We start from the raw sequence: 57,671 nt of genomic DNA, 5'->3' as shown, positions 1-57,671 counted from the left end.
GCCGAGCGCGCCATTCGTTGGCATCGGTGCATTTATCTTGGGCGGGTTGTTGGCGTTTCCAGTGACTCTGTTGGTTGTCGTTACGGTGCTGGCCTTTGGGCCGGTGCAAGGCATCGTCTATTCCTTCATCGGTTCGCTACTCAGTGCTTGGGTGGTCTATGGCATCGGTCACATGCTTGGCCGGCATACGATTCGTCGCTTCGCCGGTTCGCGTCTTAACCGTTTGAGTTGCCGCCTAGCTGAACGTGGTGTGCTCGCTGTGACGTTGGTGCGATTGCTACCGGTAGCGCCATTTACCGTCGTGAATCTTGTCGCCGGCGCATCGCACATTGGTTTGCGCGACTTTCTGTTGGGCACGGTTCTTGGGATGATTCCGGGCATTCTTGCGATTGTGTTGTTCATCGATCGGGTTGATGCGACGTTGCAACAGCCTGGTGTGGGTACTGGGCTGGGGTTGGGAGTGATTATCGTGTTGTTGTTTGGAATGATTTATGGGTTGCGGCGGTGGTTGTTACGGCGGCAGTCGGTGGGGTCGAGTAGTTGAATCGCCTCCTGCGGAGGCGATGATGGTCGAGTGTAATAAATATAATCAGCGGGATGCTCCGCCCCGCAACCCAGGGTTCCTTTTCTTTGCTTGTGCAAAGAAAAGGAACCAAAAGAAAGCACCCCCCGGGGTGGCGCAAAGCATCCTCCGCTTCTCACTTTTGGCTATTAACTATGTCTGGCACAGTACATCCCTGTACTGAGCCAGACGCGCGCCTCCTGCGCGCTCGAGGCCAAAAGCTCCGATGCTCGGAAAGCGCCACACGGGGATTAACAGCAACGACAACCGCAAAAACCCATTCAACTCACCCCCCACCCTAGCCCTCCCCCGCTGTGGCGGGGGAGGGAATGGATTGGTGGCGGTGGGTGTTGTGCAACTGACTGTCTAGGCGCTTTTGCTTTTCATCCCCTCCCCAGCGCAGCGGGGGGTGAGGCGGGGTTTTCGTGAGTGTCCCGTGGACACTCACGCCGCCGAACGGGCGCGCGCACTGGGCGGGAATGGTTAGGGTGGGGGCGGTTGTGGTTGTCGTTATTCCCGCTGTGGCGCATGCCCGAACCTCGCAGGGTTTTGGCATAAGCCCGAGGGGGAACCGGCCTAAACCCAAGAAGCGCAGTGGCATGTTGGCGCCACCGGGGGGTGCTTCTCTTTGGATACTTTCTCTTGCATCAGCAAGAGAAAGTATCCCTGGGCTGCGGGGCGGAGCATCCGCTGATTACAATTTATTATCTCGACCGTCATCGCCCTCGTAAGAGGGCGATTCCTACTTACTTATCCGAAGGCCCAAACAACCACCAAAGCAACAGCCCCAATATCGGCAACAAGATAATCAGAACGATCCACAGCACCTTCTTACCCGTAGACGCACGTGACTGAACGATCTTAACGATGGCCCAGATGTCGGCGATTAAGACGAGCAGGCCGAAAAATCCACGAACTTCAATATCCAGCATATCCGCCTCTGAGCTATCGATGCGCGTCGCGTCCGATTGCGATCATGTGCGACAATGGACCGTTCATTCAACGAGGGATTACATGAGTAAGCCTAATACGCAGAACATGGCGTTGTTCTGTGATTTTGAAAACGTCGCTTTAGGTGTACGCGAATCCAACTACGCCGATTTCGATATTCGTCGCGTGTTGGAACGCCTGCTGTTAAAAGGTGCCATCGTCGTTAAGAAGGCTTACTGCGATTGGGGACGGTACAAAGACTTCAAAGTACCGATGCACGAAGCGGCGTTCGAGCTGATCGATATTCCGCACGTGCGGCAATCGGGTAAGAACTCGGCCGACATTCGTATGGTCGTTGACGCGCTCGATCTTTGTTACACCAAGGCGCATGTCGATGCTTTCGTTATCATCAGCGGCGACTCCGATTTTTCGCCGTTGGTATCGAAACTGCGCGAGAATAATAAGCTCGTGATCGGCGTCGGCGTGAAGAACTCGACCTCGGATTTGCTCATCGCCAACTGCGATGAATTTATTTTCTACGACGACTTAGTGCGCGAGGCCAAGAAAAAACGGCGGCCGCGTAAAACCGAAAATAACAAAACGACCGAAGGCAAAACGATCGAAGGCAAGAAGATGCCGACGCCCGTGGATAGCCGCAACGATGACGAGAAAAAGCAGGAGGCGCTCGATTTGATCATGGAAACCGTCGAAGCGCTGTTCAAAGAACGCGGCGAGGAAGACAAGGTTTGGGGCTCGATGGTTAAGCAGGCGTTGAAGCGCCGTAATCCCGGGTTCGATGAGACGTATCACGGATTTCGTACCTTCGGCAAATTGCTGGAAGAGGCGCAAACGCGCAAGCTACTGCAGCTGGAGCTGGACGAGAAATCCGGGGGCTATATCGTTAAGGGCTTCGCGCACGAGGAGTAGGGTGGCGTTGTCTTTAAGCGGTGCGCGGATCTCCGCTAAACTGCGAAAAACGAAAGCGGTCTCTCATGACGACACCGGCGTATGAAGAACGTAAGCAGCGGTTGAGCGAGTTTCTTCAGCAAAATCGCGACGGTCGTGTACGGCTGAAGAAAGCCACTTCGAATTTGTTTCGCGACCGAAAAAATGTTTCGTCGCAACAACTCGACGTCGGCGATTTCAAGAGCGTGCTGAAGGTCGATCGTGTTGCCGGCTTGATCGATGTCGAGGGTATGACGCCGTATGCCGCATTGACGGCGGAGTCGTTGAAGCACGGGTTGATGCCGTGCGTCGTGCCGCAGCTCAAATCCATCACGATCGGTGGCGCCGTGACGGGTAGCGGTATTGAATCGTTGTCGTTTCGTTACGGATTGGTGCACGAAACGATCGACGAGATCGAGGTGTTGTTACCCGATGGTCGCACGGTCATCGGCACGCCGACCAACGAGCAGTGCGACCTTTTTTACGGCTTCCCCAATTCCTACGGTACGCTCGGTTACGCCTTGCGGGTCAAGGTGAAAGCCATACCGGTCAAGGCATTCGTCGAGCTAACGCATATTCGTCATACCGACGCGGAGCTGTATTTCGAAGACCTACAGCGTTGGTGCCGGAGTGATGTCGATTTCGTCGATGGTGTCATCTTCAGTCGTGACGAGATGTATCTGACGCTCGGTCGCTTTACCGATACCGCGCCTTATACCAGCGATTACACTTATCGACACATCTACTATCAATCGATCCGTCAGCGCCAAACCGATTATTTGACGGTGTCGGACTATATCTGGCGTTGGGATACCGACTGGTTTTGGTGTTCTAAGAACGTGTATGCGCAGCATCCATTGATTCGCCGGCTGTACGGTCGCGATCGTCTGAACTCGATCACCTATACCAAGATCATGCGTTGGAACAGCCGCTGGAAATTAACGGCTGCCATCAACCGAGTGCGTGGCGTTCATAGTGAGTCGGTTATTCAAGATGTCGAGTTGCCGGTCGAGCATTGCGTCGATTTCTTCAATTTTTATCACGACACCATCCGCTTCTTGCCGGTATGGGTCTGTCCGACGCGGGCGTACCGCCCGGACGTGCAGTTCGATTTATATCGGCTCGATCCGCAAAAGCTGTATGTGAATTTCGGTTTCTGGGATGTTATAAGTTCGCGTCAGCCTGCACCCGCTGGTTTCCACAATCGCCAAATCGAGTGCAAGGTACGTGAGCTCGGCGGTATGAAGTCGCTTTATTCGGATTCGTACTGCACTGTCGATGAGTTTTGGCAGGTTTACAATAGGGCAGCGTATGAGCGGCTAAAGCATAAGTACGACCCCGCTGGACGTTTGCCGGATCTCTACGAAAAGTGCGTGCTCAAAGAATAAATAGCAAAGGAGAAAGTAGTAATGTTGAATCGACGTACAAGTAGTGTCTTGCTGGTAACCGCGTTGCTCGTTGGCTGCGTATTCGTGCAGCCGACGGCGTCTAGTAAAAAGATTCGTGTGCTGACGGCTGCCGAGGTCGACCGTTGTCAGTCGCTCGGCAATCTCGTATCGCGTGTCGCCGACCGGGTCGGCGCGATTCCGCGCAGTAAGGAAGCGATAGCCGACGATGTCGAGATCAATGCCAAGAACTCGGCGGCCGACATGGGCGGCGACACGATTGTGCCGTTGTCGAAGATAGAAGGCGGTCGGCAAACGTTCGGCGTGTATCGCTGTTTGTCGTAGGCATTGCATTCCCCCTCTCACCCGAGAGGGGGAATGGTATTTCCTTGCGGATTTTTACTTTCTCGATTTACCGCGTAGCGCCAGTAGTTCTTCTTCGCTGAGAAACTGTGCCGGCAAATGTGTCGCATCGCGTTGGAACTCGTAGCCACAGGAACAGCTGGTACTGCCGCGGACGCGGCGGTTACAGCGTGGGCATTGGCGGTCGTCCGGCTGTGTGCCGCGTGTCGATGCGACGGTTGGGGAAATCGGCAGTGGCATAACGGTTACCAGTACGGGTACTACAGCCGGCGTCACTGATGGTGAGCTCGTTTCGATGGGCGGCAGCGCGGGTGGAGCGACTCGGGCGCGCGCTTGTGCGGTCTTGCGGCTCTGGGCGACCAGTTGCGATTGCAACTGCTCAACTTCCATCTCGGCGCGCCGCAGTGCTTCACGTTTACCGCGATCATGTGAATCCCGTAACAACGCTACCTTAGCGCTGGTCAGCTCACGACGGGCGCGGACCAAGCGTGCCGCGAGATACGATTCAAACACGGATTCCGCCTGGGCGATCAGCGTTGGTGAGGAGGAGGAAGGGACCATTGGTGGCTCGGCTCCGGTCCCTTTAGTTTTGTTATCGATCATGGGGACGCTACTTTTTATAAGGGCGTTTCGTTAAGTATAGGAGCGCCGCATCGCTTAGCCCCTAAAGTCAGCGGTTAGTACGATGGTTGGGGCGCCCGGCCCGACAGGCGGATTTTAAAGCCAGCCCTTGAATCCTTGCCCACTCGGCCCCATCTTTTTCGGCGCTTTCCCACAGCACGATTCAGCGAGGAACTATGACAGTAGAAACCCACCGGGAAACCCTCGGCTTCCAAACGGAGGTCCGGCAATTGCTGGATCTGATGATCCATTCGCTTTACAGCAATAAAGAGATTTTTCTGCGCGAGCTCGTATCCAATGCCTCGGATGCCGCTGACAAACTGCGGTTTGAAGCGTTGACCGACGATGCGTTGTTCGAGGGCGAAGGCGATCTCAAGATTCGGGTCGCTTATGACAAAAGCACACGCACGGTGACGATCAGCGACAACGGCATCGGTATGAGCCGTGCCGAAGTCATCGACAATATCGGCACAATCGCCAAGTCCGGTACCCGTGAATTTCTGGCCGCACTGTCGGGTGATAAAGCCAAGGATGCGCGTCTGATCGGCCAATTCGGCGTCGGTTTCTACTCGGCGTTTATTATTGCCGACCGGGTAACGTTGACCACGCGCCGCGCCGGCCTGGCGTCTGAACATGGCGTGCGTTGGGAGTCGGCCGGCGAAGGTGACTACACCATCGAAACGGTCGAGCGCGCCCAGCGCGGCACCGAAATCGTGCTGCACTTGAAAGAGGGAGAAGACGAGTTCGTCGACGGCCATCGCCTGCGATCGATCATCCACAAGTATTCCGATCACATTCCGATTCCGATTGCGATGAAATCGGAAGACCAGAAGGGCGAGGACGAGATCGTCAATCGGGCGTCGGCGCTATGGGCGCGACCGAAGAACGAGATCAAGCCGGAAGAGTACGAAGAATTCTACAAACACGTCGGCCACGATTTCGAGCCGCCGTTGGCGCATGTGCATTCGCGTGTCGAAGGCAAGCAGGAATACATTTCGTTGCTGTACGTGCCAAAGCGCGCGCCGTTCGATTTGTGGGACCGTGATCGCCGGCATGGCATCAAGTTGTACGTGCGTCGTGTTTTCATCATGGACGACGCCGAGCGGTTATTGCCGAACTATCTGCGGTTCGTGCGCGGTATCATCGATTCTAATGATCTGCCACTCAATATTTCGCGCGAGATTCTGCAGCACAACAAAGATATCGACGCCATTCGCGCTGGCTCGATCAAGAAGGTGCTGGACTTATTGGGCGACTTGGTCGAGAAGGACGCGGAAAAATACGCAACCTTCTGGCGTGAATTTGGGCGCGTACTCAAGGAAGGTGTGGTCGAGGATAACGGCAATCGCCAAGCGATCGCGCGCCTATTGCGCTTCGCCTCCACCAAGGCCGATACCGACGCGCAGGAAGTAACGCTCGCCGACTATGTCGCGCGCATGCAGCCCGGCCAAGAGAAGATTTATTACATCACCGCCGATACTTTCGCGGCCGCCAAGAGCAGCCCGCATTTGGAAATTTTCCGCGCGAAAGGGATCGAAGTGTTGTTGATGTACGACCGCATCGATGAATGGCTGGTGACACATCTGACAGAGTTCGACGGCAAGTCATTAGTATCGGTCGCCAAGGGCGATCTCGACCTGGGCAAGCTCGAGGATCAAGAGGAACGCAAGCAACACGAGCAAGTCGAAAGCAAGCACAAAGACTTAGTAGCTCGTATCCAGCAGGTATTGGCGGAGCGCGTGCAGGCCGTACGGGTCACGCATCGCCTAACCGGTTCACCGGCGTGTCTGGTTGCCGGTGAGCACGACATCAGTAGTCATTTGGGGCGGATATTGAAGGCGGCTGGGCAATCGGTACCGGCAGGTAAGCCGGTGTTGGAGATTAATCCGACGCATGCGCTGGTGCAGCGTCTCAGCGATGAGAAAGACGAGAAGCGTTTTGGCGATTGGAGTCACCTGTTGTTTGAGCAATCGTTGTTAAGCGAAGGCGGTCAGCTCGATGATCCGGCGACATTCGTGCGGCGATTGAACGAACTGTTGTTGGCAGCGGCGCCGTCTAAATAGAAATTAAAAATAAGCCCTCTCTCCCATAAGGAGAGAGGGCTCGGTGAAAACTGTTTTAACGCCGGCGTGTAATCTGGCCGCTGTTGTCGAGAGCGAGAATAGCGAGCGCCGTCGCGTCGAGTGTAATTGCCGGGACTTCTTCGGAACTGGTCGCGAACGCGTAGCCGCAACGGCAGTGGTTCGCGCCGATCGGCACGGTTGCCGTGCAGTTGGGACACTCTTGCTTGGCTTGTGGCGCCGTTTCTATCGCCGGCGTTTTGGCGGCAAGGTCGAGCGAGACCGACGGCATTTCCGAGGTTTCACTCGGTGCGGTGTAACCACAGGTACAACGCTTGGTGTCGATTGGCAGCATCGCCGTGCAGTTTGGACATTCCTGCCTTGCCACCGCCGCCGGTTTTGATTCAGGCGGCGCAGCTACTTTGACTTCAGACGTTGTTGGTTTGGCCAGAGCGACCGTTGGCAGCTTGGGCGTGGTGACTGGCTTCGCCGTTGACTTCGCGGGTTTCGTAGCGGGCGAGGGTGCGGCTTTGTTGCGCACGACGGCTTCCGCTTTCGCTGCCTGGGCACGGTTAAAGCTGGCGTCCGGTTTCGGCGAGGCGATAGTCGGTGGTGTCGGGATGGACTTCGGTAGCGGTGCCGGCGGTATGACTTTCGCGACTTGTTTGGCGCGTTTGGCTTGAACCGCCTTCAACGTTTTTTGTGCTTCCGCCAAGGTATGTTTGCTCGAGCGTTCAGCCGGCGCGGTAGTGGCTCCTTTAGACGTGTGCACAACTATGGGCAGGGGTGTCGCGCGGGCTGTCGGCGGCTCGATCGGTTTTGGTTTTTCGACCGGCACAACGGGCGCGGCGTCGATGATGGCGATTTCGACAATCGTTGGTGGCGGTGATAGTGTCGAGGTCGTTTCAAATTCGGGTGCCGCGATCAATTTCGCTGTCTCGACGAATTCTGCTTTTTTGATCGGTGATGGTGCAATCGGCGCGGCTTCGAGGGTTAGCGCTTCAACCATTATTGTTTCGACTACTGTCTCGACCGGCGCCTCGATGACGACGGTTTCGACCACCGGTTGCGCCGGCGTCGCGCCGACTTTAGGTTGCAATTGCGCTTCACGTACTAAGTGCGCATCGAGCTGGGCCCGCGCCGTATGCAGCGCCTGTTCGGCGGCTAATGCTTGCGCGGCTTTGTAAGTGTTCGCGCGATCGAACACGGCATCCTGGCGGGCGACGAGCATCGTCGCTTCGGCCTGAACGACGCGGGCGGCGAGGTAATCGCGCAGCAGTCGCAATTGTTGCAATTCATATTCGACGGCGGCATCGCCTTGCAGGGCGTCGGGATCGAAACAATAACCGCACTCGCACATGACCGACTGAGAGTCGTTCGTGGCAGAACATTCCGGACAGTGCTTCTGAAAAATGCTTGGCACGCGGGTAATAAACCGATTGGGGTTCTCAAAAAAATATGGCACAGCACTGCGGCCGGAACGACCAAGGCAGACAAACCGCCTGGACGAACGGATAAATGGCAGGGCCGCGTCGGAATCCCGACGCGGTGTTTAGGACGACTTCAGCAGACGCTGAGAATCCCTTAAACGGCGCTGATAGGCGCGTTGCTCGACTTTCCAGGCCGCGTTCCAGCCCAGGCCTGGACGTAATAAACCGCGGCACAGCGTCAACATACCCTCAACATCATCCAGGTTGACGAATTCCGGCGCCGGGCCGTCCGCTCCGCGCGAATCCGGGCCGCCCTGAAAACTTTGATTGTGATAATTGCCAAGCGGCACGGACAAACCAATCGCGGTTAAGCCGTACACGGTGGCGGCGGTCGCTTCGCAAGTGCCGCCATCCATAATGCGGCGTTGGTGGCGCCCCGGCAGCAGCCGTTGCGCGAGTTGCGTTAGCACGTTAAGCGCGTTCGGTTCGAACACCGTGCGTCGATCGCCTAAGCGTACGACCGGTCCTTTGCCGATTACTGCGCCCGGCAGCGTGCGCGATGTTTCAAGACTGATGCAGATTACCGGACGTTTCGCCGGCCGCAACCAGCCGAGCTCGAAGTGACCGATAGCACCGATGAAGCCGACTTCCTCGGCGCGCGTGAGCAGTCCGATAAAAGGCGCGCGTTTGCGTTTGCGATAGAGGTCGAGCGCGGTCGCAACGATGGCGTATACGCCGACTAGGTCGTCGGCCGCTTTGGTATATAGCGTGCGACCGCGTTGCCATACCGGCGCGCGAAAACCGAAACCACCGTAAAGCGTTTCGGCGCGCGCTCGCGGTTTGGCGAGCGTGAGTTTTATTTCCGCCGTTTGAATTGTACGACCGCTGGCCGTCAGCCGTGCCGATTGCATCTTTCCGGAATGTACGCCGCCACCGTTGTCGGCAACCCACACCGGCGCTCCGGCCAGATGTCGCAGTGGTGCACCACCGTGCCAGTCGACGTGCAATCGATCGGGTCCGCGCCAGCGCACCCCATGAAATCCCGGATGGTCCATATGCGCCACGTACAACCGCAGCGGTTCGCGGGTGTGCATGCGCACCCGCTGCGCGTATTCCTTGCGCGAGCTGCAACCGACGACGATGTTGCCGATCGGATCGATGAAGAACGGTACGCTACCGGCGCGCAGCGCAGCGCTGACGAAGTCGATGACGCGTTGTTCGCGGAATGGTGCGGTCGGTTGGCGGAGAAGATCGAGGAGCAACGAAAGCTCGCGCTTATTCATGCGCGCGAGTATACGTCATTCCGCTTTGAGGAGAATCGTCCGGCGTTCGCTCGTTTGCGTAGTCGCACTTTCCAAAATGGCGCGGCGTACGTCGGCGCCGTTACCGCTGAGACCGCCGATATCGATCCATTCGCCGGGCTTCACCAGCACGGTCGTTGCGTACTCTTGAAAATCGACTAGACCAGTCGACGGATTGGCTAGCCGCGCCAAGCGCGGCGTAATCTCGAGTTGAATGCGTTCGCCTTGAACGCGCGGCACGACGTCGAAACCGGTGATGACATCCTGCAACACCACGCCTTGCTGGAGCACGGTTTGGTGGCCGGTGAGCGTTAAGATGCGGCTCACGTGCGGCACCGATTGGCCGACGCGGACGAATGCATGGGCGCCGTCGAGGGTAGTGACGAATTGCGTGACATCGTCACGCTGGGTCGTTTGCGTCGTGCCGCTGTCGATGCGCACACCGTTACGTTTGATGATGACGCCGTTGCGCTCGGGAGTTGTGCGCGGTATGTGCACGCGCGCACGGTCGTTACCGGCATCGCCGGAAACACCGAGGTCGGTCGTATCGGTATCGCGCGCGACGGTTTGGCGCACGGTGATGCGTAATTGCCGACGGGCGACGTCGAGTGCATTGATGAGTCGTTGGATCTCGCTGCGGCGCGATTCGTCAGCGCGGATAAATAGTTGATAGCCGCTGCCGCTCATGCCTTCATTCGGCTGCAACAACGGTTGAATCAGTGGCGCCAATTCTTCGGCCGGTCGATTCCGTAGTTGGAAAATTTGCAGCGTTTCGGCGGCAAGCGCCGTGCTGCTGAAGTACAACAGGAAGATCGCGCAAAGGTGACGGAGGCGCACGACCTATTCAACCAGCGGCCGTCGCGCCCCGGCATAATGTTCGCGCCAATAGGGGTCGTCAACGTTGCCGACGGAAACGCGCTTGCCGCGCGATGGCGCATGCACAAAGCGATCGTCGCCGATATACATGCCGACGTGGGAGTTGGTTTTGCCGTCTTGATCGAAGAACAGCAAATCTCCCGGACGCAGATCGTCGTCGTCGACTGGGCGGGAATGCGCCCATTGTTCGTCCGTGCTTCGCGGCAGATGCAGGCCGACGCGGCTATAGCTGTATTGCACCAGGCCGCTGCAATCGAAACCGCGGCGCGGGCTGTTGCCGCCGTAGCGATACGGTGTGCCCTGCAGTTTTAGCGCATATTCGACGGCACGCGCGCCAGCGCCGGCATCGGTTCGTTGCGGAACGGTCGAGCAGCCGCTAAAGGCCAACAGCATCAGACCGATCGTACTGAATGCCAGTTGTTGCCAATGCCGTGTCATAGGCCGAGCGGGCGCAGGGCAACGCGTACTCCGCGTTCCCATTGGTTGTTGAAGCGCTCGATGAGCGCTACTGTTTCGCGCGGAGTATTCAGCACGACGATGGCTTCGGTGCGCGTTATGTCGTCTTGCAGTATGTGGCCGGCGCGATCGCTGACGAGAAAGAGATCACCGGCGCCGCGATCGTTCTCGTCGAACTCACGCACGTCGATGTTGCCGGCTAACCGCTGGATGGCGGCACTCAGCCGGTCGTTATCGCGCAGGGTGTCAGCCGCATTGTCGACCAGTAGGCAGACGCGATTGCGTGGGTGGTGAGTGGCAAAGGCGGTGAGGGCGCTACTGACGATGCTCACATTGAACACCGTCCGATCGAGTCGCGGTGCGTATAAACGCAGCTCGCGTTGCGTTTGCTGGATCAACGCCGCCAGCGCCGCTGACAGCGCTTCGCGGCCGCGAAGCGGGCCTTCGCTTAACGGCGTGGTCGGTGGGGGGGTATCGGCCGCCATCTTTCGTTCAATCGGCTTAATGTCGCTGGATTCTACAAAGTATAGAGCCGTACCCCAAGCTTCCCCGGTGTCGGGGAAGTGGGGTGGGAAAGATGATTGCTAAGGCTAGTTGCGGTCTTTGGCGATGGCCGCCGCCTGGGCGGCGGCATTGCCGGTGTAGCCGGCGGGTGTCAGCGCTATCAGCCGTTGCTTCGCGTCGTCCGGAATCGCCAGGCCGCGGATGAAGCTATGCAACGTCGTACGGTTGAGGCCGTTCTTGCCGCGGGTCAATTCTTTGAGTTTCTCGTAGGCGTCGGCGACGGCGTAACGGCGCATCACCGTTTGTACCGCCTCGGCCAATACTTCCCAATTGTCATCGAGGTCGCGATTGAGCCGCTCGGCATCGACTTCCAGCCGGCTGATGCCTTTCTGACATGCCTCGAAGGCAAGCAGGGCGTAGCCCAGGGCCACGCCCATGTTGCGCAACACCGTCGAATCGGTGAGGTCACGCTGCCAGCGGCTGATCGGCAGCTTGGCTGCCAAGTGTTGCAGCATCGCGTTCGCCAGGCCCAAGTTGCCTTCCGAATTTTCGAAATCGATCGGGTTGACCTTGTGCGGCATGGTCGACGAGCCGACCTCGCTGCCGACGACCTTTTGCTTGAAGTAGCCAAGCGAAATGTAAGCCCACATGTCGCGATCGAAGTCGATCAGGATGGTGTTGAAGCGCGCGAGCGCGTCGCATAGCTCGGCGATGTAGTCGTGCGGTTCGATCTGGGTGGTATACGGATTCCACGTCAGGCCCAAGTTTTCGACTAAGCCTTTGGCGACCGAAGTCCAGTTGATTTCCGGATAGGCGATTAAATGCGCGTTGTAGTTGCCGACGGCGCCGTTGATCTTGCCGAAGATCGGCACGGCGGCGAAGCGATCGCGTGCCCGCCGCAGCCGGTAGGTGAAGTTCGCCATTTCTTTGCCGAGCGTGGTCGGCGATGCCGGTTGGCCGTGCGTGCGCGCCAACATCGGTTGGTCGGCATAGCGACTGGCGAGCGCTTCGACGGCGGCGATCAGCCGGTCCATGCGCGGCAGCAAAATGTGCTCGCGGCCTTCGCGCAGCATAAGCGCGTAGGCCAGATTATTGATGTCTTCGGAGGTGCAAGCGAAGTGGAAGAACTCGGCGCACTTGGCGATTTCTTTAATGTCGCGTGTACGTTCCTTCAGAAAATATTCAACGGCTTTGACGTCGTGATTGGTCGTGCCTTCGATCTGTTTGATGCGCTCGGCATCGGCCAAAGAAAAGTCGCTGTAGATCGCTTGCAACAAATCGAGCGTCGGCGGCGAGAACGCCGGCACTTCCGGGATTTGTGGATTGGCGCTGAGCGCCAGCAACCAGTCGATCTCTACCTGCACGCGCAGCCGTATCAAGCCGTATTCGCTGAAGAGCGAACGCAGCGGCGCGACTTTCGCTTCGTAACGACCATCGAGGGGTGACAGGGCGGTCAGCGTGTGATCGGCGACGTCGGCGGTGGTACGCGGTGCGGTAGGGGTCGGATGTATGCTCATGAGGTTGCGTTAAGCTCCTTAAAATTCGGGTGTATTTTAAACCGTTTGCGCGGCGCATGTCCGCGCTTGGGGCTAACTGCTCGACGCGGCGCGCGCCGCGTGCTCGTGAGTTGTAGCGATGATATCGATAACGGCGCCGCCGAGGCATTCATCGTCCTGGTAAAACACGACCGACTGGCCCGGCGTCAGTGCTCGCTGCGGCGTATCAAACACGACGTGTACCGCGCCATCCGAGCGTGGTTCTACCTGGCACGCCTGATCGCTCTGGCGGTAACGGGTCTTGGCTTGTAGGCGAGAACCAGCCGGCGGCGCGCCGTGAATCCAATGGGCATCAATGCCAACGAGGGTATCGTGATACAGCGCCGGATGATGCTCGCCCTGCGCTACATACAGCGTGTTGCTCGCCATGTCTTTGCGCACGACATACCAAGCGTCGCCGGCGCCACCGAGCCCTAGGCCATGGCGTTGACCGAGCGTGTAGTACATCAGCCCGTCGTGGCGGCCCTTGCATTCGCCTTGCAACGTGCGCATATCGCCGGGTTGCGGCGGTAGGTAGCGTTCGAGGAAGTTTTTGTAGTTGCGCTCGCCGATGAAGCAAATGCCGGTACTGTCGGGGCGGGCGTAGTTGGGCAGGCCAGCCTTTTCGGCAATAGCCCGTACGTCGGGCTTGGTGAGCTCGCCGATCGGAAACACGGTGCGTGCTAGCGCCGGTTCGTCGAGCGCGTGCAAGAAGTAAGTCTGGTCCTTATTAAGGTCGTGTGCCTTGAGTAGGTGCGCGCGACCATCGCGCTGCGCCAGCCGCGCATAGTGGCCGGTAGCGATGCGCGTGGCGCCGAGATCAAGGGCGTAGTCGAGGAATGCTTTGAATTTGATCTCTTTGTTGCACAGCACGTCTGGATTCGGCGTGCGACCGGCGCGATGTTCGGCCAGGAAGCGTTCGAATACACCGTCCCAGTATTCAGCCGAGAAATTGACCGCCTTGAGCGGAATCTCCAAGCGGTCGCATACCGCTTGCGCCGCTTTCAGGTCTTCGAGGGCCGCGCAATGAGTGTCAGAATCGTCTTCTTCCCAGTTCTTCATGAAGACGCCGAGCACTTCGTAGCCCTGCTGCTTCAGCAGCAGCGCGGACACGGCAGAATCGACGCCGCCGGAGAGTCCGACGACGATCCGTTCGCAGGAAGTAGGGTTCATGGTTTTGCGGCGTAGTCGAGATCGGCGAGCAGATCGAGAGGATAGCGCCGTCCGGCGCGATAGTCATCGATGCAGCGCTGTACCTGCGGGCTGCGGTGGCGGCTGGCTTGTTGCTGGATCTCGGCCGGAGTCAGCCAAAGGGCGCGGACAATGCCGTCGTCGAGCACGCGGTTCGGTTCATGTTCCAACGCCCGGCCGATAAAGGCAAAACGCAGGTAAGTGGTCCCTTTAGAAGGGTGTTGCCAGCGGTAGATGCCGAGGAGTGCCTGCGGTGCGAAGTGCCAGGCTGTTTCTTCGAGGGTTTCGCGAATAACCGCGGCAATCAGGCTTTCGCCCTCGTCCAGGTGCCCGGCCGGTTGGTTCAGTACCAGCGCGCGGTTATCCCGCTCCTCTACTAATAAGAAACGGCCATCTTGCTCGGCGATGGCGGCGACGGTGACATTCGGCTTCCAAATCATGCGGGTAAGTTTACCGCAGAGAGGGGGCGATGAAAGGGTACGGCTTAGCTTTTCGGTCTAAGCCTTTGATTACGTACTCCGGCCAGCGCTAATTAGGGGGAAGACCCTACACCCACGTTCTTTCTAATCGTTTTTTTAATAGACTCCATTGATATATTTTCTTTGGTTAATCATTCCACTATCCCTACACTCGCACCCCGTTCGTGTCCCGACCCTTTTCGACGGCTTGTCCCAGGGCGGAGCACACTCAAGTTTCCGATTGGAGAAGCCAATAATGTCCGACCAAGTTGAAATTTCGAAGCTGGAAAGGGAGTGGAAAGAAAACTCGCGCTGGAGCGGTATCAAGCGCGGTTATGACGCGAAAGAGGTTGTCCGTCTGCGCGGTTCGCTGCCGATCGAGCACACGCTCGCCCGCCGTGGTGCGGAAAAACTATGGAAATTGCTGCACGACGAGCCGTTCGTCAACGCCTTGGGCGCCCTGACCGGCAACCAAGCGATGCAGCAGGTGAAAGCCGGCTTAAAGGCGATCTATCTCTCCGGCTGGCAGGTGGCGGGTGACGCCAACCTCGCTGGGGAAATGTACCCCGATCAATCGCTCTATCCGGCTAACTCGGTACCGGCCGTGGTCCGCCGTATCAATAATACTTTCCAGCGCTGTGACCAGATCCAGTGGATGGAAGGCAAGCGTCCGGGCGACGACGGTTTTGTCGATTACTTCGCGCCGATCGTAGCCGATGCCGAAGCCGGCTTCGGTGGTGTGTTGAATGCGTTCGAGCTGATGAAGTCGATGATCGAAGCGGGCGCTGCCGGTGTGCACTTCGAAGATCAATTGGCCTCGGTAAAGAAATGCGGCCACATGGGTGGCAAGGTATTGGTGCCGACGCGTGACGCCGTTGCGAAATTGGTCGCCGCGCGTTTGGCGGCCGACGTGATGGGCGTGCCGACGATCCTGGTGGCGCGTACCGACGCCGAAGCGGCCGACCTCTTGACCGCCGACGTCGATGAGAACGACAAACAATTCTGTACCGGTGAGCGGACGGCCGAAGGTTTCTATCGTGTCAAGCCGGGCGCCGATCAAGCGATCTCGCGCGGTATCGCTTATGCGCCGTACGCCGACCTCGTCTGGTGTGAGACCGGCAAGCCGGATCTCGCATTTGCGAAGAAGTTTGCCGAAGCGGTGCACAAGAAGTATCCGGGCAAGATGCTGTCCTACAATTGCTCGCCGTCGTTCAACTGGAAGAAGAACCTGGACGACGCCACCATTGCCAAGTTCCAAAAAGAGCTCGGCGCGATGGGCTACAAGTTCCAGTTCATCACCTTGGCCGGCTTCCACAGCTTGAACTACTCGATGTTCAACTTGGCCTACGGTTATGCGCGTAACCAGATGACGGCGTTCGTCGAGTTGCAGCAGGCGGAGTTTGCTGCCGCCGATCGCGGCTTCACCGCGGTCAAGCATCAGCGTGAAGTCGGTACGAGCTATTTCGATGCCGTGACGCAGACGATTGAAGGCGGTCAGGCGTCGACCACGGCGTTGAAAGGTTCCACCGAAGACGAGCAGTTTTTTGACAAGCGGGCGGCGCATTCTTGAGCGCCAGATAGTTATGATCCGCGTTGAGTGCGTCACGCCTGCCTACGCAGGCGTGACGCCCCATCCTTACCGCATCAAGAGCATGAGCACGATGCCTGCCGATGTAGAAATTACGGCGCCAATCTCGCCGGAGTTCGCCCAGATTCTTACCCCAGCGGCGATGCAATTTATCGCCAAGTTGCACCGCACGTTTGAACCGCGCCGTCGCCAGTTGTTGGCGCTTCGCGCTGAGCGTCAGCATCGGCTCGACGCCGGTGAAGTGCCGAATTTCTTGCTGGAGACCCAAGCCATTCGTGCCAGCGATTGGTCGATTGCGCCGGTGCCGAAAGACTTACAACGCCGCCGTGTCGAAATCACCGGCCCGGTGGATCGCAAGATGGTAATTAACGCGCTCAACTCGGGCGCGGATTCGTACATGGCCGATTTTGAGGATTCGAATGCGCCGAACTGGAGCAATCAGATCCATGGTCAGATCAACATGCGCGACGCCGTACGGCGCACGATTTCGCTCGACGCCGGTGGCAAGCATTATCAGTTGAAGGATAGCGTGGCGACGTTAGTCGTGCGCCCGCGCGGTTGGCATCTCGACGAGAAGAACGTGCGCGTCGACGGCCAACGTGTGTCCGGTGGCATATTCGATCTCGCGTTGTTCCTGTTTCACAACGCGCGCGAGCAAATTGCGCGCGGCACCGGCCCATACTTTTATCTGCCGAAGATGGAGAGCCACCTCGAGGCGCGGCTATGGAACGATGTGTTCTGCCTGGCGCAGGACGAGCTCAGTATTCCGCGCGGTACGATCAAGGCGACGGTGCTGATCGAGACGATTCTCGCGGCATTCGAGATGGACGAAATTTTGTACGAGCTGCGCGAGCACTCGGCCGGGCTCAATGCCGGCCGTTGGGACTACATCTTCTCGTGCATCAAAAAATTTCGCGCCAACGAAAATTTCTGTCTCGGCGATCGCAGTCAGATCACGATGAATGTGCCGTTCATGCGTGCCTACGCCTTGTTGTTGCTAAAGACTTGTCACAAGCGCAAGGCGCCGGCAATCGGCGGCATGAGCGCCTTGATCCCGATCAAGAACGATCCGGTCGCCAACGAAAAGGCGCTGGCTGGCGTACGTGCCGACAAGGCGCGCGACGCCGGTGATGGTTACGACGGCGGTTGGGTAGCGCACCCGGCGTTGGTCGGTATCGCCATGGAAGAGTTCAAGAAGGTGTTGGGCGAGCGTCCTAACCAGATCGACAAGCAGCGCGACGATGTGAAGGTAGCGGCCGCCGACTTGCTCAACTTCCAATCGGGCCACGGCATTACCGAAAAAGGCCTGCGGCTCAATATCAATATCGGCATTCAGTATCTTGGTTCTTGGCTCGCTGCCAATGGTTGTGTGCCGATTCATAACTTGATGGAAGACGCCGCGACCGCCGAGATCTCGCGTTCACAAGTTTGGCAATGGATCCGCTCGCCGCACGGTAAGCTCGACGACGGCCGCAAGGTGACCGTCGAGATGGTGCAGTCGATGATTCCGGAAGCGCTGCAAGACATCCGTAAGGAGCACGGTGACGAAGCGTTCGCGCGCACGCCATATGTCGAGGCGGCGAAGATCTTCGAGGAGATGTCTACGTCCGCGGACTTTGCCGAGTTCCTGACGTTGCCGTTGTACGAGAAGCTCGATTAATTAAACGTAGTGTCTCCCTCCCCCCCCCTTGCGGGGGGTGAGGCGGAGATTTCGCGAATGCACTTAACGTGCATTCGCGCCGCCGAACGGGTGCACGTGGTTTTCGTGCACACTGGGCGGGAATAGAACAAGGGAGAGGGGGCTTAATAAATTTTATTATCACCCCTCTCCCCCTTCCCCTCTCCCGTAAGGGGAGAGGGGGGCGCACGTTTTTCATTGTTGTTCACGCTGACGCCACTGTCCCGGCGCTAATCCATCAACGGTGTAAGGTCCAACGGCAAAACGTACCAACCGCAACGTCGGAAATCCCACCGCCGCTGTCATCCGTCGCACCTGCCGATTGCGGCCTTCGGTCAGCATAATCTCGAGCCACGACGTCGGAATATTCTTGCGAAAGCGTATCGGCGGGTTACGCGGCCACAATGCCGGCGCGTCGATACGTCGGGCCTGCGCCGGCAGCGTTCGCTGATTGTCGAGCAGGACACCCTGGCACAACTGCTCGATCGCCTTATCGGTCGGTTCGCCTTCCACTTGCGCCCAATACGTTTTGGGCTGCTTATGGCGTGGGTCGCTCAGGCGATGTTGCAAGCCGCCGTCATCCGTTAGTAACAACAATCCTTCACTGTCGCGATCGAGCCGACCGGCCGGATAGACGCCGCGTACCGGAATGTAAGTCGCAAGCGTTTCGCGCCCGGCGTCGTCGGTAAATTGCGTGAGTACGCCGAAAGGTTTGTTGAACAGGATTAAACGCGCCATAGGATCAAGCCGGCGATTACTTGCGGCCGGTGTCGGAATTACCCGGGAACATGTTCGGCGCCATCATCTCGATGAACAGTCGTGCTTGTGGGGTTAAGAATTTTCCGCGCCGCAGCACCAGACCGTAGGAACGCTTAGGGAAATATTGATCGAGCGATAGAGTCGCGAGGCGTTCGTTACCGGTTAGGCAAATGCTGTTGACGATGGAAACACCGAGCCCGAGCTCGACATATTTTTTGACGACTTCCCAACCGCCGGCCTCGAGCGTTACGTGGTAATCGACGTTGTGTTGCCGAAAGACCGTGTCGACGACACGCCAGGTCGACAGCCGCCGCGGTGGCAAGATTAGGCCGTAGGGGCTGATATCTTCCAACTTGAGCGGCTTTTTCAGCGACAGCGGATGACCGAGCGGCGTGATCAACACCGGGTCATAGCTGAAAATCGGATGATAGGTAATGTCGTGCGGTATCTCGATAAACGAGCCGACGGCGAAGTCGACTTCATCGGCCCGTAACAGCGAAAGGCCGTCATGGCCGGTGACGTTTTGTAACTTGATGCGAATGCCGGGATAGAGATCGGCAAACGCTTTGATGTGGCCCGGCAACAAATACAAGATGGCCGATTCGCCGGCGCCAATGGACAGTTCGCCGGATTCGAGATGACCGCTGGCGGCGGCAAAGGTCTCGGATAGCGTATCGATGCCGTGTACCAACGGTTGCGCCAGCTCATAAAGATTGCGCCCATCCGGCGTCAGCTGAATCTTCGGGCCGCGGCGCTCGAACAGGGCGACGCCGAGCTCGCGCTCCAAGGCCTGGATCTGCAATGTCACCGACGGTTGCCCGAGATATAACCGTTCCGCGGCCTTGGATATGCTGCCTGTTTGCGCCGCGCAACAAAAAGCACGGAGTTGTTTGAGGCGGTTTTGCTTGTAATAAAGTCGGCTGCTGCTCTGGCGTGCCATAGAATCGTGCAGTATTAAAGAAACCGCGATATTGGATACGTCAGCATTAGATCTGTCAATTTTAGTCTAGTTCGCGGTGAGCAGTGGCCGTTATACTAGGCGCTATTAAATTTCCGCAGCGGGATACGGAGGCAATAAGCATTCATGGCGTACCAAAAAATTCAGGTTCCCACCAAAGGCCAGCCGATCACGGTCAATGCCGATCACAGTTTGAACGTTCCCAACGAACCGATTGTTCCGTATATCGAAGGCGACGGCATCGGCATCGATATCACACCGGCAATGCGGCATGTGGTCGATTCGGCGGTAAAAAAGGCATACGGCGGCAAGCGCGCCATTTCTTGGATGGAAGTCTATGCCGGCGAAAAGGCGACCAAGACCTACGGCGGTGATCAGTGGCTGCCGCAAGAAACACTGGACGCTTTAAATAAGTATGTGGTTTCGATCAAAGGTCCATTGACGACCCCGGTCGGTGGCGGTATTCGCTCGCTTAACGTCGCGATTCGCCAGGAACTCGATCTCTATGCCTGTGTGCGGCCGGTGCGTTACTTCAACGGTACGGCAACTCCACTTAAACGTCCTGAGCTGACCAACATGGTGATCTTCCGCGAGAACACGGAAGACATCTACGCCGGTATCGAATGGCCGGCCGACTCGGCCGATGTGAAGAAAGTCATCGACTTCTTGCAGAAAGAGATGGGTGTAGAGGCGATTCGCTTCCCGCAAAGCTCGGCAATCGGTATCAAGCCGGTATCGCGCGAAGGGTCCGAGCGTCTTATTCGCAAGGCGTTGCAATATGTCATCGACAACGATCGCAGCTCGCTGACCTTGGTGCACAAGGGCAACATCATGAAGTACACCGAGGGCGCGTTCCGCACTTGGGGTTACGAATTGGCGAAGCGGGATTTCGGCGCGCAACTCATCGATAAAGGGCCGTGGTGTAAGTTCAAGAATCCGAAAACCGGTCGTGAGGTTGTCGTCAAAGACGTTATTGCCGATAACTTCCTCCAACAGATTCTGCTGCGACCGCAGGAATACGATGTTATCGCGACGCTCAACCTGAACGGTGACTATATCTCCGACGCGTTGGCGGCACAGGTCGGCGGCATCGGTATTGCGCCGGGTGCCAACATTGCCGATAGCGTCGCGGTGTTCGAGGCAACGCACGGCACGGCGCCGAAGTATGCCGGCAAGAACCAGGTTAATCCCGGTTCGATCATTCTCTCGGCCGAGATGATGGTGCGTTACATGGGTTGGACCGAGGCCGCCGATTTGATCTTGAAAGGACTGGCAGGCGCCATTACCGCCAAGGAAGTGACGTACGATTTGGCGCGTGATGTTGAGGGAGCCAAAGTATTGTCGACGTCAGCCTTCGGTGAGGCCATCGTTCGATTCATGTAGTGGTAGCGGGAACAAGAAACCCGGCCGCAGAAGGCCGGGTTTCAATGGGTGCTCGAAGCAGTAGCGCGGATTACTTGGCGAGGGCGCGAATACGGGAGGCCTGGGGGCCTTTCGGGCCTTCTTGCACCTCGTACTCCACTTGCTGGCCTTCTTTCAGCGTCTTATATCCGTCCATTTCGATAGCGGAGAAATGCGCAAAGACGTCATCGCTGCCATCGATCGGGGTAATGAAGCCGTACCCCTTGCCGGCGTTGAACCACTTCACCGTTCCAGTTGCCATACACATCCCCCTGAACGTCGCTGTCGTCGTCACTGAAGCATCCGTCCGCCACGGCAGGTGCACCCGTCACCGACGAAAGTAGGACCATGATGCTGCTTTTTTTGGGTTAGTCAAGCGACGTGGAAAGAGCAGCGGCTGTTGTCAATGCGGAAAAAACCATGTGTCCTCAAAATTCATGCCATAGTTTCTAGGGTTGAATTTTTGCCGCGCGGTCGCACAATGGAATGGCGCATACACAGAGTACTCGTCTCGTGCTTTATCACTTTGGTCTAAGCTTGCAAATATGAAAGAGAAACAGCCACAACTTCCTGAAGGGCCAATCGTTCAAGAGGCGCGCCCTAAGCTCAAGCGCCCGGTCTTATATAAGGTGATTCTGTTGAACGACGATTTTACGCCGATGGAGTTCGTGGTCGCGGTGCTCGAGCGTTTCTTCTATAAGAATCGTGAAGAGGCAACGCGCATTATGTTGCACGTGCATCAGAAAGGTATCGGCGTCTGTGGCGTCTACACGCGTGAGATTGCCGAGACGAAAGTTCGACAGGTACTGGCATTCGCTCAGGAAAATCAGCATCCATTGCAGTGCACGCTGGAACCGGAATAAAACGGGAGCGATTCTTGCAGGTAATCGGGTGGTTGGACCCGGAGGTTTAAAAGATGTTGTCTCAGGAGCTGGAATTTTCCCTTAATGCCGCGTTCCAAACGGCACGCGAGCGGCGTCACGAGTTCATTACGGTCGAGCACCTCTTAATGGCGCTGCTCGATAATCCGAGCGCATCGCGAGTGATTCGCGCCTGCGGCGGAAACATTGATGAACTGCGGCGCAATCTCAATAACTTTCTCAATGAGAATGTTCCGGTCTTGCCGGCGAACAGCAAGATCGACACGCAACCAACCATCGGTTTTCAACGCGTGATTCAGCGTGCGGTACTGCACGTGCAAGGGGTCGGCAAGAAGGAAGTCACCGGCGCCAACGTGCTGGTGGCGATCTTCGGCGAGAAGGAATCGCACGCGATTTATTTTCTGCACAAGCAGAACATCAGCCGCTTCGACGTCGTCAACTACATCTCGCACGGCATCTCGAAAGTGCCAGGCGAGGGCGGTAACGAGTTGCCGGCGCCGGAAGAAAGTGAAGAGGGCGCACCGACCGGCGAGCGCAGTCCGCTCGATGCCTTCTGCGTCAATCTCAACGAGCAAGCGCGCATCGGCAAGATCGATCCGCTCATTGGTCGTGACCGCGAAGTCGAGCGCACGATTCAAGTGTTGTGCCGCCGGCGCAAAAACAATCCGCTGTTCGTCGGCGAAGCCGGCGTCGGCAAAACCGCTATCGCTGAAGGATTGGCGAAGAAGATTGTCGACAACGAAGTGCCCGAGGTGTTGGCGACCAGTACTATCTATGCGCTCGACATGGGCAGCCTGCTCGCCGGCACGAAGTATCGCGGCGATTTCGAAAAGCGCCTCAAAGCCGTGCTGCATCAGCTCAAGCGACAGGAAAATTCGATTCTCTTCATCGACGAGATCCACACCATTATCGGTGCCGGCGCCGCTTCCGGTGGCGCGATGGACGCGTCCAATCTGTTGAAGCCGGTATTGTCGACCGGCGAACTCAAGTGTGTCGGGTCGACGACTTATCAAGAGTACCGCAACATCTTCGAGAAAGACCGAGCACTATCGCGTCGTTTTCAAAAGATCGATGTCACCGAGCCGTCAGTGGATGAAACGGTGGAAATTCTGCGCGGGCTTAAGACACGTTTCGAACGTCACCACAGCGTGCGTTATACCAGCCAGGCGTTGCGGACGGCGGTTGAGCTGTCGCACCGGTATATCAACGATCGTCAGTTGCCTGACAAGGCCATCGACGTCATCGATGAAGCCGGCGCTGGCCAACAATTGCTGCCGGTGAGCAAGCGCAAGAAAACCATTGGCGTGCATGACATCGAGGCGATCGTCGCCAAAATGGCGCGCATTCCAGCGAAGACCGTTTCTACTTCCGATCGCGAAGCGCTGCGTACGCTCGAGCGCGATTTAAAAATGACGGTGTTCGGTCAGGATGAAGCGATCGAGGCGCTGGCGACCTCCATCAAGCTGGCGCGCTCAGGACTCGGCCATGTCGAGAAGCCGGTCGGCTCTTACGTATTCTCCGGCCCCACCGGCGTCGGTAAAACCGAGGTCACGCGGCAGTTGGCGCGAGTGCTGGGCGTAGAGTTGGTGCGCTTCGATATGTCGGAATACATGGAGCGGCATACAGTATCGCGACTAATCGGTGCGCCCCCGGGATATGTCGGCTTCGATCAGGGCGGGTTGTTAACCGAGGCTATTACCAAACATCCGCATTCGGTGCTGCTGCTTGACGAGATCGAGAAGGCACATCCGGACGTGTTCAATTTGTTGCTGCAGGTGATGGACCACGGCTCGCTGACCGACAACAACGGTCGCAAAGCCGATTTCCGCAACGTTATTTTGATCATGACCACTAACGCCGGTGCCGAGCGCATGAGTCGTGCGTCGATGGGTTTCACGAAGCAGGATCATAGCGGTGAGGACTTCCAGGAAATTCAGAAGCTCTTTAGCCCGGAGTTCCGCAACCGTTTAGATGCGACGATTCACTTCAAGCCGCTCGACGGCCAAACCATCATGCACGTGGTCAACAAGTTCGTGATGGAGCTAGAGGCGCAGTTGTCCGACAAGCACGTAACGATCGAGCTCGACGAGCGTGCGCGTACTTGGCTCTCCGAGAACGGACACGATATGGCGATGGGCGCACGACCGATGGCGCGATTGATTCAGGATCGCATCAAGCGGCCGCTGGCCGATGAGCTGTTGTTCGGCAAGCTGTCGAACGGTGGGCATGTCAAAGTGTCGGCCAATGAAAAAGGTCCGACGTTTGAGTTGTTCCCGCAGACGGTAAACCTGCCGACACCGGCAGACGCTGAGGAATAAGCTTTTATTGACACCCTTCTCCCTCCGGGAGCAGGGGCGGGGATGAGGGAAAGCGGAATAATCGTTCGCATCCCTCACCCCATCCCTCTCCCGGAGGGAGAGGGCGAGCGAGTGCGCTGATGCGATTTGTTTCTACCGCGCGCGGAAAGTAATGCGGCCTTTGGAAAGATCGTATGGGGTCAACTGCACGGTAACGCGGTCGCCGGTAAGGATGCGGATGTAGTGCTTGCGCATCTTGCCGGAGATGTGAGCAGTGACAACGTGATTGTTGTCGAGCTTCACGCGAAACAAGGTATTCGGGAGGGTTTCGACGATCGTCCCTTCCATTTCAATGTGTTCTTCTTTAGCCACGCGCTTGCGGGAATCCTAGGGTTCAATTGGCGGCGTATCATGCCGTAGTCGCTGGCGGGCGTAAAGTTCCGTGAATTAAGGCGAAACAGCCTCAGTGAGCTCGGCCCAATCGCCGTTGCGGTAGGCTTCCAGGGGATGGAAGTTTACTTTGTAAGCCATCTTTCGGCTTTCGGCGATCCAATAGCCTAGATAAAGCCACGGCAGACCCTGTGCCCGCGCGTGTTGCACTTCCCACATGACCGCGAAGGTACCTAGGCTGCGGTGGGTCTCGACCGGATCGTAGAAGGTGTAGACCGCCGATAGTCCGTCGTTCAGCTGATCGACCGTGGCCACGCCGAGTAGACGTTCGCCGCTGCGCATTTCATAAAATATCGTATCTACCCGCCGGCCGATCAGGAAACTCGTGTACTTCTGCGGATCAGGGTCGTCCATGCCGCCGCCGGCGTGGCGGCCTGCTTGATAGCGCGTGTAGAGGTCGAAGTGTTCCTGGACAAAAACTGCCGGCTTTGCCGTCACGACCACGTCGCGGTTCTTGTGCCATACCCGACGTTGGCTGCGGTTGGGGACGAAGCGCTCCACCGGAATGCGCACCGGGATACAAGCCGAGCAGTGCGTGCAATGCGGGCGATAGACAAGATCGCCGCTGCGGCGAAAGCCGAGCTGGGTGAAGGCGCCGTAGCCTTCGCGGTCGAGCGGGAAACGCGGGTCGATAAAGAGTGTTGTTGCCGTCCTCCCCGGCAAGTAACTGCAGGGATGCGGCATGGAGAGGAAAACATCGGGGCTGCGCTGGTGCCCAGTCATAATTGCAAGCTAAACGATGGATTCGGTGCTGTCAAAAAACCAACGACCAGCGCGTCCCGGCAACGGAAGTGCGGCCGCGAGCAGGGCGATATAACGCTCGCGCGGGATCGATTCGGCGCCGAGGCGTTGCAGATGCGGCGAGTCCATCTGACAGTCGATTAAACGGAAACCCCACTGGCGCAATTGTTCTGTCAGATGTACCAGCGCCACTTTCGATGCGTCGCTGACGTGGCTGAACATCGACTCGCCGAAAAATATTCCACCCAACGCCAGCCCATAAAGTCCGCCGACTAAGTGTCCGTCTTGCCAAGCCTCGACCGAGTGGGCGTAGCCCAGCCGATGCAACTCGACGTAGGCCTCAAGTATCGCCGGTGTAATCCAGGTGCCGCCGTCGGGATATTGGCGCCGTGGCCCGGCGCAGGCGAGCATGACGTCGCGGAAACTGTGATCGAGTTTGATCTCGAATTTTTGCGCACGCACCGTTTTGCGCAAACTGCGCGCGACCTTCAGGCGCTCGGGGAACAACACCGCGCGCGGATCGGGCGACCACCAAAGAATCGGCTGGCCGTCGTTGTACCAGGGAAAGATGCCTTGGCGGTAAGCGGCGAGCACACGCTCAACGCGCAAGTCGCCGCCGATGGCGAGCAGTCCTTCGCCTGACGCCAGCTCGACCGGCGGGAAGCGCAAGTCGTTCGGATCGGGATTCAGCACGAACATAAATTGCCGTCGTTGTTCGTCGCGTTATTTGCCGCCCGCCAGTAAGCGATTGATGTCGGCGATGTCGTCGTCGGTCGCGGCACCGGCGACCGAGCGTAGGCGCACGCGGCTCAAGAGATAATCGTAGCGCGCCCGCGCCAGATCGCGCAGCGTGCGATAGAGCGCCCGTTGGTTATTCAGTACGTCGAGCGCCGTACGTAACCCGCGTTCCTGGCCGAGCACGGTCGATTCGAGCGCGCGTTGATTCGAGATTCGCGCCTGCTCAAGGGCGCGTACTTGCGCCAGGCCGTTGATTACCGCCAAGTACGTCGAACGTGCTTGCTGACTCACTTGGCGTTTGCTCGCTTCCAACTGCTGCACCGCCGCATCGCGGCGGGCGATGGTCTCGCGCACACGGGCGCTGATGCCGCCACCTTGATAGAGCGGCACACGCAAGCGCACGCCGGCATAGTCGTTGGTCGTCTCCGACGATGTGCCCAGCGCCGAGGTGGTGTCGTTATAACTGCGGCCGACGACCAGGTCGAGCGTCGGTTGATGTTGACCGCGGCTCTTTTCGATTTCTTGCGTCGCTTGTAACAACTCCTGCTCGCGGATTTTGATCGACGGGTTTTGCGCGACGGCGGTCGTTACCCATTGCTCCATGTTCTCCGGGTCCGGTGCTACCAGCGGAATCGAGCTGGCGAGCGGTGCGAGCTCGTCTGCTTCGCCGCCGGTTAAGAAACGCAACGCTTGGCGGGCGACCTCGAGATCGTTGGCGGCGGTGATTTCCTGTGAAACTGCTAGATCGTACGCCGCCTGCGCGTCGTGCACGTCGATCAACGTCGCCGTGCCGACATTGAAGTTGCGTCGCGACAATGCCAGTAATCGTTGCACCGCCGCTTTTTCCGAGCGCGAGAAATCGAGCACCTCGCGCGCCGTGAGCACGGCGAAATAGCCGTTCACGACCCGCACGATCAAATCTTGCCGGGCCAGCGATAGATCGAAATCCGCCAGCGCCGCGCCGGCGAGCGATTGCTCGTAGGTAACACGGCTAGGACGGTTATAGAGCGGTTGATTGAGCTCGACACCGTAACCTTTGCTGGTGAACTCATTAGTGTTATCGGTTGACGGTGTTTTCGACTGTTGATTGTTCTCGAAGACCTCCGTCGTCAGATCGACGCTCGGTAACAATCCGGCGCGTGCTTGCGGCACTCGTTCTTGGTTGGCACGGCGGTCCGCTTGGGCGCCGATCCACGTGGGATCGTTCGTTTGCGCTTGCCGATATATCTGCAACAGATCGGCCGCTGATGCGGGTAGGCAAGCGCAGGCCAGGGCGACAAGGACGAAGCCGAGTCCCCACAGACGTGCTGCAGTTCCGAACGGCGTGTCGCCGTCGTTTCGCACCCCCTCTCCCCTTGCCCGCCCCCGCGAGGAGGGAGGGAGAGTTGGTTCGCTGACGCGTTTCATCGATTGCTCATTTGCGGCGGGCTCGTACGGATTGCACCCAGGTGGCTGAAGTGGGCGTTGTGGTCGCGGTGGCATGGCGGCGCCGGGCACGCGCGTTTTCGATCAAAGAATAAATCGCCGGCACTACCACTAACGTCAATAGCGTCGACGACACCATACCGCCCATGACCACCAACGCCAGCGGCCGATTGGTTTCCACGCCCGGCCCAAGACCGATGGCCGCCGGCAGCATGGCGGCAATAACGGTCAGCGATGTGATGAGCACCGGCCGCATACGATGCGGGCACGCCTCGTTGAGCGAGTCGTCGACGCTGCGGCCCTGCTCACGGTATTGATTCGTCAGGTCGATCAGTAGGATCGAATTCTTCGCCACTAATCCCATCAATAGGATCATGCCGATCATCGAGAACAAATTCAGCGTATCGCCAAACAACCACAGCGCGGTGACACCGCCGATGACAGCCAAGGGTTGTGCGACCATGACGACCAGTGGTTGCAGCAGCGAGTTGAACTGACTCGCCAGCACCATGTAAATCATGATCAGCGCCAGACCGAAGGCAAACATCATGTATTGCCCGGTCTTGGCGAACTCCTCGCTTTGGCCGATATAGGCGAGTGAATAACCGGGTGGCAGGATGTCGGCGGCAATACGGTTAACCGCCGCCGTCGCATCGCCGAGCGGCAGCTCTTCGAGCGCGCCGTAAATGAAGCCGGCGTATTCGCGGTTACGGCGGGTGACGACCGCCGGACCGACACCTTCTTCCGTTTTCACTAAGCTGTCGAGCCGTACCAATCCGCCTTGGCGGTTGCGCACGTAGATTTTTTTTAACACGTCGGTATTGGTGCGCGCGCTTGTTTCGATTTGTAAACGGATGTCGTAACGCTTATTGCCGTCGCGGAAGTCGGCGACGTTGGCACCGCTGGTCATGATGCTGAGCGCCTGGGCGACGTCGGCGGCGGTGATGCCGAGCTGAGCGGCACGTTCGCGGTCGAGCGTGAGACGCAGCTCGGGCAGATCGAGCTTGATGTCTTTGTCGAGCTTGGCGATGCCCGGGATCTGGCCGAGGCGCGCAACCATTTGCGTCGCCAGTTCGTCGATTTTGTGGATGTCCGGACCTTGGATGGCGAACTGCAGCGGCTCGCCGCGTTGCCCGCCTATCGACGGAATGACAGTCGGAAACGCGCGCACGCCGGCGACGTTAGTAAGCTCGCGCCGCAGCTCTTTCATAATGTCGGTCTGTGCCAGCTTGCGCTCGCGTCGTTCCAGCAGGCGCACGGTGATGCGCGCGCTCGTGACTTGGCTGCTGCTGCCGAGACCGATGGTCGAGAAGAAGGCGGCGACTTCGGGTCGCTTGCCGAGGATTGCCTCGACTTCTTTCAGTTTGCGGTCGGTGTACTCGAGATTGGCGCCGAGCGGTGCCTGCACGTTGACCATAAAGCGCGACTCGTCCTCCTCGGGGACGAAAGTCTTGCCGACGTATTTAAACGGCAGCACGCTCGAGCCGACGATGATCACGGCGATCAGCACCACTTTCCAACGATGCGCGAGGCAGAGACGGAGGAGGGCGCGGTAAGCTTTTTCCAGCCGAATAAAGCCGCCTTCGAGGAAGCGATACACGCGACCGTGCGTCGTCGGCAGTGTGAGGAAACGTGCGCACAACATCGGCGTCAACGTCAGCGATACCCACATCGACGCCAGCACGCCGATGGTGACGACCAGCGCAAACGATCCGAGGAAACGGCCGACGATGCCGCTGATGAAGGCGACCGGCAGGAAGATCGCCACCAGCGTCAGCGTCGAGGCGATGACGGCGAAGATAACCTGGCGCGAGCCGTCGATCGCCGCTTTTTCTTTGTCCTCGTGGCCGTCTTCGCGGTGCCGGAAAATATTTTCCAGGACGACGATAGCGTCATCGACGACTACACCGATGAGCAGTAGCAAACCGAGCAGCGTGATCTTATTGAGCGTGTAACCGGTGAAGTACATCACCGCGAAGGTCGCGAACAGCGACACCGGGATGGCGGTGGCGATAATTAGCGTCGAGCGCAAACTCTTCAGGAACAGGAACACCATCAGCGCCGCGAAGCAGGTGCCGATGAGCAAGTGTTCATCGAGCGCTTCAATCGATTGGCGGATGCCGATCGAGTCGTCGGTGGAGTAGCGCAGCTCCATGCCCGGCGGCAGGGTCGGGATGATTTTCTGCTCGATCCGTTGTTTGACCTTGTCGACCACCGCGACCGTATTGGCGTCACTGGTTTTAACGATGCCCAAACCCACCGCCGGTTCACCGCGATAGCGCGCCAGCTTGCGCGCATCTTCGAGACCATCTTCGACGCGGGCGACGTCCTTGAGATAAATCGGCGCACCTTGGCGGTAGGCGACGATCAATAGCTTGAGGTCGCCAACCTGAGGAAATTCGGCGTCGAACTTGATGACCCACTCGCGCTGCGGGCTGTTGATGAAGCCGGCCGGTTGCTTCAGATGCTCTTGTTTAACGGCAGTGGCGATATCGCCCGGTGCTAGGTCATAAGCGCGTAGTCGCTCCGGGTCGAGCCATAGGCGCACCGTGCGCTTCACTTCGCCGCCGATCAACACGTCGCCGACGCCGTTGATGGTTTGCAGCTGTGGCTTCAGTACTTCGTCGGCGTAGCGATTGAGATCTTGGATCGTGCGATTGCCGGTGAGCGCTACCCACAGAATGGCGTTGCCGCCGATCTCGGTTTTACGCACCACCGGCGGATCGGCGTCGTCCGGCAGTTGCTTGAGCACGCTGTCGACCTTGGCTTTTACTTCCTGATAAGCCACGTCGACGTTTTTCTCGAGCTCGAACTCGATGTTGATGTTCGATACGCCAAGCGCGGAGTTGGAAACTATCGATTTGACGCCGGGCACTTGGCCGACCACTTCCTCGATCCGATCGGTGATATTGCTGTCGATGATTTCCGGATCGGCGCCGCGCAGCGTGGTCGTTACCGATACCATCGGGAAATCGATCTTCGGAAAACGATCGAGACCCAGCCGTTGAAAGGCGATGATGCCGAACAAGATGAGCACGAGGCTCACCATCAGCGTGAATACGTGCCGGCGGATAGAAAGTTCAGGTAGGTTCATGAGGCGGTCGCTCCGGCGGCCGGCTCGCGCACCTTGATCTTGGCGCTGTCCGACAGCATGGCAGCGCCGTCGACCGCGACCGTGACACCCGGTTGCAACCCGTCAACGATTTCAATGATGCCGTCGCGCGCAAGTCCGGTCTTCACTCGCTGCTCGTGGACGACGCCGTTCTCGACCACATAAACGACATTGCCGCTCGGCCGTAGTACCACCGCCTGCTCGGGAACGACGGCAGCCTTACGCCGAACGCCGAGCGTGACTTCGCCGCGGATGCTGCCGTTCGGGCGCCAGCGGCCGGCATTGCGTACCGAGATGATGATCTCGCGGCTGAGCGTGGTGGCGTTGAGCGCCGGTCGGATTTCGCGAATTGTGCCGGTGTGTTTGGAGTCGTCGCCGAAGCTCGTTAGCTGCACCGGTTGACCGACGCGCAACTGGGCGGCGACATGCTCGGGGAACGACAGGCGGATATAAAAAGTATTGCCCGACACGCGCGTCGGATCGTAGTTGGAGGCGAGCCCGAGGGCGGTCTCGGCGCCGGTGGCGGATTCGATCAGCGGCAGATCCATCGTCTTCACGACGGCGGCGGTGATCTGCGTGCTCCGCTCGGGCGGCTTGGTCGGCGCTTGTTTGCCGCAGGCGCTCACGATCGCCAGCAACAAGATGAGTAGCGTGAACCTGGTCGAGCGTTGCATAAATGTCCTTAAACGTCGTTGCTGTTGTTATTGCTTTGCGCTGCCGGTGCCAACATTCCGCGTAACAGAATATCCGCCAGCAACTCGCTGTACCGTGTCGGATCGGCGGCGAAGCCGACATCCGGAAAATGTTGGAATACGTTGCGCGACTGCAAAAAGAACAAGTTGCCACCAATCAACGCCACCGCTGCCATCGCTGGATCAAAATCAACGCGCAACTCGCCGCGCCGTTGACCGGCGCGCAATATTGCCACCAGCCGGCCGAAGCGCTCGCCGAAGACGCGCTCGGCCAGCTCACGCGCCAGTTGGCCGTTATCCTCGGCCAGCAGCGCACGTTGCGCCAGCCGATGTAGCCGTTCGCGTTGCAGCATCCCCGCCAGCATGTCAACGGCGTAGGCGCTGAAGCGTTCCTGGAATGTGCCGTCCGGAGTTTCGAGTTGTTGCAGGTGCTCGGTAGCATCGCGGCAGGCGTGGCGCAGCACCGCCAGATACAATTCGCGCTTGGAGCTGAAGTGATGAAAGATATTAGCTTTGCTAACGTCGGCGCGCTCGGCAATCGCATGCATCGATACGGCGGCAAAACCGTGTTCGGCAAACAAGTCGCCGGCGGCGGTAAGAATGCGGGCGGTCGCTTCCGTGTTCGGTCGATTGAGTGTGGGTGCTAGCAGATGCGGTTTGATGCTCGGGCTGGCCATTTTCCATTAACTCAAAAGACTGACCGATCGGTCAGTCGGGTCACACTACTCGGGTTGGTAGGGTGGCGCAAGCAAGGCTTTTTCTCGGCGTTCCAGATTGGCGCAAATACATGATAAAAAAATTACTGCTGTTGCTATTGGGCCTGTCGCTTCCGGCTTTGGCTGATTCTGCGCCGCTAAGTTTCGAGGAAAGCGTGCGCATTGCCGCCGCCGGTAACGCCGATTTGCAAGCGGCGCAGGCCCGTTTGACGGCGGCTGGCTACCAAACGCGGACTGCCCGCAGCGGTTACTTGCCGCAGCTCAGTGCGAGCGCCAGCCGCAGCGAGAGCTCGGGTAGCGCGGTTAATTCGACCGATCCCGAATACTCGGTCGGTTTGTCGGCACGGCAGAACCTATTCGCCGGCTTTCAGGATCAAGCGAAGGTGCAGCAGGCGACGGCCGATTTCGATTCGGCAACGGCGCAGTTGGCGCAAGCCAAGGCGCAGCTCAGTCACGATTTGAAATTGGCATTCGCCGGTCTGCGTTATGCCGAAGAGAACGTCACGTTGACCGCAGCCATCGTTCGCCGGCTGGAAGAGAATGTACGGTTGGTTCAGCTGCGATTCGAAAGCGGTCGCGAGAACAAGGGCTCGTATCTACTCACGAGCGCGTCGTTGGAACAGGCGCGCTTCGAGAACCTGCAGGCACGCCAGGGGTTGGTGTCAGCGCAAGCGCAATTGGCGCGCGTGCTCGGCGAGCCGTCGACGACATTGGCGAATGCCGTCGGCGATGTGCCGTTACAGGAACCGGGAACCGCGCCCGATTTTGTAACATTAGCGACCGCCACGCCGAGCTATCGCCAAGCCGATGCGCAGCAACAGGCGGCTGATGCCGGGTTGCGATTAGCGCGCGCGCCGTTTTATCCGAGCGTCGATCTCACCGGCACCGCCGCCCGCGATGGTGCCGACTGGTTACCCGATGACAATCGGCGCACGTTGACGTTGAGTTTGTCGATTCCGATTTTCAGCGGTGGCAAAGATTATTACGGCGTGCAGAGCGCTGCTTCCAACCGCGATGTCGCGAAGGCGAACCGCACGAGTGTCGAGCAGCAGACGCACGTGAGTTTGCAACAAAGCTACGCCGCTTATGTCGAAGCGGCGGCACGCGTCCGTGTCGATCAAGCGTTTCTCAACGCTGCCGAGACTCGTGCCGGCATCGCTCGGGCGCGTTATCAGAATGGTTTGGTCGCGTTCGAAGATTGGGATCAGATCGAAAGCGATTTGATTCAACGGCAAAAAGCATTTCTCGCCACGCGCCGCGATCGCGTCACCGCCGAGGCGAGGTGGGAATTAGCGCAAGGTACAGGGGTGATTCCGTGAACGCTGGCTTCAAGTACAAAAAAATAGTTATCGGCGTGGTGTTGCTGATTGTCGCTGGCGCCAGTTTCATCGGCTGGCGCTCGGCGAGCCACACGGAGTCGATGTATCGGCCAGCGACGATCGCCCGCGGCGATATCGAGGTGACGACGCAGGCGACCGGTGTCGTCAAGCCGCGCAACCGACTCGAAATCAAGCCGCCGATCGCTGGCCGCGTCGAGCAGGTGCTGGTGCGCGAGGGGCAGCATGTGACGCACGGGCAGGTAATGGCGTGGATGAGCTCATCGGAGCGGGCGGCGTTGCTGGACGCGGCGCGTGCCAAAGGTGCCGACGAGTTGAAGCGTTGGGAGGAGTTGTATCGACCGACGCCGGTGATTGCGCCGATCGATGGAACGTTGATCTTACGCAATGCCGAGCCGGGCCAAACGTTTCAAAACTTGGACGCGATTTTCGTGATCTCCGATCGCTTGGTGGTGAAGGCGCAGGTCGACGAAACCGACATCGCCCGTGTACAGCTACGGCAGTCGGCGCGCGTTACGCTCGATGCCTATGCCAGCGATGTCTTATCGGCGGTGGTCGAGCAAGTCGCCTTCGATTCGACCGCCGTCAACAACGTGACTACATACGAAGTCGACGTGCTGCCGGAGAAAACACCGCCGTTCATGCGCAGTGGGATGACGGCGAACGTGAGCTTCGTGGTCGCTGCAAAGCACGACATCGTTTTGGCGCCGGCGGAAGCCGTGCGCGGTCGTGGCAGCAAGATGTTCGTGCTGGTGCCGGCGGCAGATACGCGGGCGCCGCCGGTGGAGCGCGAGGTGCAGCTCGGCTTGAGTGATGGTCGGCATAGTGAAGTATTAGCGGGATTGGCGGAAGGCGAGACGGTGTTAATACCGCAGCTGACGGCGTCGACGGGTGGAACGGGTGGGAGTCCGTTGATGCCGGGGAGAAGACGTTGATCGCGAGGAGGATGAGTGGGCGTGTGTTTGTTTTCCCCTCTCCCTCCGGGAGAGGGGTGGGGGTGAGGGTGAGGGAATTGGTGCGTGCTGGCGCGGCGCATCCCTCACCCCATCCCTCTCCCGGAGGGAGAGGGAGATTAAGTTCGCTGATGCGACTTATATGATCGAACTTCGCGACATCCACAAAACCTATCGCATGGGCGATACCACCGTGCAGGCGTTGCGCGGCGTGTCGTTGACGATCGCGTCGGGCGAGTTCGTCGCCATCACTGGTCCGTCCGGTTCGGGCAAGTCGACGCTCATGCACATCATCGGCTTGCTCGATGTGCCCGACAGCGGTTCCTATCAGCTACAAGGGCGCGAGGTCGCCAAGCTCGACGAAGACGAGCTTGCGATTCAGCGGCGCCGGGCGATCGGCTTCGTCTTTCAGCAATTTCATTTATTGGCGCGCACCAGCGCCGCCGAGAATGTTTCGTTACCGCTGCTGTACTCGCAAGGTCGTTACGATTTGACGGCGGCGCGTGCGTTGCTCGCCCGTGTCGGCCTGGCCGATCGCGTCGACCATCGACCGAACGAGTTGTCGGGCGGGCAACAGCAGCGGGTGGCGATAGCGCGGTCGCTGGTCAATCAGCCGCGCATTCTCTTGGCCGACGAGCCGACCGGTAATCTCGACAGTGCGAGTCAGCAAGAGATTCTGGAGATTCTCAAAGAGCTCAATCGTCAGGGCATTACCGTCATTATCGTCACGCACGAGGAAGAGGTGGCGCGGCAGGCGGCGCGGCGCATTCACATGCGCGACGGCGTCGTCCAGTCGGATGAGCGTTTGCGCCAGTTACCGCCGGTCATAGCGCCAGCGACGACTGCAGCGCCGTCGGCCGCGTGGCCCTGGCTCGAAGCGATCGAGCATGTGCGCCAAGGCCTGCGGGCGCTCGCTGCCAATAAAGTACGCACGGCGTTGTCGGTACTCGGCATTTTGATCGGTGTGGCGGCAGTGGTGGCGGTGCTGGCGATCGGCCGCGGTGCGCAGGAAGAAATCGAGCGGCAGATGTCGAGTCTCGGTTCGAATTTGCTGACGTTGCGCGCCGGCGCGGTCCGTGTCGGTGGCGTCGCCCAGGAGGCGGGTGCGACCACGCGCCTGACAAACGACGATGTCGCCGCCATCAAGGAACGCGTCGCTGGCGTACGCGATGCCGCGCCCAGCGTTTCCGGTCGTGCTCGTGTCAGCGCCGGCAATAAGAACTGGAACACGCAAGTGCAGGGTGCCGGTACCTCGTTCGCGCGCATGCGTGCCGCCGAGCCGGTGATCGGACGATTCTTCACCGATGAAGAAGACCACAGCCGCGCGCGTGTTGCCGTTATCGGCATGACGCTCGTGCGTGAACTGTTCGGCGGGGCCAATCCGGTCGGCGAGACGATCAAGGTCAACAAGATTAATTTTCAGATCATCGGTGTGTTGCCGGAGAAAGGTGCGAACGGTTGGCGCGATCAGGACGACGTTGTCGTCGTGCCGGTACAGACGGTGATGTACCGACTGCTGGGTAAGGAGTACTTGGACAACATCGACATCGAAGCCGATAACGCGTCGGTGATGGAGGACGTACAGACCGCGGTGAACGAGCTGATGCTGACCCGCCATCGTGTGCCGCCGACGCAGCGTGACGACGCCTATCAAATCCGCAATCTTGCCGATGTGCAAGCGGCGATGACCGAATCGAGCCGGACCATGACCTGGTTGCTATCGTCGGTCGCGGCGATCTCGTTGTTGGTCGGTGGCATCGGTATCATGAATATCATGCTGGTGTCGGTCACCGAACGCACCCGCGAGATCGGCTTGCGCAAGGCGGTCGGCGCGCGCCCACGCGACATACTCACGCAGTTCTTGATCGAGGCGGTGGTGGTTAGCGCGGTCGGTGGTTTGGCGGGGATATTCTTCGGTTGGGTGGCGACCCTCGTTACGTCGTCGTTGGCCGGCTGGAGCGCCTCGATCTCACCGGCAGCGGTGTTGTTGGCCTCGGTTTTCTCGGCCGCGATCGGTATCGTCTTCGGCATTTATCCGGCGCGTCGCGCCGCCGCGCTCAACCCGATCGAGGCGCTGCGCTACGAATAGCGCCCAGTTGTTATTGCGGAAATCCTCGTTTCTAAACGTCAGCGTCTGAGTGATAATTCGCAGCCTCACGGACTCGAATCTGCCGACAGATGAACCTTCACGAATATCAGGCGAAATCACTGCTTTCCCAATATGGGATCCCGGTTCCCAAAAGTATTCCCGTGCTTTCCGTGCGCGACGCGGTAGCGGCCACGCAGACGCTCGGTGGGAATGTCTGGGTCGTTAAAGCGCAAGTGCATGCCGGCGGCCGCGGTAAGGCCGGCGGCGTCAAAGTGTTGAAGAGCCGCGACGAGGTCGAGCAGTTCGCCAAGAGCCTGCTCGGCACGCGCTTGGTAACATCGCAGACCAATGCCAGCGGTCAACCGGTCGATCGATTGCTGATTGAGGCGCCGAGCGACATCGCCCGCGAGCTTTATCTGGCGTGCTTGACCGATCGTGCGACCGAATGCGTGACCTTCATCGCCTCGACTGAAGGCGGTATGGATATCGAAGAAGTCGCGGTAAAGCATCCGGAAAAAATTCTGAAAGCCGCGGTCGACCCGGCGCTCGGTCTACAAGCGTATCAGTGCCGCGAGATCGGCTTCGCGCTCGGTTTGACTGACAAGCAAGTCGCGCAACTGACAAAGATCATGCTGGCGCTCTATGACGCCTACACGCAATGCGATCTGGCACTGCTCGAAATCAATCCGCTGATCGTCACTAAGGCCGGTGACGTGATGGCGCTCGACGCCAAGATTCAGATCGACGACAACGCGCTGTACCGTCAGAAGAAGCTGGAAGAGCTGCGCGACGCATCACAGGACGATCCGAAGGAAGTGCGCGCGCAGCAACACGAGCTCAACTATGTCACGCTCGAAGGTAACATCGGCTGCATGGTCAACGGTGCCGGCCTCGCCATGGCGACCATGGACGTCATCAAGCTGTACGGCGGCCAGCCGGCTAACTTTCTCGACGTCGGCGGCGGCGCCACTGCCGAGCGCGTGGCCGAGGCGTTTAAGATCATTTTGTCCGACCCTAATGTGAAAGCGATTCTGGTCAACATCTTCGGTGGCATCGTTCGCTGCGACCTCATTGCCGAGGGCATCATCAAGGCGGTCAAGGAAGTGAACGTCGGCGTGCCGGTGGTGGTGCGGCTCGAAGGCACCAATGTCGAGAAGGGCCGCGACATGCTGAAGACCAGCGGGCTCAAAGTCACCGCCGCCGACAGTCTTACCGAAGCGGCGAAGCAAGTGGTAGCGGCGGTCAAATAAACTTTTACGCGAGCTGCATCGATGCGGTTTGCCACAGGATATCCCGATGAGCGTTTTGGTTAACAAAAGCACCCGGGTGATCTGCCAGGGTTTCACCGGCAAGCAGGGCACATTTCATTCCGAGCAGGCGATCGCTTACGGCACGAAGATGATCGGCGGCGTGACGCCGGGCAAAGGCGGTACCCAGCATCTCGACTTGCCGGTGTTCAACACCGTGCGCGAAGCGGTCGAGCACGCCGGTGCCGAGGCGACGATGATCTACGTGCCGGCCGCGTATGCCGCCGACTCGATCCTCGAGGCCGCCGCCGCCGGTATCAAAGTCATTGCCTGTATTACCGAAGGCATTCCGGTGCGCGACATGCTGCGCGTGAAGTATGCGTTGCGCGTGAAATATCCGACGACGGTACTGATCGGCCCCAACTGTCCCGGCATCATCACGCCGGGCGAGTGTAAAATGGGCATCATGCCGGGCTTCATTCATAAGCCGGGCGTCATCGGCATCGTCTCGCGCTCCGGCACCTTGACGTACGAAGCGGTTTATCAAACCACGCTCGCCAATCTCGGACAGACGACCTGTATCGGTATCGGCGGCGATCCGATTCAAGGGTTGAATTTCGTCGACTGCCTGAAATTATTTCAGGCCGACCCGCAGACCAAGGGCATCATCATGGTCGGCGAGATCGGCGGCCAGGCGGAAGAAGACGCCGCCGCTTATATCAAACAACACGTTACCAAGCCGGTGGTCGGTTATATCGCCGGTGTCACCGCACCGAAGGGCAAGCGCATGGGCCATGCCGGCGCCGTCATCGCCGGCGGCAAGGGCACGGCCGACGAAAAATTCCGCGCGCTCGAAGCGGCCGGTGTGCACACCGTGCGTTCGCCGGCGGAGATCGGCCAACGTATGACCGCAGTGCTCGAGAAATAATCTCGATGGCCGGCAATCTGCGCCTCGCGCTCGCTCAGCTCAATTTATTGGTCGGTGATGTCGCTGGTAACGTCCAGCGAGTCATCGAAGCGGCACAACGCGCGCGCGATGAATTGAACGCGCAAGCGATCGTATTTCCCGAGCTTACGTTGACCAGCTATCCGCCGGAAGATTTGTTGCTGCGACCGGCATTGTTGGAGCGCGTCGAGCAGGGCTTGGCGGAGATCAATCGCGCCGTCGGCGGTATCGATATTCTCGTCGGTCATCCGCAACGCCACGACGGCAAGCTCTACAACGCCGCCTCGGTGTTGCGCGACGGCGCCATCCGCGCGACCTATTTCAAACACTCGTTGCCGAACTATGGTGTGTTCGACGAGAAGCGTTATTTCGTTGCCGGCAGCGCGCCTTGCGTCGTGCCGATCGCCGGCGTTCCGGTCGGTATTACGATCTGCGAGGACATGTGGGACAACGGCCCGATCGAGAAATCGGTCGATGCCGGCGCCCGACTCATCGTCAACATCAATGCCTCGCCGTATCACATCAACAAAGGCCAGCAACGCCTCGATCTGGCAGCGCGACATGCGCGTACACAGCGTGTGCCGTTGGTGTATCTCAATCTGGTCGGTGGCCAGGACGAATTGGTGTTCGACGGCGATTCATTCGTCGTCGATGCCGCCGGCCGTGTGACACGGCGCTTGCCGGCGTTTACCGAAGGTTTGTCTACCGTCGATTTCGAAACCGCCGTCGATGTGCGCCCAGTACGTGGCGAGATCGCGCCGGCATTGACGGAAGAGGAGAGCGTTTACAGCGCACTTGTGCTCGGCGTGCGCGACTATGTCGAGAAGAATCGCTTCGCCGGTGTCGTCCTCGGTCTTTCCGGCGGCATCGACTCGGCGTTGACGCTTTGTATCGCCGCCGACGCCATCGGCCCGCAGCGCGTCGAAGCGGTGATGATGCCGTCGCGCTACACCGCCGACATGAGTGTCGACGACGCGCGCGCGCAGGCCGAGGCGCTCGGTGTGACCCATCGCGTCATTCCGATCGAACCGATGTACCAGGCGTTCGTCGACGCGTTGCGCGAGCCGTTCAAGGGCAAGCCGGTGGATGCGACCGAAGAGAATATTCAAGCGCGTGTACGCGGTGTGCTGCTGATGGCGATTTCGAACAAGACCGGCAAAATGGTGCTCACCACCGGCAACAAGAGCGAGATGGCGGTCGGCTATGCCACGCTCTACGGCGACATGGCCGGCGGTTTCGCCGCGATTAAGGACGTGCCGAAGACCTTGGTCTATCGCGTTGCCGAGCTGCGTAATCGGCGGGTGGCGGTAATTCCGCGGCGCGTATTCGAGCGACCGCCGACCGCTGAGCTGCGCCCAGACCAGAAAGACACCGATTCCTTGCCGCCGTATGCAGTGCTCGATCCGATCATCGAGCGTTATGTCGAGCGCGATCAATCGCCCGAGGATATCATCGCTGCCGGTTTCGACGCGGCGACCGTGAAGCGCGTGACGGCGATGATCGACCGTAACGAGTACAAGCGCCGGCAAGCGCCGCCGGGGGTGCGCATCACGCCGCGTGCGTTCGGGCGCGATCGGCGTTACCCGATTACGTCGGGTGGCACGCGCTGATGGCGCTGGCTAGGCTGTTGGTATCACTCACTCACGACGATTTACAGGTAGACCGACATGAAGAAGATCGAAGCAGTCATCAAACCGTTCAAGCTCGACGACGTGCGCGAGGCGCTGTCCGAAGCCGGTGTTACCGGCCTTACCGTCACCGAAGTAAAAGGCTTCGGCCGGCAGAAGGGCCATACCGAGCTTTATCGCGGTGCCGAGTACGTGGTCGATTTTTTGCCGAAGGTGAAGATCGAAGTGGTCGTGAGCGACAGTCAGGTGGATCGTTGCATCGAAGCGATCGTCGCGGGTGCGCGCACCGGCAAGATCGGTGACGGTAAGATTTTCGTTACGCCGGTGGAGCAGGTGGTACGTATCCGCACCGGCGAGCGCGGCGAGGAAGCGATCTAAAGAAATCGTGCATCAGCACGCACCAACTCCCCCTCTCCCTCCGGGAGAGGGACGGGGTGAGGGATGCTTGTATCGGCAAGTGATCAAACCTCGCCTCCCTCACCCCAACCCCTCCCGGAGGGAGAGGGGATATACGTCATCCCTTCGCGTTAAGCTCCGCGATCTCTTTCAAATAACGACTCTGCGGAAAATTCTTTTCTAGAATCCGCTGCGTATCGTCGGCCAGCGACGTCAGCCCCATTTGTCGGTAGGCCTTGGTCTGGATACCGAGCGCGTGCTCGATCGCCGGTGTCCGCGGAAAGTTTTCGAGGGTGTACTTGCAGCGGTTGACGGCGGCGACATAGGCGCCGCGATCGAAGTAGAACCGAGCGACATGGATTTCGTAGTTCGCTTGCGCCTGCACCAAGTAGGTCATGCGCTGCGCGGCGTCTTTGGCATAACGGCTGTTGGGGAAACGATCGAGCAGCTCGCGGAAGGCGTTGTACGACTCGCGTACGCTGCGAATATCGCGATCCTGCAGGTCGTCGTCGTCGCCAAGCAGCGCCAGAATGATATTACGTTCGCCGCGGAAGTTGATCAGGCCTTTAAGGTAATAGGCGTAATCGACGTTCGGGTGCGTTGGATGCAGTCGAATAAAGCGATCGGCGGCGGCGATAGCAAGTGCCGGTTCACCGTCTTTGTGATGGGCGTAGGCGACCTCGAGTTGACCTTGCTCGGTGTAGCGGCCGTACGGGTAACGCGCTTCGAGCTGTTCATAGTTTTTGATAGCGGCGGTCCAATCGCCGGCGGCAGCGCGCTCGCGCGCTTCTTGGTAAAAACGTTCCGGGGTCCAATCCTTGGTCGGATCGTCTAACGAGATACACGCCGTCAGCAGGCTGAGCGCGGCGATGATAAGAATTCGAGCGATACGGTACATGGGGCCTCTCAAACGGGAGCGAAGCGGCTACACTGGGGCGCTACGATTTTGGCACGATCATACTGTCTGACATGACGAAAGCAAAGCTGCGGGTCGCTCATATCCCGGGCGATTACGCCGGCCGCCGGCTGGACCAGGCGCTGGCCGCGCTATTTCCCGATATCACGCGTTCGCAACTCCAGCAATGGATCGAGGAGGGCCGCGTGGCGCTCGACGATCGCGTGCCGCGCAAACGCGACAAAGTCGCGGGCGGCGAACGCGTTGAAATCAGGTTGCCGCCGCCGAAGGATGCCACTCCGGCGGCGGAAGCGATTCCGCTCGAGCTAGTGTACGAGGACGACAGCCTGCTGGTCATCAACAAGCCCGCCGGTCTGGTGGTGCATCCCGGTGCCGGCAATGCCGCCGGCACGTTGCTCAATGCGTTGTTGCATCACGCACCGGCGTTGGCGGATTTACCGCGTGCCGGCATCGTCCATCGCCTCGACAAAGAAACCTCCGGCTTGCTGGTCGTGGCGAAGACCGAGCGCGTGCGCCAACGCCTGATCCGGCAATTGGAAGCGCGCGACGTCGGTCGCGAATACATTGCTATCGTCAGTGGCGTACTTATCTCCGGTGGCACGGTCGATGCGCCGATCGGTCGACACCTACGCGACCGCACGCGCATGGCGGTAACCGATCGCGGCAAAGAAGCGATTAGTCATTATCGGGTGCTCAAAAAATATCGCGCGCATACCCTGGTGCAGGTCAATCTTCAATCCGGCCGCACCCATCAAATTCGCGTGCACATGGCGCACGTCGGTTACCCGGTGGTCGGCGATCCGGTTTACGGCGGGCGGTTGCGCCTGCCGACTGGCGCTAGCGCGGCATTGACCGAGTTGTTGCGTGGTTTCAAGCGCCAAGCGCTGCACGCGGCCAAGCTGTCGTTGACGCATCCGGAGTCGGACGAGCCGTTGTGCTGGATCGCCTCGGTACCGTCGGACATGAGCGTACTGATGGAAGCGTTGTCGCAGGATGCGGCGGAGCATGCCGGCTAGCCCGACGCTCTTGACAGGTTCGGGCGGCGCCGTCAGCGTGTCGTTATGCCGCGCGTCGTTTTTACCGCCAATCTGCAACGACACATCAGCTGCCCGACGTTCGTCGTCGCCGCCGATACCGCTTGGTTCGTGCCGGCGATCAAATGACGAATGCCGCGTGCCGGTGAATAACCAACTGGTGGTTACGCGCACGCGCGACGGCGGCAAAAGCTTCGAGGTATTGCGCACCGGACTACCGCAACAGCACAGTTATGATCTGGTCTATCGCCATGGGTTGACGATAGACGCTACCGGCAACTCGTTGGCGTTCGGCTCGACCACCGGCAATCTGTGGGTGTCCGATAATCAAGGCGATTCCTGGCAGCTCGTTTCGAGCTACTTGCCGCCGATCTATAGCGTACGCTTCGATGACTGATCGCCAACTTCAATTCCTCAATAACGAATGGCCGGCGCCGAAGGGTGTGCACGCGCTGACGACGACTCGCATCGGCGGCGCGAGCATCGGACCGTATCAGTCGTTTAATCTCGGCAGCCACGTCGGCGATCGTCCCAATGCCTTACGCAAAAATCGCGCGCTACTGCGCAAAGTGTTGCAGCTGCCCGCGCCGCCGGTATGGCTGAAACAAGTGCACGGCGTCGCGGTGATCGATGCCGCCGTGGCACATGTCGGTACGACGGCGGACGGTGCTTATACCCGGCGTAAGGGCATCGTCTGCGCAGTTCTCACCGCCGATTGTTTGCCGATCTTCCTGTGCAACCGCGCGGCGACCGAGGTCGCGGTGTTGCATGCCGGTTGGCGCGGTTTAGCCGCTGGCGTGGTTGAGGCCGGCATCAAAAAGATGCAATCGCCGCCCGCTGAGTTGTTCGCCTGGCTCGGTCCCGCCATCGGTCCGAACGCGTTCGAGGTCGGCGATGACGTGCGTACGGCATTCATCCAGCATGATGCCGCCGCGGCGCGTGCGTTTGTGCCGGGCGTCCCCGGCCGTTGGCTGGCGGATCTTTACATGCTCGCCGGCCGCCGGCTGCGTGCCGCCGGCGTCAATTCGGTGCAGGGCGGTCAATATTGCACGGTGACGCAAACCGATCTGTTCTTTTCGTTTCGCCGCGACGGTGCGACTGGGCGTATGGCGTCGCTCATTTGGCTCGAATAATTCGATGTCTACGGTATGATCGCTGCTGGTACCGCGCCATCCGAATAATCGCTGCATGGACCATTTGATCGTCTGGATTGTCGCCTTCACCGCCCTTGGCGTTGTGCTCAATATCCTCGTCGCGTCCCCCGGCTTTGCGTTGCCATCCTGTCGTCGTATAGCAATGGTCCGATCGTTACCGCTCGCAGGCGCGGATAAACGATGGATCTAACCACCCAGCTGATTTTACTCGGCGCGGTATTCCTGCTCGCGAGCATCGTCATGAGCGCCGCCGTGTCACGCGTCGGCGCGCCGTTGCTGCTGGTGTTTTTAGTGCTCGGCATGTTGGCGGGCGAGGAGGGGCCGGGCGGTATACGCTTCGACGACGTGCGTGCGGCGCACCTGGTCGGCACGATTGCGTTGGCCATCATTCTGTTCGACGGTGGCCTACGCACGCGGGCCGAGACATTTCGCGTCGGCTTGTGGCCGGCGCTGTCGCTGGCGACGGTCGGCGTGATCGTCACCGCCGTCATCACCGGATTTTTTGCCGCATGGGCGCTCAACCTGTCATTGCTGCAGGGTTTGTTGATCGGCGCTATCGTCGGCTCAACCGACGCGGCGGCGGTGTTCTCGCTGCTGCATGTGCATGGTATGGAGCTGAAGCAGCGCGTCGGCGCGACCCTCGAGATCGAGTCGGGCGTCAACGACCCGATGGCGGTATTCCTTACTATTGCCTTGATCGAGCTGTTGGCCGCCGGTCACACGACGGTCGACGTCGGCATGCTGTTCGATTTCATCCAAGAGATGACGGTCGGTGCCGCCATCGGTGTTGCCGCCGGTTACGGCCTCAGCTGGCTGATCAATCGCCTTAATTTGGTAACCGGTTTGTATCCGTTGCTGGCGGTGGCTGGCGGTCTTGTGACCTACGGCCTGGCGTCGGCGTTGCACAGTAGCGGCTTTCTCGCGATCTATCTCGCCGGTTTGGTACTGGGTAATCGCCGGCTGCATGCGGCGCAAAATATTTTGCGCGTGCATGACGGGCTCGCCTGGTTGGCGCAGATCGCTATGTTCCTCGTGCTCGGATTGTTGGTTACGCCGTCGGCGTTGCTCGATCACGCTCGGGCGGCGCTCGGTGTGGCGTTGGTGCTGATGTTGTTGGCGCGGCCGGCAGCGGTCTGGTTGTCGTTGTTACCGTTCCGCTTTCCCAAGCGCGAGCAGATCTATATCGCCTGGGTCGGGTTGCGCGGCGCGGTGCCGATTATTTTGGCGTTGTTCCCGTTGTTGGTCGGGCTCGACAACGCTCGGCTCTATTTCAATATCGCATTCTTCGTCGTGCTCGTGTCGCTGCTGGTACAAGGTTGGACGGTGGCGCCGGTAGCGCGCTGGCTCAATCTGCAAGTGCCGGGCAGCCGCGGCGCCGTGCAGCGCGTTAACTTAGAAGTGCCCGGTCAATACGATCAGGAATTTGTCGGTTATCGGATAACGGCCGACGCCGACGCAGCGGGTCAATCGCCAGAGCGATTGTATTTGCCCGACGGCGCGCGCTTGCTGACGGTGATTCGCGACGGTCGCAGTTGCGCGCCAACGGGAGTTAAGGAGTTGGCCGCCGGTGATTATGTCTACGTCATGGCACCGGGAACCACGGTCGATGCGCTCGATAAGATCTTCGCCACCGCGGCGCAACCGCAGCATCTGGAGGAGCATCACTTCTTCGGCGACTTCGTACTGAACGGCGACGCGCGCCTGGGCGATGTCGCGGCGATGTACGGCTTTACCATCGATTCGGAAATCGCGACCCGGACCTTGGGCGATTATTTGCGCGACGTGTTCAACGGCCGTCCGGTAGTCGGCGATCGTTGTCGCCTGGACAACGTCGAATTGGTGGTGCGCGAGATGCAGGGTGGGCTTATCAGCATTGTCGGTCTACGGTTGGTGCCGACATAGCCAAATTGAAACTGTTATCGATTTTCCAGCGCGTTCTGTGTCTGGTCAAATCGGCGGGCTTGCCGGAACATCTCGTTCGTCGATGAAAACTTTGCAGAAAGACTTGTCGCTATCGGCCGTCGTCGCCGGACTGGTAGCGGTGACTATCAGTTACGCCGGTCCGGCGTTGATTCTGTTCCAAGCGGCCAACGCCGCATCGCTTACGGCGGCGCAGCTCAGCTCATGGATTTGGGCGGTCTCGATCGGCAGCGGCATTACCGGTGTCGCCTTGAGTCTGCGTTACCGTACACCGGTGATTACCGCCTGGTCGACGCCCGGTGCGGCGTTGTTAGTCGTGAGCCTGCCAGGCGTCAGCTACAGCGACGCCATCGGTGCTTTCATTTTTGCCGCCGCCGTCATCGCCTTACTCGGCATCTCCGGTCTGTTCGAACGCCTCATGACGCGCCTGCCGCAGCAAATCGCGGCGGCCATGCTCGCCGGCATTTTGTTCCGCTTCGGCATCGACGTGTTCGCCGCCATCAAGACGCAGGCGGCGATGGTGATCGCAATGTTCGGGGCGTACGTGTTGCTGCGGCGGGCGCTACCGCGTTACGCCGTTGTCGGCGCGCTCGCGGTCGGCGTCGTTATCGCCGCATTCGGTGATTTGTTTGCGTTCAATGGATTTGCCTTGACCTTGGCGCAACCGCTGTGGACGACGCCGACATTCTCTTGGGCGACCCTCGTCAGCATCGGTGTGCCGCTTTGTTTGGTAACCATGACCGGTCAGCACATGCCGGGCATGGCGGTGCTGCGCACCGCCGGTTATCGCACCTCGGCCAATCCGCTGGTGAGCGTGACGTCGATCGGGGCGCTGCTGTTAGCGCCGTTCGGCGCACACGGCATTAATCTCGCCGCTATCACCGCTGCCATTTGCACCGGTCGCGAAGCACACGAAGACCCGAGTAAGCGTTATGTCGCCGGCGTCGTCGCCGGGCTGGCGTATGTTGTCATCGGTTTGTTCGGCGCCGCGTTGGTCGCGCTGTTCGCGGCGTTACCGAAAGAATTGATCGCGACCATCGCCGGGCTCGCATTGCTCGGCGCCATGACCGCGGGTCTTAGCAAAGCGATGGCGGATGAAGCCGAGCGCGAGAGCGCCTTCATTACCTTCATTGTCACTGCTTCCGGCGTTACGTTGCTGGGATTGGGTGCGGCGTTTTGGGGCTTAATCGCCGGCGTCGGTGCGCGCGTAATTTTGCACGGCAGTATTCAGCGGCGTTGGTCGGCGCGGCGTGCACGCCGCGATAAATCGGCGCCGTAGTTAACGGCGCTGCTCGATGCGCATCGATAAATCGATCGCGCGCAAGTTTTTGGTGATATCGCCGATCGAGATGTAATCCACGCCGGTTTCGGCTAAACCGCGGATATCGGCCAGCGTCACGCCGCCCGATACTTCGAGTTTTGCCCGGCCCGCCGTCTCGGCAACCGCTTGGCGGATATCGTCGCGCGAAAAATTGTCGAGCAAGATACGCTCAGCACCGGCGGCCAGGGCCTCGTGCAATTCCGGCAGATTCTCCACCTCGACTTCGACGAAGACGCCCGCCGGCGCGCTTGCCTTAGCGGCGCCGACGGCGGCGGTAATCGAGCCGGCGGCGGCGATGTGGTTCTCTTTAATAAGAATGCCGTCGTATAGCCCGACCCGGTGATTTTGCGCGCCGCCGCAGCGGACCGCGTATTTTTGCGCCAGCCGCATGCCCGGCAAGGTTTTGCGGGTATCAAGGATAATGGTACGCGTGCCGCGGATCGCATCGACGTAGCGCCGTGCCGCGCTGGCAGTGCCGGATAGCGCCTGTAGGAAATTGAGGGCGCTGCGCTCGCCGGTCAGTAAGCCGCGCGCCGGACCCTGTAATTGACACAACCGTTGGCCGGCGCCGACCGCGTCGCCGTCGTTTGCGTCCCAGGTAATGCGGATCTGCGGTTCGACCTGGTGGAAAACCTCGTCGAACCAAGCACAACCGCAGAGTATGGTGTCTTCGCGGGTGATGACGCTCGCGTGGGTGGTTCCGGTTGCTGGGATCAATGCCGCTGTCAGGTCGCCATTGCCGATATCCTCGGCTAAAGCGATGCGGACGGCGGCAGCGATAGTGTCAGTAGGGGGAAGGTTGGGTGCGTTCATGGCTGACCGAGTCTAGCCAAATCTCGGCGGCGGCGTCGAGTCTGCGAGAAAGCGGCATATCGTCACGCATCGACTTTGATTTGCATTGACACCGATTAGCAGTGCGTTATCCTCCTGCGCGTGCACTCACCCTTCAGAAAATAACAATACGGTTTATCTGAAAATCTCGTGACTCGCTCAGCGACCTCGAATCCCGCCAGCCGTCGCGAGATCTTCGCCTGGGCGATGTACGATTTCGCCAATTCCGGTTACACCACCGTCGTCTTGACCGCTATCTTCAATGCCTATTTCGTCGGTGTGGTTGCCGGCGGTGCCGTCGACCGCTCCGCCAGGGCGACGCTGTTGTGGACCGTGGCAATGGCGATTACCAATTTTCTCGTGCTGATCAGCGCGCCGGTGCTCGGTGCCATCGCCGATCACGGCGCCCACAAGAAGCGCTTTCTGGCATTGACCACGATCGGCTGTGTGCTGTTTACCGCCGCGCTCGGATTCGTCGGCGACGGCGATGTGGTTCTCGGCATGGCGTTGGTCATCGTTGCCAGCATCATGTTCGCTAGCGGCGAAAATTTTATCGCGGCGTTCTTGCCCGAGATCGCCGCCGAACAAAATATGGCTCGCATCTCCGGCTACGGTTGGTCGCTCGGTTACATCGGCGGCTTGCTGGTGTTGGGAATGTGCTTGATGTATCTGCAGTCGGCCGGCGCCCGCGGCCAGCCGGCGGCGGCATCGGTGCCGGTGACGATGTGGATCACCGCGGCGATGTTCGCGTTGGCGTCGTTGCCGACATTCCTCTGGCTGCGCGAACGCGCCGTACCGCAGCCGTTAGCGCCGGGCGAAAGTTACGTCAGCATCGGCTTCAAACGCGTCGGCCATACACTGCGGCATGTGCGCCACTACCGCGATCTGTTTCGTTTTTTGCTGGTGCTCGCGATTTATTATTGCGGCATTAATACCGTCGTCGTTTTAGCGGCGGTCTATGCGCAAGAGGTGATGGGTTTCAGCATGAGCGAGAGCATCGTGCTCATCTTGGTGGTAAACGTCACCGCCGCGGTCGGTGCCTTCGCCTTTGGCATGTTCCAAGATCGGCTCGGATCGGTGCGGACGTTGGCAATCGCCTTGCTGTTATGGGCGGTGGCGCTGGTGCTGGCCTACTTCACCGACGGCCGCGCCGGTTTTTGGGTCGTGGCTAATCTGGTCGGCGTTGCGCTCGGTTCCAGTCAGTCGGCCGGCCGAGCGCTGGTCGGAAAATTTTCGCCGCCGGAACGCGCGGCCGAGTTTTTCGGTTTGTGGGGTTTAGCCGGTAAGCTCGCTGCGGTCGTTGGACCGCTGACATATGGATTTATCACCTATCTCTCGAACGGTAACCATCGATTAGCGTTGTTGGCCACGTCGATTTTTTTTATCGTCGGTCTAGCGTTGCTCTTTAGTGTCGACGAACGCCGCGGTCGCGCCGCCGCATTGGCGGCCTCATGAATGGCGCTTGGTTAGCCGGCATCTTTTTCGTTGCGCTCGGTGTTTGGCTGCTGCGCCGATTCATCGCCATTTGCGAAGTCGCCAATCAGGCAGAGTGGGGCAGCGCCTGGTTGAATTGGCTCGACGGTTTGAACCGACTTTTTTGCTGCAGGTTTCATGGCTTGCCGACCGAAATATTGCCGATCCCAGAGCGCGGTCCGGTGCTGATCGCCAGCAATCACGTCTCCGGTCTCGATCCGTTGTTGCTGATCGCCGCCAGCCGCCGGCCATTGCGCTTTATCATTGCCCAGGAGCAGTACGATCGCTGGTATTTGCGCTGGCTGTTTCGCGCCGTCGGTTGCATACCGATTACGCGCGAGCACGATCCGCGTCGTGCACTTTACTTGGCGCGGCAAGCGCTGGCGCGCGGTGAAGTGGTGGCGCTGTTTCCGCAGGGACAGATTCGCCCCGACCATCAGCCGCCAAAACCGCTCAAGCGCGGTATCGTGCTGCTGTCGAAGATGAGTGGTGCGCCGGTAGTGCCGGTGCGGATCAATGGCGTGCGCGGTCAGGGTTTTACCGTGCGCGCGGTGTTCATGCGCAGCCGCGCACGCATCGAGAAACGGCCGTTACTACGTTGCCGCGATCACACTGCTGAGTCGTGCCTCGAACAATTGAGCGAAGCGTTACATACAAAACAGGTAGCGAGCTAACAATGTCGATGGAGACTTGGGAGCTGTTGAGTTACGTCGTCACCGTGGTTGGCTTGCCGCTCGCCATCTTCGTCTTCATTTACGAACAGCGTAAGGAACGCGCCAATGAAGAAGACGAGGTCTATCAAGCGCTGTCCGATAACTATCAAGATTTCTTAAGGGTCGTGCTCGACAATCCGGACCTGCGTTTGTTCGTGCCAACGAGCACGCCGAACCTGACCGACGAGCAACGCCAGCGCATGATGATCATCTTCGATATGCTGATCTCATTGTTCGAGCGCGCCTACCTGCTATTGCACGAGCATGCTATGTCGCCGATCCAGTTGCGGCGCTGGCGCTCGTGGGAGGACTACATGGGCGAGTGGTGCGAACGCGAGGATTTCCGTACGGCATTGCCGACCTTGTTAAAAGGTGAGGACCCTGAATTCGTGCGCTATATCCAGGCGGTAGCCACGCGTAACGAGTCGGAGTCTGGGACTAAGAACGGCGGTTAGATTGTCTAGGAATAAATTTGGCCACGGAGGCGGTCGTGAAACGCAAGAAACTTCGGTTCGGTAAGGGATTTCGCGTCATCTTCGGCAACCGTCATGCGCAAGCGGCGGAGATGGTGTTGCCGCCTGGCGATGCCGATGACGATCCGGATAACCGCCATCGGGGTAGCGATCAATGGCTTTACGTCGTCGCCGGCACCGGTACCGCTCTCGTCAACGGCCGGCGGTTGCCGCTAGCGGCGGGCACGTTGCTGTTGATCGAGCGCGGCGACCGTCACCAAATTCTCAATACCGGCCGGACACCGTTAAAAACGCTCAATATCTATGTCCCGCCGGCCTACACCAAGAGCGGCGACGAGTTGCCGCGCGGCCGTAAGTAGTGTTCCGCCGCTGCGGCAGACTTGAAATAGGCCGGAAGACTCCCATTTAGACACAATAGTCATCGACCGAGATGGGGACCTTCGCATGCGTATGGATAAATTGACCTCGAAGTTCCAGGCGGCGTTGGCCGAGGCACAAAGCCTCGCCCTCGGGCGTGATCATCAATTCATCGAGCCGGTGCATTTAATGGCGGCGTTGCTCGATCAAGCGGGCGGTAGCACGCGCCATCTGCTCATGCAGAGCGACGTGAACCTCAATGCGCTGCGCTCGAAGATCGGCGAAGCGCTCGAACGTCTGTCGACGGTACACGGTGCCGGCGGCGAAGTGCATGTCTCGAACGATCTTGGCAAGCTGCTCAATCTCACCGACAAGTACGCGCAGAAGCGCGGCGACGAGTACATCTCGAGCGAACTGTTTCTGCTGGCGGCGTTGGAAGACAAAGGCGATCTCGGGCGTATCCTGCGCGAAGCCGGCGCCTCCAAGAACGGCATCGAGAAGGCGATCGACGCCATGCGCGGCGGTCAGAAGGTTGCCGATCCGAACGCCGAAGAAACGCGCCAAGCCTTACAGAAATACACGGTCGATCTGACCGAACGGGCTGAGCAGGGCAAGCTCGATCCCGTTATCGGTCGCGACGAAGAAATTCGCCGGGTCGTACAAATCTTGCAACGGCGTACCAAGAACAACCCGGTGTTGATCGGCGAACCCGGTGTCGGCAAGACCGCCATCGTCGAAGGCTTAGCGCAACGCATCGTCAACGGTGAAGTACCGGAGGGGTTAAAGAGCAAGCGGCTGTTGTCGCTCGACATGGCGGCGCTGATCGCCGGCGCTAAATTCCGCGGCGAGTTCGAAGAGCGGTTGAAGGCGGTGCTGAACGACGTCGCCAAGCAACAAGGCAACGTCATCCTCTTCATCGACGAGCTGCACACTATCGTCGGCGCCGGCAAAGCCGAAGGCGCAATCGACGCCGGCAACATGTTGAAGCCGGCGCTGGCACGCGGCGAGCTGCATGCGGTCGGTGCCACCACGCTCGACGAGTATCGCAAGTACATCGAAAAGGACGCGGCGCTCGAGCGGCGCTTTCAAAAGGTATTGGTCGACGAGCCGTCGGTCGAAGACACCATCGCCATCCTGCGCGGCCTGAAAGAAAAATACGAAGTGCACCATGGCATCGACATCACCGACCCGGCGATCGTCGCCGCGGCGACGTTGTCGCATCGCTATATCACCGACCGGCAGTTACCGGATAAGGCGATCGACTTGATCGACGAGGCGGCGGCGCGCATCCGCATGGAGATCGACTCCAAGCCCGAGTCGATGGATCGGCTCGAACGTCGTTTGATTCAGCTGAAGATCGAGCGCGAGGCCTTGAAGAAAGAGCCGGACGAGGCGTCGAAGAAGCGCTTGTCCATGCTCGAAGGCGAGATTCAAAAGATCGAGCGCGAATACGCCGACCTCGAAGAAATTTGGAAGGCTGAAAAGTCGCAAGTGGTCGGCAGCGCGCACGTTAAGGAAGAGCTCGAACGCGCGCGCCTGGAGCTCGAGACCGCGCGCCGCGCCGGTGATCTCACGCGCATGGCCGAGTTGCAGTACGGCCGCATCCCCGAGCTCGACAAGCAGTTGGCGAGTGCGTCGGCGCAGGAAGGCAAGGGCCAGGAATTCAAGTTGCTGCGCAATTCAGTCACCGAAAATGAAATTGCCGAGATCGTCTCGCGTTGGACCGGCATTCCGATGGCAAAGATGATGGAGGGCGAGCGCGAGAAGTTGCTGCGCATGGAAGACGATCTGGGTCGACGCGTCGTCGGCCAAGATGAAGCGATCAAGGCGGTGTCGAATGCCATTCGCCGTTCGCGCGCCGGTCTGTCCGACCCACGTCGGCCGTACGGCTCGTTCTTGTTCCTCGGCCCTACCGGTGTCGGCAAGACCGAGCTGACGAAAGCACTGGCATCGTTCCTGTTCGATACCGATGAAGCGATGGTGCGCATCGATATGTCCGAGTTCATGGAGAAGCATTCGGTCGCGCGCCTGATCGGCGCACCGCCGGGTTATGTCGGTTACGAAGAGGGCGGTTATTTAACCGAAGCGGTGCGGCGCAAACCGTATTCGGTGATCCTGCTCGACGAGGTCGAGAAGGCGCATCCGGACGTATTCAACGTGTTGTTGCAGGTGCTCGATGACGGTCGCCTTACCGACGGCCAAGGGCGTACGGTCGATTTCCGCAATACCGTCGTTATCATGACCTCGAACCTCGGGTCGACCGTAATTCAAGAGATGCCCGGCGAAGAATATTATGCGCGCATGAAGCACGCCGTCATGGAAATTGTCGGCCAACACTTTCGGCCGGAGTTTATAAATCGCATCGATGACATCGTCGTATTTCATTCGCTCGGTCGCGAACATTTACATCGGATCGCTGAGTTGCAAATCCAATATTTGCGTCAGCGTCTAAAGACGCGTGACATGGATTTAGAACTGACGCGTGCCGCGCTCGATCGGCTGGCCGAGGCCGGTTTCGATCCGGTTTACGGCGCGCGGCCGCTCCGGCGCGCGATCCAGCAGACGATCGAAAACCCGCTGGCTCAGGAAATCCTTGCCGGGAAGTTTGGTCCGAAGGATGTTATCCTCGTCGACGCGGCGCCGGATCGACTCGTGTTCCGCAAAAAATTTGCGGCGCAGCAGACCAGTGCCGCGTAACACCGCCCGAATCCCCTCCGGCCGAAGCGGGGGAAGAAGTAAAAAGGCAAATGGCCTGTGAACTTTTCGGGGTTTGTCGGATCCATGGGCTTAGGTCCTCGTCTCTGGAGCACATAACAAGATGACTATCGAAAGACGTTCTTTCCGGATTGGTTTGATCGCCGGCCTACTTTTATTTGCCGGTTTAATTGCCGGCGTCGTCATGAGTCCGCATTTCGGTTGGATGGCCGAGGCCGGCAGCGCTGAAGCGGCGGCGCCAGCCCCGCTACCGTTACCGACACCGGTAACGGCCGGGCCGAACTTCGTGCCGATCGTCAAAGCGGCAACACCCGCGGTCGTTAATATTTCTACGTCCCGTGTTATTCGCAGCGGTGGTGGCGGCAGCGGCAGCGAGCAGCAGATGTCGCCGTTCATGGACGATCCGTTCTTTCGCCAATTTTTCGGTGACGAGTTTTATAAGCGTTTTCAGGTGCCGCGTGAACGGCGCGAAAACAGCCTCGGCAGCGGTGTGATCGTTTCTAAAGAAGGTTATATCGTCACCAACAACCACGTCGTCGCCAAAGCCGACGAGATCAAAGTGCTGCTTAACGACAAGCGCGAATTCGTCGGCAAGGTCGTCGGCACCGATCCTAAGACAGACATCGCCGTCGTTAAAATCAACGTCAAAGGCGATCTGCCGGTCATTCCGTGGGGCGATTCCGACAAACTAGATGTGGGCGAATATATCCTCGCCATCGGTAATCCGTTTGCACTGAACTCAACTGTCACTATGGGCATCGTCAGTGCAGTCGGCCGCGCTAACGTGGGCATCGCCGACTACGAAGACTTCATTCAAACCGATGCGGCGATCAATCCGGGTAACTCCGGCGGCGCATTGGTGAACACACGCGGCGAGCTCGTCGGTATCAATACCGCGATTTTCTCGCGCAGCGGCGGCTATATGGGGATTGGTTTCGCCGTGCCGTCTAACATGACGCGGGCGGTGATGGACAGTCTCATCAAAAATGGCAAAGTCACGCGCGGCTGGCTCGGTGTTTCCATCCAGGAAGTCACGCAGAACCTCGCCAAGCAATTTGGCTTGACCGAATCGAGAGGCGCGTTGGTCAGCGAGGTGATTCCTGACAGCCCGGCGGCAGCGTCGGGTATCAAGTCGGGCGACGTCATCGTCGCGCTCGAAGGCCGGCCAGTCGAGAGCCCGCAGGTATTGCGCAATATGGTGGCGCAAGTGCCGATCGGTAAGACCGTCAAGGTCGACGTGCTGCGCGAAAACAAGAAGCAGACGTTCAACGTCAAGATCGCCGAGCAACCGAAAGAGGTTGCGCAGGCGGAGAACTCGGACGAAACCTTGGAAGGCGACGAGGGTAGCAAGTCTGTACTCGCTGGCCTGCAAGTGAGCAACCTCACGCCAGATATCATTCGGCAATTAGGTTTGCCGTCCAGCACGACCGGCGTCGTTGTGACGGGCGTTGCCCCGGATAGCCCGGCGGCTGTCGCCGGCGTCGAGCCGGGCGATGTCATCATGGAAATCAATCGGCAGACGATTCGGTCCGTGGCTGATCTAAAACGTCTGAACGGCAAGCTGTCGAAGAGTGAAGGAACATTGCTGCGCATTAATCGTCAGGGGAATAAGTTGTTCATTGTCGTTAAGCCGTAAGCAGCAATGCCTAAGGGGCCGGACTTCCGGCCCCTTTTGTTTTGGATAAAAAAACGCGAAGAGGGTGCGATGCCAAAAGCGATACGCCTGTCCGCTACCGGAGGTCCCGAGACGTTGCGCTGGGAAGAATACGATCCCGGTCCGCCGGCGCCGGGTGAGGCGCGTATTCGTCAAGAAGCGATCGGCCTAAATTTTATCGACGTTTATCACCGCACCGGCTTTTACGCCTTACCGACGTATCCGGTGACGATAGGCGCGGAAGGCGCCGGCATCGTCGAAGCGATCGGTGCCGGCGTCACCGAAGTCGCTGTTGGCGATCGTGTGGCTTACGCAAGCTTGCTGGGTGCCTATGCCGAAGTGCGTCTGGCACCATCGAATCGCTTGGTTAAATTACCGGGCGATATTTCCACGCAACAGGCGGCCGGGATGATGCTGAAGGGCATGACCGTGCGTTATCTGTTGTACGGTTGTTATCCGGTTAAGCGTGGCGACACGATCCTGGTGCATGCCGCCGCCGGCGGCGTCGGGCAGATTCTCTGCCAGTGGGCGAAGCATCTCGGCGCCACCATCATCGGTACCGCCGGCTCGGTGAAGAAAGCCGATATCGCTCGCGCCAACGGCTGTGATCATGTGATTCTGTATAACGACGACGACTTCGTTGCGCGCACGCGTGAGATCACCGGCGGTCGCGGGGTCGATGTCGTCTACGACTCTGTTGGTCGTGCCACGTTTTTGAAGTCACTCGATTGTGTGCGCTCGCGCGGTACGTTGGTCAGCTTCGGCCAGTCGTCCGGCAAGGTCGAACCGTTCGACGTTAGCTTGCTTGCTGCTAAGGGCTCGCTATTTCTTACGCGGCCGGTGTTGAACGAATATATCGCTCGACGTGAAGACCTGCTTGCCCACGCGCATGATCTGTTCACTGTCGTGCAGTCTGGCGCTGTCAAAATCGACATACGTCATACCTATCCGCTGGCGGAAGCGGCACGCGCCCATAGCGATCTAGAAGCGCGACGCACCACCGGCTCAACGGTGTTGTTGCCCTAGTAAAGATTGTTGTGGCAACGTTGCGCGTAAAGGTGGTGCCGAAGGCGTCGCGCAATGGACTCGTCGGTTGGATGGGCGATACGTTGAAGCTGCGTGTGACAGCTGCGCCGGAGCGCGGCAAGGCGAATGCAGCGGTCATTGCCTTGATTGCCGAATCATTGCAGCTGGCGCGTAAACGTGTCCGGCTTGTTGCCGGTGAAACAAGTGAAAGAAAAATTATCGAAGTCGATGTCCTCGATGACGCAGAGTTGCAACGTCGTATCGACAAAATATTAACGAGTTAATCACATTAAGAAACCCTTGTGAGGCAACGGACTCGTCGTGCGTGCTGTGCCTATGCACTGAGGTCTGAATAGGTTATTTTCTGCGATCGCCTTTGCCGCAGCGCGGCGCGCTACTCTTTGGGATGATGAGGTAATCGATCGATGGAAATCGAAGCAATAAAAACTGCCTATCGACGTTACGCCAAACTTTACGATCTTTATTTTGGCGCAGTCTTTCAGCCTGGCCGCCGCGCCGTTATCGAGCGTATGAATTGTCGGCCGGGGCAACGCATCCTCGAAGTCGGTGTAGGCACTGGCTTGTCTTTGCCGCTGTATCCTGCCGGTACTCGGGTTGCGGGCATCGATATCTCTCCAGAAATGCTCGAGCGAGCACGCTCGCGTTTAACGCGAGAAGGAATTTATCGCGGTGTCGAGCTACACGTGATGGACGCCGAGCGCATGCTGTTCGCCGATAACAGCTTCGACAAAGTGGTGGCAATGTACGTGGTCTCGGTGGTTCCGCATCCGCAGCGATTGGTCGACGAGATGCGACGAGTTTGTAAAGCTGACGGCGAAATATTTATCGTCAATCACTTTCACAGTCCCAATCCCATCGTCGGCGGCGTCGAAAGTATGCTCGCGCCGCTGTCGCGCTTGGTCGGGTTTCACCCGGATTTTTCGCTCGATACATTTGTGCGTGATACCAATTTAGAAGTCTGCGATAAGCAACGCGTAAACCTATTTGGATATTGGAGCTTATTGCGGGCGCGTAACAATAAAGAACGCCTGATGCCGGTATCCCTTAACGCCACAGCATAGTTATACCCTCCAACCCGCGGGAACTGAATTACCGCTACTGCGGTCCATTACCACATCAATGCTTGTGGGCGACGATCAGCCGCCGGGTGCCGGTGCCGACAGCTCGATCTGCGCTGCACGCCGCGCTAATCGCGCTAGCAACGTCTGTGGCAGCCGCCGCCAACCGAGACTAAACAAGCGTTGCCGGCCGATCCAGACGCGTTGTAGCAGCTCTAGGGCGTGTCACCAATTACGCCAACCACACCCAAATAGCCGCACAATAAATACCCGCCAGGAAGTTACGCGCCCGTTTGTCATAGCGCGTGGCAACGGCGCGGAATTGTTTGAGTTTGGCAAAGAAGTTTTCGATGAGG

At 59.0% G+C, this 57,671-nt stretch carries 54 protein-coding genes (1 of these 54 running past the window's edge); 31 read left to right on the top strand and 23 right to left on the bottom strand.

Annotated elements, in window-relative coordinates:
* Nucleotides 1-544 carry the 3' end of a VTT domain-containing protein gene (locus tag HY308_02130; GenBank protein MBI3897075.1) on the top strand. The gene continues 1,586 nt to the left of window position 1, outside the view, so the window shows 544 of its 2,130 coding nt (coding positions 1,587-2,130); its start codon lies beyond the left edge, outside the window; it ends in the stop codon at nt 542-544.
* Between the two features lie 764 nt (nt 545-1,308).
* Here HY308_02130 and HY308_02125 read toward each other — a convergent pair.
* Entirely contained in the window at nt 1,309-1,491 is a 183-nt protein-coding gene (locus HY308_02125) for a PLDc N-terminal domain-containing protein (GenBank protein MBI3897074.1), read from the bottom strand.
* Between the two features lie 85 nt (nt 1,492-1,576).
* On the opposite strand from HY308_02125, the gene HY308_02120 reads away from it, so the two are divergent.
* The 3 genes from HY308_02120 (at nt 1,577) to HY308_02110 (ending at nt 4,167) form a co-directional block, all read left to right on the top strand.
* Nucleotides 1,577-2,419 carry an NYN domain-containing protein gene (locus tag HY308_02120; GenBank protein MBI3897073.1) on the top strand — a complete coding sequence of 281 codons (843 nt, stop codon included), beginning with the start codon at nt 1,577-1,579 and terminating at the stop codon, nt 2,417-2,419.
* Between the two features lie 65 nt (nt 2,420-2,484).
* Nucleotides 2,485-3,825 (top strand): FAD-binding oxidoreductase, encoded by a 1,341-nt coding sequence (locus HY308_02115; GenBank protein ID MBI3897072.1) that lies wholly within the window; start codon nt 2,485-2,487, stop codon nt 3,823-3,825.
* 21 nt (nt 3,826-3,846) lie between these two features.
* Nucleotides 3,847-4,167: a DUF4156 domain-containing protein gene (locus HY308_02110; GenBank protein ID MBI3897071.1), complete on the top strand. Its 321-nt coding sequence runs from the start codon at nt 3,847-3,849 to the stop codon at nt 4,165-4,167.
* 54 nt (nt 4,168-4,221) lie between these two features.
* On the opposite strand, the gene HY308_02105 is transcribed toward HY308_02110, so the two are convergent.
* Nucleotides 4,222-4,746, bottom strand: a complete 525-nt coding sequence (locus HY308_02105; GenBank protein ID MBI3897070.1) for a hypothetical protein — start codon at nt 4,744-4,746, stop codon at nt 4,222-4,224.
* 236 nt (nt 4,747-4,982) lie between these two features.
* Here HY308_02105 and htpG point away from each other — a divergent pair, with 236 nt between their 5' ends.
* Complete coding sequence (htpG, locus tag HY308_02100) at nt 4,983-6,869, top strand: molecular chaperone HtpG (GenBank protein MBI3897069.1); 1,887 nt, start codon at nt 4,983-4,985, stop codon at nt 6,867-6,869.
* Nucleotides 6,870-6,924: 55 nt separating this feature from the next.
* Here htpG and HY308_02095 read toward each other — a convergent pair whose 3' ends face one another.
* The 8 genes from HY308_02095 to HY308_02060 form a co-directional block, all read right to left on the bottom strand.
* On the bottom strand, nt 6,925-8,226 hold the full coding sequence (locus HY308_02095) for a hypothetical protein (GenBank protein MBI3897068.1): 1,302 nt from the start codon (nt 8,224-8,226) through the stop codon (nt 6,925-6,927).
* A gap of 192 nt (nt 8,227-8,418) precedes the next feature.
* Nucleotides 8,419-9,579, bottom strand: coding sequence for a hypothetical protein (locus HY308_02090; GenBank protein ID MBI3897067.1), 1,161 nt, complete (start codon nt 9,577-9,579; stop codon nt 8,419-8,421).
* Between the two features lie 15 nt (nt 9,580-9,594).
* Entirely contained in the window at nt 9,595-10,434 is an 840-nt protein-coding gene (locus HY308_02085) for a hypothetical protein (protein ID MBI3897066.1), read from the bottom strand.
* Nucleotides 10,435-10,437: 3 nt separating this feature from the next.
* On the bottom strand, nt 10,438-10,911 hold the full coding sequence (locus HY308_02080) for a C40 family peptidase (GenBank protein MBI3897065.1): 474 nt from the start codon (nt 10,909-10,911) through the stop codon (nt 10,438-10,440).
* Complete coding sequence (locus HY308_02075) at nt 10,908-11,414, bottom strand: hypothetical protein (protein ID MBI3897064.1); 507 nt, start codon at nt 11,412-11,414, stop codon at nt 10,908-10,910. The genes HY308_02080 and HY308_02075 overlap by 4 nt, the downstream gene beginning before the upstream one ends.
* Before the next feature lie 105 nt (nt 11,415-11,519).
* Nucleotides 11,520-12,950, bottom strand: coding sequence for an adenylosuccinate lyase (gene purB, locus HY308_02070; protein MBI3897063.1), 1,431 nt, complete (start codon nt 12,948-12,950; stop codon nt 11,520-11,522).
* Nucleotides 12,951-13,022: 72 nt separating this feature from the next.
* Nucleotides 13,023-14,141: a tRNA 2-thiouridine(34) synthase MnmA gene (gene mnmA / locus HY308_02065; GenBank protein ID MBI3897062.1), complete on the bottom strand. Its 1,119-nt coding sequence runs from the start codon at nt 14,139-14,141 to the stop codon at nt 13,023-13,025.
* A complete protein-coding gene (locus HY308_02060) occupies nt 14,138-14,599 on the bottom strand; it encodes an NUDIX hydrolase (GenBank protein ID MBI3897061.1) in 462 nt (153 codons plus the stop codon). The genes mnmA and HY308_02060 overlap by 4 nt, the downstream gene beginning before the upstream one ends.
* A gap of 274 nt (nt 14,600-14,873) precedes the next feature.
* Here HY308_02060 and aceA point away from each other — a divergent pair, with 274 nt between their 5' ends.
* The gene (gene aceA, locus HY308_02055) at nt 14,874-16,187 is read left to right on the top strand and encodes an isocitrate lyase (GenBank protein ID MBI3897060.1); all 1,314 of its coding nucleotides are present in this window, start codon (nt 14,874-14,876) and stop codon (nt 16,185-16,187) included.
* Nucleotides 16,188-16,269: 82 nt separating this feature from the next.
* A complete protein-coding gene (locus HY308_02050; protein ID MBI3897059.1) occupies nt 16,270-17,865 on the top strand; it encodes a malate synthase A in 1,596 nt (531 codons plus the stop codon).
* Between the two features lie 213 nt (nt 17,866-18,078).
* Here the strand turns inward: HY308_02050 and HY308_02045 are convergent, their stop codons facing one another.
* Both HY308_02045 and HY308_02040 read right to left on the bottom strand, forming a co-directional pair.
* Nucleotides 18,079-18,621: a pseudouridine synthase gene (locus HY308_02045; protein ID MBI3897058.1), complete on the bottom strand. Its 543-nt coding sequence runs from the start codon at nt 18,619-18,621 to the stop codon at nt 18,079-18,081.
* Nucleotides 18,622-18,637: 16 nt separating this feature from the next.
* Nucleotides 18,638-19,582 carry a LysR family transcriptional regulator gene (locus HY308_02040; protein MBI3897057.1) on the bottom strand — a complete coding sequence of 315 codons (945 nt, stop codon included), beginning with the start codon at nt 19,580-19,582 and terminating at the stop codon, nt 18,638-18,640.
* Nucleotides 19,583-19,726: 144 nt separating this feature from the next.
* On the opposite strand from HY308_02040, the gene icd reads away from it, so the two are divergent.
* Nucleotides 19,727-20,983: an NADP-dependent isocitrate dehydrogenase gene (gene icd, locus HY308_02035; protein ID MBI3897056.1), complete on the top strand. Its 1,257-nt coding sequence runs from the start codon at nt 19,727-19,729 to the stop codon at nt 20,981-20,983.
* A 70-nt stretch (nt 20,984-21,053) separates the two neighbouring features.
* Here icd and HY308_02030 read toward each other — a convergent pair whose 3' ends face one another.
* Nucleotides 21,054-21,263 (bottom strand): cold-shock protein, encoded by a 210-nt coding sequence (locus HY308_02030; GenBank protein ID MBI3897055.1) that lies wholly within the window; start codon nt 21,261-21,263, stop codon nt 21,054-21,056.
* A 283-nt stretch (nt 21,264-21,546) separates the two neighbouring features.
* On the opposite strand from HY308_02030, the gene clpS reads away from it, so the two are divergent.
* Together clpS and clpA are read left to right on the top strand one after the other, a co-directional pair.
* Nucleotides 21,547-21,864, top strand: a complete 318-nt coding sequence (gene clpS / locus HY308_02025) for an ATP-dependent Clp protease adapter ClpS (protein ID MBI3897054.1) — start codon at nt 21,547-21,549, stop codon at nt 21,862-21,864.
* A 53-nt stretch (nt 21,865-21,917) separates the two neighbouring features.
* Nucleotides 21,918-24,200: an ATP-dependent Clp protease ATP-binding subunit ClpA gene (clpA, locus tag HY308_02020; GenBank protein MBI3897053.1), complete on the top strand. Its 2,283-nt coding sequence runs from the start codon at nt 21,918-21,920 to the stop codon at nt 24,198-24,200.
* A gap of 132 nt (nt 24,201-24,332) precedes the next feature.
* Here clpA and infA read toward each other — a convergent pair whose 3' ends face one another.
* The 7 genes from infA to HY308_01985 form a co-directional block, all read right to left on the bottom strand.
* Nucleotides 24,333-24,551: a translation initiation factor IF-1 gene (gene infA, locus HY308_02015; protein ID MBI3897052.1), complete on the bottom strand. Its 219-nt coding sequence runs from the start codon at nt 24,549-24,551 to the stop codon at nt 24,333-24,335.
* A 75-nt stretch (nt 24,552-24,626) separates the two neighbouring features.
* Nucleotides 24,627-25,352: an arginyltransferase gene (locus tag HY308_02010; GenBank protein MBI3897051.1), complete on the bottom strand. Its 726-nt coding sequence runs from the start codon at nt 25,350-25,352 to the stop codon at nt 24,627-24,629.
* A gap of 9 nt (nt 25,353-25,361) precedes the next feature.
* The gene (locus tag HY308_02005; GenBank protein MBI3897050.1) at nt 25,362-26,069 is read right to left on the bottom strand and encodes a leucyl/phenylalanyl-tRNA--protein transferase; all 708 of its coding nucleotides are present in this window, start codon (nt 26,067-26,069) and stop codon (nt 25,362-25,364) included.
* 24 nt (nt 26,070-26,093) lie between these two features.
* Nucleotides 26,094-27,452 (bottom strand): TolC family outer membrane protein, encoded by a 1,359-nt coding sequence (locus tag HY308_02000; GenBank protein MBI3897049.1) that lies wholly within the window; start codon nt 27,450-27,452, stop codon nt 26,094-26,096.
* A gap of 70 nt (nt 27,453-27,522) precedes the next feature.
* Nucleotides 27,523-30,627, bottom strand: coding sequence for an efflux RND transporter permease subunit (locus HY308_01995; GenBank protein ID MBI3897048.1), 3,105 nt, complete (start codon nt 30,625-30,627; stop codon nt 27,523-27,525).
* Complete coding sequence (locus HY308_01990) at nt 30,624-31,319, bottom strand: efflux RND transporter periplasmic adaptor subunit (protein MBI3897047.1); 696 nt, start codon at nt 31,317-31,319, stop codon at nt 30,624-30,626. The genes HY308_01995 and HY308_01990 overlap by 4 nt, the downstream gene beginning before the upstream one ends.
* Nucleotides 31,320-31,327: 8 nt before the next feature.
* Nucleotides 31,328-32,014: a TetR/AcrR family transcriptional regulator gene (locus HY308_01985; protein MBI3897046.1), complete on the bottom strand. Its 687-nt coding sequence runs from the start codon at nt 32,012-32,014 to the stop codon at nt 31,328-31,330.
* A 110-nt stretch (nt 32,015-32,124) separates the two neighbouring features.
* On the opposite strand from HY308_01985, the gene HY308_01980 reads away from it, so the two are divergent.
* The 7 genes from HY308_01980 to HY308_01950 all read left to right on the top strand — a co-directional run bounded on the left by HY308_01980 (nt 32,125) and on the right by HY308_01950 (nt 40,631).
* Nucleotides 32,125-33,372, top strand: coding sequence for a TolC family protein (locus HY308_01980; GenBank protein MBI3897045.1), 1,248 nt, complete (start codon nt 32,125-32,127; stop codon nt 33,370-33,372).
* Nucleotides 33,369-34,325, top strand: coding sequence for an efflux RND transporter periplasmic adaptor subunit (locus HY308_01975; GenBank protein MBI3897044.1), 957 nt, complete (start codon nt 33,369-33,371; stop codon nt 34,323-34,325). Before HY308_01980 ends, HY308_01975 begins: the two co-directional genes overlap by 4 nt.
* A gap of 160 nt (nt 34,326-34,485) precedes the next feature.
* The gene (locus HY308_01970; protein MBI3897043.1) at nt 34,486-36,432 is read left to right on the top strand and encodes an ABC transporter permease; all 1,947 of its coding nucleotides are present in this window, start codon (nt 34,486-34,488) and stop codon (nt 36,430-36,432) included.
* Between the two features lie 89 nt (nt 36,433-36,521).
* Nucleotides 36,522-37,682, top strand: a complete 1,161-nt coding sequence (gene sucC / locus HY308_01965) for an ADP-forming succinate--CoA ligase subunit beta (GenBank protein ID MBI3897042.1) — start codon at nt 36,522-36,524, stop codon at nt 37,680-37,682.
* Between the two features lie 46 nt (nt 37,683-37,728).
* Nucleotides 37,729-38,607, top strand: a complete 879-nt coding sequence (gene sucD / locus HY308_01960; GenBank protein MBI3897041.1) for a succinate--CoA ligase subunit alpha — start codon at nt 37,729-37,731, stop codon at nt 38,605-38,607.
* Between the two features lie 5 nt (nt 38,608-38,612).
* Nucleotides 38,613-40,235, top strand: a complete 1,623-nt coding sequence (locus HY308_01955; GenBank protein ID MBI3897040.1) for an NAD+ synthase — start codon at nt 38,613-38,615, stop codon at nt 40,233-40,235.
* Nucleotides 40,236-40,292: 57 nt separating this feature from the next.
* Entirely contained in the window at nt 40,293-40,631 is a 339-nt protein-coding gene (locus HY308_01950; protein MBI3897039.1) for a P-II family nitrogen regulator, read from the top strand.
* A gap of 136 nt (nt 40,632-40,767) precedes the next feature.
* Here the strand turns inward: HY308_01950 and HY308_01945 are convergent, their stop codons facing one another.
* Complete coding sequence (locus tag HY308_01945; protein MBI3897038.1) at nt 40,768-41,547, bottom strand: outer membrane protein assembly factor BamD; 780 nt, start codon at nt 41,545-41,547, stop codon at nt 40,768-40,770.
* 71 nt (nt 41,548-41,618) lie between these two features.
* Between HY308_01945 and rluD the strand changes: the two genes are divergently transcribed.
* The 5 genes from rluD (at nt 41,619) to benE (ending at nt 46,952) form a co-directional block, all read left to right on the top strand.
* Nucleotides 41,619-42,581: a 23S rRNA pseudouridine(1911/1915/1917) synthase RluD gene (rluD, locus tag HY308_01940; GenBank protein MBI3897037.1), complete on the top strand. Its 963-nt coding sequence runs from the start codon at nt 41,619-41,621 to the stop codon at nt 42,579-42,581.
* Nucleotides 42,582-42,738: 157 nt separating this feature from the next.
* Nucleotides 42,739-42,996 (top strand): hypothetical protein, encoded by a 258-nt coding sequence (locus HY308_01935; protein MBI3897036.1) that lies wholly within the window; start codon nt 42,739-42,741, stop codon nt 42,994-42,996.
* Nucleotides 42,989-43,732, top strand: coding sequence for a peptidoglycan editing factor PgeF (gene pgeF / locus HY308_01930; GenBank protein ID MBI3897035.1), 744 nt, complete (start codon nt 42,989-42,991; stop codon nt 43,730-43,732). The genes HY308_01935 and pgeF overlap by 8 nt, the downstream gene beginning before the upstream one ends.
* 201 nt (nt 43,733-43,933) lie before the next feature.
* Nucleotides 43,934-45,655 carry a potassium/proton antiporter gene (locus HY308_01925; GenBank protein ID MBI3897034.1) on the top strand — a complete coding sequence of 574 codons (1,722 nt, stop codon included), beginning with the start codon at nt 43,934-43,936 and terminating at the stop codon, nt 45,653-45,655.
* Nucleotides 45,656-45,737: 82 nt separating this feature from the next.
* A complete protein-coding gene (gene benE / locus HY308_01920; GenBank protein MBI3897033.1) occupies nt 45,738-46,952 on the top strand; it encodes a benzoate/H(+) symporter BenE family transporter in 1,215 nt (404 codons plus the stop codon).
* Here the strand turns inward: benE and nadC are convergent, their stop codons facing one another.
* The gene (gene nadC / locus HY308_01915; GenBank protein ID MBI3897032.1) at nt 46,953-47,807 is read right to left on the bottom strand and encodes a carboxylating nicotinate-nucleotide diphosphorylase; all 855 of its coding nucleotides are present in this window, start codon (nt 47,805-47,807) and stop codon (nt 46,953-46,955) included.
* 168 nt (nt 47,808-47,975) lie between these two features.
* Between nadC and HY308_01910 the strand changes: the two genes are divergently transcribed.
* The 9 genes from HY308_01910 to HY308_01870 all read left to right on the top strand — a co-directional run bounded on the left by HY308_01910 (nt 47,976) and on the right by HY308_01870 (nt 57,318).
* Nucleotides 47,976-49,280 (top strand): MFS transporter, encoded by a 1,305-nt coding sequence (locus HY308_01910; protein ID MBI3897031.1) that lies wholly within the window; start codon nt 47,976-47,978, stop codon nt 49,278-49,280.
* The gene (locus HY308_01905) at nt 49,277-49,972 is read left to right on the top strand and encodes a 1-acyl-sn-glycerol-3-phosphate acyltransferase (protein ID MBI3897030.1); all 696 of its coding nucleotides are present in this window, start codon (nt 49,277-49,279) and stop codon (nt 49,970-49,972) included. The genes HY308_01910 and HY308_01905 overlap by 4 nt, the downstream gene beginning before the upstream one ends.
* Before the next feature lie 2 nt (nt 49,973-49,974).
* Nucleotides 49,975-50,466, top strand: a complete 492-nt coding sequence (locus HY308_01900; GenBank protein ID MBI3897029.1) for a hypothetical protein — start codon at nt 49,975-49,977, stop codon at nt 50,464-50,466.
* Nucleotides 50,467-50,576: 110 nt separating this feature from the next.
* On the top strand, nt 50,577-50,843 hold the full coding sequence (locus HY308_01895; protein MBI3897028.1) for a cupin domain-containing protein: 267 nt from the start codon (nt 50,577-50,579) through the stop codon (nt 50,841-50,843).
* Between the two features lie 85 nt (nt 50,844-50,928).
* On the top strand, nt 50,929-53,538 hold the full coding sequence (clpB, locus tag HY308_01890; GenBank protein ID MBI3897027.1) for an ATP-dependent chaperone ClpB: 2,610 nt from the start codon (nt 50,929-50,931) through the stop codon (nt 53,536-53,538).
* 121 nt (nt 53,539-53,659) lie between these two features.
* Nucleotides 53,660-55,192 carry a DegQ family serine endoprotease gene (locus HY308_01885; protein ID MBI3897026.1) on the top strand — a complete coding sequence of 511 codons (1,533 nt, stop codon included), beginning with the start codon at nt 53,660-53,662 and terminating at the stop codon, nt 55,190-55,192.
* Nucleotides 55,193-55,261: 69 nt separating this feature from the next.
* On the top strand, nt 55,262-56,236 hold the full coding sequence (locus HY308_01880) for a quinone oxidoreductase (GenBank protein MBI3897025.1): 975 nt from the start codon (nt 55,262-55,264) through the stop codon (nt 56,234-56,236).
* Between the two features lie 11 nt (nt 56,237-56,247).
* Entirely contained in the window at nt 56,248-56,520 is a 273-nt protein-coding gene (locus HY308_01875) for a DUF167 domain-containing protein (GenBank protein MBI3897024.1), read from the top strand.
* A gap of 141 nt (nt 56,521-56,661) precedes the next feature.
* Entirely contained in the window at nt 56,662-57,318 is a 657-nt protein-coding gene (locus HY308_01870; GenBank protein MBI3897023.1) for a methyltransferase domain-containing protein, read from the top strand.
* A 229-nt stretch (nt 57,319-57,547) separates the two neighbouring features.
* Here the strand turns inward: HY308_01870 and HY308_01865 are convergent.
* Nucleotides 57,548-57,671 (bottom strand): transposase (locus HY308_01865; protein ID MBI3897022.1); only part of this gene is annotated, 124 nt, incomplete at its 5' end.

This window comes from Gammaproteobacteria bacterium (assembly GCA_016199745.1).
In the GTDB taxonomy this organism is placed as follows: domain Bacteria; phylum Pseudomonadota; class Gammaproteobacteria; order Acidiferrobacterales; family Sulfurifustaceae; genus JACQFZ01.
Note: the sequence above shows the minus strand (reverse complement) of the source record. Positions and strands in the feature narration are given on the sequence as shown.

Coding starts and splice junctions, on each gene's coding strand:
- HY308_02120 (MBI3897073.1), top strand. CDS start 1,577: ATGAGTAAGCCTAATACGCAGAACATGGCGTTGTTCTGTGATTTTGAA.
- HY308_02115 (MBI3897072.1), top strand. CDS start 2,485: ATGACGACACCGGCGTATGAAGAACGTAAGCAGCGGTTGAGCGAGTTT.
- HY308_02110 (MBI3897071.1), top strand. CDS start 3,847: ATGTTGAATCGACGTACAAGTAGTGTCTTGCTGGTAACCGCGTTGCTC.
- HY308_02105 (MBI3897070.1), bottom strand. CDS start 4,746: ATGGTCCCTTCCTCCTCCTCACCAACGCTGATCGCCCAGGCGGAATCC.
- htpG (MBI3897069.1), top strand. CDS start 4,983: ATGACAGTAGAAACCCACCGGGAAACCCTCGGCTTCCAAACGGAGGTC.
- HY308_02095 (MBI3897068.1), bottom strand. CDS start 8,226: ATGTGCGAGTGCGGTTATTGTTTCGATCCCGACGCCCTGCAAGGCGAT.
- HY308_02090 (MBI3897067.1), bottom strand. CDS start 9,579: ATGAATAAGCGCGAGCTTTCGTTGCTCCTCGATCTTCTCCGCCAACCG.
- HY308_02080 (MBI3897065.1), bottom strand. CDS start 10,911: ATGACACGGCATTGGCAACAACTGGCATTCAGTACGATCGGTCTGATG.
- HY308_02075 (MBI3897064.1), bottom strand. CDS start 11,414: ATGGCGGCCGATACCCCCCCACCGACCACGCCGTTAAGCGAAGGCCCG.
- purB (MBI3897063.1), bottom strand. CDS start 12,950: ATGAGCATACATCCGACCCCTACCGCACCGCGTACCACCGCCGACGTC.
- mnmA (MBI3897062.1), bottom strand. CDS start 14,141: ATGAACCCTACTTCCTGCGAACGGATCGTCGTCGGACTCTCCGGCGGC.
- HY308_02060 (MBI3897061.1), bottom strand. CDS start 14,599: ATGATTTGGAAGCCGAATGTCACCGTCGCCGCCATCGCCGAGCAAGAT.
- aceA (MBI3897060.1), top strand. CDS start 14,874: ATGTCCGACCAAGTTGAAATTTCGAAGCTGGAAAGGGAGTGGAAAGAA.
- HY308_02050 (MBI3897059.1), top strand. CDS start 16,270: ATGAGCACGATGCCTGCCGATGTAGAAATTACGGCGCCAATCTCGCCG.
- HY308_02045 (MBI3897058.1), bottom strand. CDS start 18,621: ATGGCGCGTTTAATCCTGTTCAACAAACCTTTCGGCGTACTCACGCAA.
- HY308_02040 (MBI3897057.1), bottom strand. CDS start 19,582: ATGGCACGCCAGAGCAGCAGCCGACTTTATTACAAGCAAAACCGCCTC.
- icd (MBI3897056.1), top strand. CDS start 19,727: ATGGCGTACCAAAAAATTCAGGTTCCCACCAAAGGCCAGCCGATCACG.
- HY308_02030 (MBI3897055.1), bottom strand. CDS start 21,263: ATGGCAACTGGAACGGTGAAGTGGTTCAACGCCGGCAAGGGGTACGGC.
- clpS (MBI3897054.1), top strand. CDS start 21,547: ATGAAAGAGAAACAGCCACAACTTCCTGAAGGGCCAATCGTTCAAGAG.
- clpA (MBI3897053.1), top strand. CDS start 21,918: ATGTTGTCTCAGGAGCTGGAATTTTCCCTTAATGCCGCGTTCCAAACG.
- HY308_02010 (MBI3897051.1), bottom strand. CDS start 25,352: ATGACTGGGCACCAGCGCAGCCCCGATGTTTTCCTCTCCATGCCGCAT.
- HY308_02005 (MBI3897050.1), bottom strand. CDS start 26,069: ATGTTCGTGCTGAATCCCGATCCGAACGACTTGCGCTTCCCGCCGGTC.
- HY308_01995 (MBI3897048.1), bottom strand. CDS start 30,627: ATGAACCTACCTGAACTTTCTATCCGCCGGCACGTATTCACGCTGATG.
- HY308_01990 (MBI3897047.1), bottom strand. CDS start 31,319: ATGCAACGCTCGACCAGGTTCACGCTACTCATCTTGTTGCTGGCGATC.
- HY308_01985 (MBI3897046.1), bottom strand. CDS start 32,014: ATGGCCAGCCCGAGCATCAAACCGCATCTGCTAGCACCCACACTCAAT.
- HY308_01980 (MBI3897045.1), top strand. CDS start 32,125: ATGATAAAAAAATTACTGCTGTTGCTATTGGGCCTGTCGCTTCCGGCT.
- HY308_01970 (MBI3897043.1), top strand. CDS start 34,486: ATGATCGAACTTCGCGACATCCACAAAACCTATCGCATGGGCGATACC.
- sucC (MBI3897042.1), top strand. CDS start 36,522: ATGAACCTTCACGAATATCAGGCGAAATCACTGCTTTCCCAATATGGG.
- sucD (MBI3897041.1), top strand. CDS start 37,729: ATGAGCGTTTTGGTTAACAAAAGCACCCGGGTGATCTGCCAGGGTTTC.
- HY308_01955 (MBI3897040.1), top strand. CDS start 38,613: ATGGCCGGCAATCTGCGCCTCGCGCTCGCTCAGCTCAATTTATTGGTC.
- HY308_01950 (MBI3897039.1), top strand. CDS start 40,293: ATGAAGAAGATCGAAGCAGTCATCAAACCGTTCAAGCTCGACGACGTG.
- HY308_01945 (MBI3897038.1), bottom strand. CDS start 41,547: ATGTACCGTATCGCTCGAATTCTTATCATCGCCGCGCTCAGCCTGCTG.
- rluD (MBI3897037.1), top strand. CDS start 41,619: ATGACGAAAGCAAAGCTGCGGGTCGCTCATATCCCGGGCGATTACGCC.
- pgeF (MBI3897035.1), top strand. CDS start 42,989: ATGACTGATCGCCAACTTCAATTCCTCAATAACGAATGGCCGGCGCCG.
- HY308_01925 (MBI3897034.1), top strand. CDS start 43,934: ATGGATCTAACCACCCAGCTGATTTTACTCGGCGCGGTATTCCTGCTC.
- benE (MBI3897033.1), top strand. CDS start 45,738: ATGAAAACTTTGCAGAAAGACTTGTCGCTATCGGCCGTCGTCGCCGGA.
- nadC (MBI3897032.1), bottom strand. CDS start 47,807: ATGAACGCACCCAACCTTCCCCCTACTGACACTATCGCTGCCGCCGTC.
- HY308_01905 (MBI3897030.1), top strand. CDS start 49,277: ATGAATGGCGCTTGGTTAGCCGGCATCTTTTTCGTTGCGCTCGGTGTT.
- HY308_01900 (MBI3897029.1), top strand. CDS start 49,975: ATGTCGATGGAGACTTGGGAGCTGTTGAGTTACGTCGTCACCGTGGTT.
- HY308_01895 (MBI3897028.1), top strand. CDS start 50,577: ATGGTGTTGCCGCCTGGCGATGCCGATGACGATCCGGATAACCGCCAT.
- clpB (MBI3897027.1), top strand. CDS start 50,929: ATGCGTATGGATAAATTGACCTCGAAGTTCCAGGCGGCGTTGGCCGAG.
- HY308_01885 (MBI3897026.1), top strand. CDS start 53,660: ATGACTATCGAAAGACGTTCTTTCCGGATTGGTTTGATCGCCGGCCTA.
- HY308_01880 (MBI3897025.1), top strand. CDS start 55,262: ATGCCAAAAGCGATACGCCTGTCCGCTACCGGAGGTCCCGAGACGTTG.
- HY308_01870 (MBI3897023.1), top strand. CDS start 56,662: ATGGAAATCGAAGCAATAAAAACTGCCTATCGACGTTACGCCAAACTT.